This window comes from Blautia sp. HCP28S3_G10 (assembly GCF_052065235.1).
In the GTDB taxonomy this organism is placed as follows: domain Bacteria; phylum Bacillota; class Clostridia; order Lachnospirales; family Lachnospiraceae; genus Blautia_A.
In genome coordinates, this window is record NZ_JBQHUL010000008.1 from 1 (window position 1) to 57,671 (window position 57,671).

Below are 57,671 nucleotides of genomic sequence, written 5' to 3' on the forward strand. Positions count from 1 at the left end.
ATGGCTTGGACAAAACATTACGTGAGTAAACTCGCATAAGCGGTTCCCGCTAGCCCGGACAGACGGTTTCCCGTCTGCCGGACTTGCGGTGTTACCGCACAAGAATATTCAACTTTTTAATAAAAAAGTAATTATACATGCCAACAAAATTGCCAATAACTGTGTTCTTTCTTGTGATAAAAAAGAGGCAACTATTGTTAAAATGCAGCAAAAATATCCCCGAATTTTTTGCAATATTGTTTTTCTTTTATCTAAATTCCAAAGTAAAAAACAAAACAAATATATATGTGCAACACCATTTCCTCTACTAAACATAAACCAACTATTTGATGAATACTTTATCACAACATCAACGATAGTATCTAAAGAAGTAATAATTGTATACACCTCAATCAGGTCAATAATTTCTATTTTAAACGCATTATCTTGAAAAAAATACAGTGTAGAAATCACATATAACAAATTACGTATTAACTTTACATCTTCTGGTACTCCCGCTCCCGCCAAGCTACCATATGGAATCCATATAACAAACATTAATAGAAGAAATATCCACCATTTATATGCTTGCCAAACATTAAGAATATTTTTAATTTTAAATTTATATCTACTTAGATATCCTAACCAATAAATAACAATAATAAAATCAGCTAAATTAATTTTTAGACCACCTATCAAAACTCCAATGTTACTATTTATATACGTAACTCCCACAACAATCAAAAATAAAAATGTCACTATTTTTTTGTAATTGTTGGCAAAATTACATTTATTTATTTTCATTATTTTATAGTTCTCTCTTCTTTTTATTTATAAACGAATATCACCTATACTCAAGCATTTATTTGCGTCCTATTAATCTTCTAGCTTTATCTCTTATAGGAATCACACGCCTACATAACCAATAAAATTTATCACCAATGCACAGTCTACGTTCATATCTCTCACCCCAATAAAAACGATTTCTTCTATATGCCTTCTCTACCGGTTGATCAAAAATATGATACAAAAAATCCTCCAACGCCTTCTGCTGTTTCTCAACATAATCTAAATTCTGAAAAGCTGGTGTTTTAAGCATTTTCAAATATAACTCGTCATTTTGATCTATTTGTTTTATCTCCGCAATTATTCTTTTTATTACATCCACTTCGCCTTTTTCTGTCAATCCAAAGTCATGACAGTTAATAAAACTATCAGGATTAAATTCTTTTGTTATGGCTGGATTTCCCCAATATATAGGAATTGTTCCTGCTGAAAATGCATGTACAATTTTTTCTGTTGTATAACCATACCCGGAAGAATTTTCAAAAGCAATCGCAAATTTATGTTTTCTTTGAAAATTGAGTTTATTTTCTACTGGACCTCCAATATTATTCTTATATCGTCCACCAGAATTTATCTCTTTATATTTTGCCAATTCATTAAAAAAATGTTCTCTACAATCTACCGCCAGACCATTAGAATATACAAAAGAGCAAAAATCCGTCTTACTTTTCAACTGTTCCTCCGCATTTTCATGTTTATGAAGTGCTCTCATCAAATCCAACTCATAATTATCGCCTTTATAATAGCTATAATTTCCAATCATATACACAGGATATCTAATATATCTGTCTTGAAAATTTATATAATGAAATCCAATACCATAATCACAAATATTAAAGTCAGGTGTTAAATTTTCATCTGTCACAAAAATTCTAATGCATTTATATTTATATACGTCCTTTGATTTCACAGAATAAAATAAATAATCTGGATCATCTGAATGCTTCACGATATATTTTCTTTTTAATATATCTATAATAAAATCATAATTCGATGCGTCATCAAATATTTTGATTTTTATTGTCTGCATATCTTTCATCGCTTTTCCTTTCTCCAAGGTATTTAAACCCTTTCATCACATTCATTTATATAGTCCATATGCTCTTGCGCCATATGTTCAATAGTATATGTTTTAATTGTTTCTAAACACTTTTCACTTGTTTTCTCAGCATTAAAATGAATTATTGTATTGCATGCATCAGCTAATAAATTTTCATCTTCACTCGGAACAATAAAACCATTTTCACCGTTTTTTATTAATTCCAGGCCTGCGACACACCTATCTGTTGTAACTACAGGAAGTCCATATGAAAGTGCCTCATTAACAACTAATCCCCAAATATCCTCTCTTGTTGGCAAAACAAATATATCTGCTGCTTTATAATATTCTTCCAAGCTTTCTTTTTTCATAAAATCCACAAAATGTACATTATTTAAATTAAGTTTTTCTTTTATTTTCACATATTCTTCTGTGGGTTTTCCTCCAATAATATATACTCCTATTGAACTATCAAATTTTGCACATGCTTTTAACAAAATATCGTAACCTTTTCGATAAATAAATTGTCCTACCGAGATAATAATTTTTTCTTCTGTCATTCCAAGTCTTTCTCGAATTATTTTTTTTGTTTTCAGATTTAAGGGGTGAGAAAGGATATCTTCTTTTCGTAAGGAAGTAAAAGAATATACTTTTATTTCATTTTCTTTTGCCCCATAATATGTTAAATATTTTGTCGTCATTTTCCCTGTACTTAGCCATCCAGATGCGGAGCCAATAAAATGTTTTTTCAATTTATATCTAAATGTTGTATCATTTTTTATCATTCCTCCATCTGAACTAAGAATATAAGGAATTTTTCTTAATCTCATATATTCAATAGCTAACATTCCCGTAGGGGAATAATAATCTCCAACAATAATATAATCAAACTTTTTCTTCAAAAAAAGCCAAATTATTTCCGGACAAAAAGCTTCCGCATCCCCAGCTCGTATTCCTTTCAAAAACACTCCTGTAAAGTTTTTAAATTTTCCAGCTTTATATCTGGAATCTCTGCCTTTGTCACTGGTACGTTCAAACCAAACTGTTAAATCACAAAATTTTCCCAATTCATTAAAAAATTCAACACGATATGGTGACGGCATATTGGTCATAAATAAAATTTTTTTAGTCATTTGCATAATTGCCCTTTATTATTTATTGTTTAGAAAAGTATCTGTTTAAAACAATTTCTCATTTTTTCCAAATAATTTTTTTCGGTAAACTTTTTTCTGCAATCATTTATATTGCAACCAATAATTTTAATAATATCTCTTAATTTTAAATTACATAACTGTATAAAACAGTGCTTTGCAACTGTATCATTAGCTGATATCACAATCCCATTCACACCATCCTCCACGATGTCTGGAATACCAGCGTGATCAGTTGTAATTATGAACATCCCGTTTCCCATTGCTTCAAGGATGCTAATAGGCTGGCCTTCGTTGGGGTACCTGGTTGGCAATGCAAAGATGTAACATTTTTTAAGAAGTTCTCTCTTCTGTTCGCCATCCACAATACCATGATATGTAACATACTCTTCCAGCCCATTGTCTTTTATATAGCTTTCAAAGTATCCTTTTTCACTATCTTCAAAGAACTTGCCTGCGAAATCGAAATGGAATCTCTTCTCTCCACCAGCATCCACACGCTCTTTCTCTGCTTTTGCCATTTCAAGAACAAACGGATAGCCTTTGCTTCTGATAAAATTACTCAACCACAGCACATGAAGAACTTTCTCATTTTCCAATGCTTTCAGCTTTTCTTCGATTTCTTGGTCTGTAAGCAAATACTGGTCATCAACACAGTTTTCTACCACAAAAATCTTTTCATCATCAATCATTCCCTCAAAAATCTTCTTTAATGATTTTGATAGAACAATCGCACCTGAGAGTTTTTTGATTGCCCTATAATTTGCTTTTCGCTGCCAGCCAGCCATATCGTTATCTACCAGCTGACGGTAATACCCACCATGCAGATGAATCAAACATTTCTTATGCTGAAGTTCTAGCAACTTGAAGATCACTAAATCTCTTAAGTTACCGCCTTTTGTTTGACTGATAGTAAAATAGAACAAATCCGCTTTACACTTACCAATCCTCAACAAATTCTTCAAGAAGTTTTGGTTGTTAGTAATATCTACTTTTTCAAATTCAAATTTTCCACCCGAATTCACAGCAGAGTTGAGTTCTGAATTATACAGTGTCTCAACCGCTTTGGATAATCCATGCATCGGAGGTGGAAACTGTGCAATAAAACATACTTTATTTTTTTTCATCTTTAATCATCAAACTGCGGTTACCCACAATCACTCTCCAGACATTTGGTATTTTTATGTTTATAAATCTAGCTAAATAGCTCAATGTAAAAATTATAAGTATTGGAACAGTTATGTATGCCACTAGACCAACTACTATGTCTTTTCCTAGAGCAAGAAACATCAATTTTTCGATTGCACTTACAAGGGAAAAATGAGTGCAATAAATAAACATCGAGGCTCCCCAAAACCACTTCTCAGTCGTTTCTTTTCTACTAAAAATTGAAAACAACGCAGCTGCTGTAAGGAACCGTGCAATATATAAAACGCTCCCCGTTGTTCCTTCATCCAGAACATACGATATTATTAACAGTATTGTAGCCACAAATAATATTATTTTCTCGTGTTCTATTACGAATTTGCTTCCGTATTTTCTCAGATACCCCCCCCGATAAAAAACGGCGTCCATGCAGTAATAGATTGATATCCATAACCCCCAAATGCGTTCCAAAGTATCAACATTGATATAACAACTAATGCCACTCCTTTATAGTTGAGCACCCAATTTAGAACTATTCCTAAAATACATAAACAAAACAGAACTCTTAAAAACCACAACGGTGCATAATTCGACATAACTATATCTTGAATCATATTTCTTGAATCAAGTCTAACTGGTTTCATGTTCATCCTTGTTGATATTGCTGGAATATGCGTAATAACTGCAAAATAAAGCCAATTCAAAAAACTCCAAATAAAATAAGGAATAACTATCGAGCTTACTCTCTTTTTTACTTTTGCAGCATAATCATTTAGGCTATTAAAGTCATTGAAGTACAGAAATCCAGAAATAAAGAAAAAAATTGGTACTGCAACTTCCGTCATGTGCGTTATGAAATCAATTAATTTGTAAACAAATAGGTTTGCAGTACTTGTTAGTGCAATTTCTTGTATGCCCAAACCGTTAAGTGGGTCAGAATGTCTCAACACAATCAAACAGCAAAAAATAAACTGAAGTTCTGCTATTCCTGTAATCCTCTTTTTTGTCTCCATTTTCCTCACAACCTCTTAATAACCCTCGCCGGGTTTCCTGCAATCACACAGTTATCCTCAAACTTACCAACAACCACAGCACCGGCACCAACCACGCATCCATCACCCAGCACTGTGCCTTTCAGTATTATTGAGTTACACCCGATAAAGCAGTTCTTGCCAATCTTAATCTCTCTACTCGGAACTAAATCGCTGTCACCGCCGTTTTCATCCCGCAGTAATTTGTTTCTTGTCTCAGATTCAATGGGGTGGAAGTCATTATCCAGTATCTTGCAATTCCCACCAATACAGGTATTCTCTCCAATATGGATTCCCTTGCGGGCATAGATCGTTGCTCCGCTTATTCCCACATTATCGCCAATTTCAATCTCTGCCCCCGGAGTGCGAGTAACAATAATTGTTCTGCTGTACAGACCAACCAGATTACTCAGAAAGCTACTTTTAATCGTGACATTCTCACCAATCTTCAGTCTGGCGCCACCTTTGTTAAAAATAATCGGTACACCTTTCAGCAGGAGGTTTTTTCCATATTCAACTTTTGTCATTTTCATAACCAGCTTAAACCAGTTACTGTTCATTTCTTCTTCCTCCTGTCACAGCTTCAATATCTCCTCCGCATATCTCTTTACACTGACCTCTCTGGTCAAATTCTTTTCCAGATTCTCACGGCTTCTGATTCCCATTTCTTTAACTTCTGCACTGTCCGCATTCTCGATGAACCAGCGGATGTTCTCTTCAACCTTGTCGTATTCGCCCGGTTCGCAGCACAATCCACCATGGGTATCTTCAATCAAACAGCGCACTTCCGAACCGGATTCCAATACGCCGATTACAGGCTTTCCTGCAGCTGCCAGTCCATAATATTTTGATGGACAGCTCACACCTTTGATGCCTTTAGCATTCACACACCAGTGAACATCCCCGGCATTTAGGCTATAAATCAGGTCAGCTTTATCCTGATACGGAATAAAAGTCACATTATCCATGTGGTGTTCTTTCACATACTGCACCAGTCTGTCCAACACCGAACCTGCACCAACAAATGCAAAGACAACATCTCTTCCATCTGCTGTTTTCGTACCCGGTTTAAATCGCTCCACTACTTTAATCAGATTTTCCAGATCATAGTACAAACCAATATTTCCGGAATACATGATCACAAATTTTCCCTCCAGATCATATTTCTGTCTAAACGCAGCCACTCTCTCATGATCTTCTGGTAATGGATAAATTTCTTTCTCATCGATCCAGTTGTTGATCATAACGGTCTTGGGAACTTTCTTACCCTTGAAACGCTTTTCCACTGTCTCCACCAGATCACGGCCGACTGTAATGACCAGATCACTCCGTTTGCAGCTGAATTTGTCAAACCACATCATTGCATCTGTGATAAGTTTGTTTTTGCTGTAACCGACTGCCAGTACCTGTTCTGGATTAAAGTCCTGAATGTTGTAAATAAATTTCGCGTGTTTTATCCATTTACCCCAGACTCCCAGAAGACCACCGAGGATTGGTGGCTGTGAGATTGAAAAAACATAATCCTGTTTTCCAACTTTGAATGTCGCATTCATTGCCCCAAAGAAATATGAAACAATATTCTTCACACGACTCTTCTTATTGGTCTTGCTGAACTCCGGCACACGGATCCTCAGTACTTTTACCCCGTTTATTTCTTCTCTGTAATACTTCTGAGTCTTATATTTATCATCTATCGTTCCAAGATAACTTGGCACTACACAGATGACTGTGATGTTAAATTTATCCTTCATTCCCTCTGCCAGTTCACGCAGGATCTGTCCTGTGGACGCAGTATCAGGAACATAGTAATGCGCATATATCAGTAAATTCTTTTTCATAAAAATCCTCTTATCCCTGTTTTTATGGAAGTCTTTCCTCCCTCACCACAACATCTCACTCTCCCACACATCTACTCCTGAATCCTGGAATACATCATTCAGTCTTTCTCTCAACTGCCCTTTCGTGATTCCTTTTTTCAGGATTACCTGCAGGAAGCCGCCGCCTCCGGCGCCGCAGATCATTTTGCCGTCGATGAGATCTTCGATCACTGTGAAGATCTGGTCTATACAGGTGTTGGTGCTTCCGCTGTCCAGTTTTTTGGAAAGTTCCCAGTGCTGGTTCAGGAGTTCGGCGAAGCCGTCTACGTTTCCACGTTCCAGCTCAAAACGCATCAGAACTGCCACTTTCTGTATTTCAGACAGCGCAGATAATGCATCCGGCTCGCTGCCGATATACCGTCCAACCACATCTCTCAGAAGATTTCGTGCAAGGCGCCTCTGACCTGTATAGATAAGCGCAAAACGTTCTTGCAGTTCACTGCATGTTTCCTGGCTCAGTTCCAGATGCTGTACTTTTGGATACTGGTGCATGCCCGGTGCGGAAGTGATGTATTTGACACCATTGCTCAGGCCACCTACCTGATCCTGCCATCCACCGCCTGTGGACATCAGCTGTTCCATGCAGAGAACGTGATCATATAGATCTTCCTGTGTGTAAGTAATTCCTGTAAATTCAAATAATGCTTTCACGCAGGCACCTGCAAGTATGCTGCTTGTTCCAAGGCCACTGCCTTTTGGAACATTTACCACTTCTGTACTCATGAAGATTCCACCGCCAATACGATCCAGGATCTCATTCAGGCTGCTGCCCTCTGTAGGAATGATTCCGCACACCAGAAGTGCTGCTTTCTGCAGGGCAAATGGATCGTAAGGATCACCGCAATTCTGCAGTTCTTCTATCTCTGTAAATTCTCCATGGGTATCCATGTCCCTGCTGTCGAAGACGATCTTGTTCTCTTTGAGTCTGCGAAGGGTGACTTTTACAGGCAGATCGCCGTTCAGGCTGATCGCAGCATTCAGTACGGTTCCGCCATTTTCGTTGCAGTATGGCGGAGTGTCACTCCAGCCACCGCCCCAGTTCACACGAAGCGGAAGGCAGACAGTGTGTTCATCTGTCTGAATTTTGCATTCTTCGTGTACTTTTATAGCATCAAGAGTTCCCTGCAGGATCTTTTCTCCTATTACAGCGAAGCAATTATCTATGTATTTTTCACCTTCTACTCCGCCAAGAGCCTGTCCGACATAATAGTACAGACGGATCATACTTCCGAATCCGCCACGCTGCAGATGTCGTTCCAGCCATTCTTTCTGGATCTTTGTGAGGGCTGGTTTCTGCAGGAGATTTCTGACTTCTTCTACGGTTCCGCCTCTGTGGATCACCTGTTCCAGGCTGTCCATTTTTACAAGTTCATGCATACGTGCCTGCCAGTCGATCAGGGCTCCCGGTGATGCCGCGCCAAATCCGGAACAAAGGCTTGTTCTGGATGCTTTTCGCCAGCTTTCTGTATCTCCGTTTCCACTTACCATCTTGTATATATTAAGGGCAGCTTCCACCGCCTCCGAAATGGTTTCGCAGACAGGATAGAGTCTTGCATTCCACAGTGTCCGGGCATCGTTTTTGTCCCAGAGTTCAGCCTCTGAGATGTTGTTTTTTTCTATAAATTCTTTCAGAGTTCCTGTCAGGAACTGGCATCCGCCATCTGTAAGTTCAGTCTTCGGATTATCATAAATTCCATAAATCCTAACAACAAATTTCTGATCACGTTGTTTCAGTCCGTGAAGTACTACTTCATCCGGAATCGTTTCTCCGTGTATATCTATATAGGAAAGAATTACATTATTTCCGATCTTTGAACCAGAATGTACATAGCTTACTTCCAGATAACAGTTATCCCCGCACTCTGCATTTCTGGATAAAACACTGTCCAGCGCAGCTGGTTTTCTGTTCAGAACGTTTTGTCCTACAGTACTGTTGACCTGATTGTTCCAGCCCAGATGACTGTATTTACGGAATTCTTCGGTCATCAGTTTCAGGACTTCTCTGGTGGTTCCAAAATGCAGGAATTTCGCCGGGGACAGGCGCAGTAATTTCATTCGATACGGGCGCAGTATCTCCCATACAACTTCCCTTGCAGCTGTCAGTTCCGGACAGAATTCACCTTCCGGTTTTTCCTTATAAAAAGCCTCCAGTGTGGAATCCACAGCCAGTGGATAGAGAAAATCTCCATACAGGGAAAGCCGTACTTTTTCGTTTACGTATGTATCATATTTTACCCTGTCAAAATTTCCATTCACGCTTATCATGCTGTACAGACTGTGGAGCATTTCCGTGGAAAAAATCACCATGCCTGTATCAATATCTACTGCATTCTGCTCATTGACAGCACCCTGGCTGCGCAGTGTTTCCGTGGTCTGTTTATGGAGAAATTTTGCTACATTTCCATCTTCTCCCATAAGAAATACGCCGTGATTTTTGCCTGTTTCTACGTTTTCTTTAAAGGAAACGGCAGCTGCTCCTTTTCCTGGAAAATCAATCTGCAGCGAGTTAAAAAGCAGGAGAACATCTCCCGAAAGAAGTACCATTCCTTCTCTTATGCGTCCTGCAACTCCGCTCATTTCTGCCATAAATTCATCAAATAATGTGGCAGTTCTTCCGTCCGGAAGTTTATGTGGTACAGGTGAAAAAAGTTTCCCCAGCGCGGAGTACTGAGGTACTCGTTTGCTGTCTCCGCCACTGTGGATAACGAGGATTTTTTTGCCGCTGAAATCTCCGCTTCTCTGTTCTTCAGCTACCGCGCGGAGTACATTTAAGGTGGCGCCACCGCTGCCTACACGCTTCCCATCAGGATCGGGCAGAACCAGAAATTTCGTCTGTACAGGAAGAAATCCCTCCTCCTGACGAAGTTCGATCTGTCCACGAAATCCTTCTGCCTGTTCCTCATTGGAAGCTGTCAGAACCACATAATCCCATCTTGCAAACCTTTCTTTTTTCAGCGAACGGTTATAATCTGCCCATGCATCCTGATAAGACTGAGACAAAAAAAGAGACGCCATTGACTCAGCCTGGTTGTCTCTGACAGGTATCTGATTTTTCATATTCATACGTTCCTCCATTGTTAAATCTTGCGGTTGTAGTCTTATGGGGAATCTCCCATTTTCTTTTCTGTTATCTCGTGACTTTATTTCTATTTATCTATATAACTTCGAGCACTCTCAGAGCTTATAACTCCTGTCTTCCCGGGGGCCTCATGGGTCTCCGGCGGGCGGTGCTCTGCCCGAAAGCGGTTTCATATAGAAACTGCTCTCCTGATAATTTCTTATCTTTCATTTATAAAAACCGTGAATTTATCACAGTGTTTATCATTTTAATTTCAGAATTTCTGAAACCCATTTATCAGAACTCCGATCAATGCTTCTGCGAAAATCCATCGAGACATTTCTGTCCCAGATTGTGTGCCATATTCAGGTATCGGTTACCCTGATGACCGTTCTCACAGATGAATTCTGCTCCTTTTCGCTGGATCTTTCCTCCGCAGATACTGCATACGGAACTGATCTCCTGCTGTTGGATCTCTGTTGTGACAATTCCCTGCTGCCAGCCTTTGTATTTCAGTTTTTCACGGATGGATTTATGAAGTGAAAGTGGTGAATCCATACCTGCTGTTGCCATGATGATCTTCGTATATTCCGGATCATACTCCGGCAAAACCAGCACTTTTACTTCGTTCTTTACGCAGTAATCAATGACCTGTCTGCTGAACTGATGTGCATAATGATCATGGATATTTTTGAGTTTCTGCCAGTAGCGTCTGTTTGCCTGCGGATTGTTTCCTGCACCTTCTGACATCCTGGATTTCTCAATTTTTTCCCTGATCTGTCTGCATGCATGTGTATATTCTCTGCCGCCTCTGACGAAAAAACTGCCTGTCCGTTCTCCATTTCCATTCAGTACACAGCAGACCACACAGGTATCCTGTCCTGTAAAAATAACTGAGCAGATTTTTTCGCCTGCTGCCATACGGACTTTCAGGTTTCTTCCATCTTCTACCGGTGTTTTCCATGGAATATGAAGCTCTGCCGTTTTTCCGTTAAGCACGAGTGCTAGTGACATCATCTGTCCTGTTTGTGGTACAGTATTTCCACGAAGCCGCACAGAACACCATTTCCAGTTTTCACCGTCCCACAGTTTCAGTTCAATTTTGGTTCCGGTAAATTCCCGGTACATACCTTTATAAAAGGTTACTGACTCTGTAAATTTCTCTGTCGGTTTCTGCTGATCTTCTCTTGCCAGATAGCTTCTTGCTGCCGCTGCAGCGGTATTGATCGCTGCACGTCTGAAGTACAGAGGAAGTTTTTTCCAGGGAAGTGGGTCTGAAACCGGCTGTTTATCCCGGCCCGGAACTGTCATTTTTTCCAGAATGCGAAGCGTTTCCAGTGTACCCGGCTGATTTTCGCTTAAATTCTTCAGATACAGGTTGTAATAAAACAAAAGAATTTCATTATAAAGTTCCTGCGTTTTACGGAACCACTCTATATGATCAGAAAGCACGTTGAACTTCCTGACTGTGATCGAATAACAGGAACTCCCAGCCATTTTCAACACCTCTGAACTCGTATATTTATCTTGTATAGGATATTTTATATCTTACTTTCCACTTTCTTTTCTGATTATAGGATATACATTATCTTATGTCAACGTCAATAAAGGCTTAAATATCCTGTTTTTCTGCCACACACTACGTACATTCTTTGTAAAAAATAACCATTATATTGATATTTTTTGCACAAAAAACTTTGTATATAAACACAAACATACATGATTCATATTTATTTTTTCTTTTTCGCTGTGCTATTTCGGCAAGCCCTCAAGAACTCCGATTATCCACTATAAAGCAAAAAAAAAGCAATACTCAGGATTTCTCTGAGTATTGCTTTTTTTATAAAACCAAGGGTTCACACACTATTATTTTATTACTGAATATAATTTTTCCACAGACTGCTGAATAGATTTTTCCGGATCCATCAGATATCTTCCATCTGTGATTTCCAGTGAAAGACTGTGTTTATATCCATATTCATCAAACTGTTTAAGGTATCCTTCCATATCAAGAATTCCGTCTCCCCATGCCAGATGACCTCTGGGAGTACCGTCAATGAAATGAACATGTATCAGCTTATCTCCAAATACTTTAAGATAATCTGACGGAGATTTGTTTTCCAGAACCATCGGACAGGTATCCAGCATTGCACCTATATGGTCATGATTTAATTCGTCCATCATCTTTTTTAATGATTCAAGATTGTTAATCAGATTACTTTCGTCTTCTCTCCATGCTTCCAGTGCAAGTGTAATTCCATAATGTTCAGCCAGATCTCCCAGCTGCATCAGTCCTTCTTTTCCATATTTCCATGCTTCTTCATAATCACTTCCATCAAAGTATCCTGTTCCGGCAGTCACAAGAACTTTATCTGTACCCAATTCGGAAGCAACTCTTACAGCATCTTCAAAAAACTTAAGACTTCTTCGTCTTTCAGACTCATAAGGTGCTGCCAGGTTAATAGGATAAATACATTGTTCCGGTGTATAACAGATCAGTTTAAGTCCTCTTCGTTCAATTTCATGGCGAACAGCAACTATATCGCGGTAGGTCATATCTTCCGGATGAAAATGTGGTGCCGCTCCCCATAATTCAACCGCCTGAACCTGATTTTTCACAGCGTCATCCAGAAATTTAGTCAGTGGAAAGAATTTATACTGAATATTCATAATTGCCACCTGACTGCGTTTTAAATTAACCATCTGTCATTACCTCCTCATATTTAATCATTATCCTGCAATGTGAACTTGAGCTCAAAATAGTCTGCATTAAAGACATCTTTGGAGAAAAAAACCGGTTTTTTATTCTGATCATAAAACATATTTTTCATGAACAAGAGTCCTCTGCCTCTTTCTACATTCAACAGTTCAGCCTCTTCTTTTGTTGCATTGCAAATAGCAAAACTTTTTTGTGCTGTTTTGAGCTTTACCCCATGTTCCTGAAGCAAAGAATGTATGGACCCTGTCAGATCCTCCATAAGAAGATACAGATACTCTCTGGAAAAGCGCATTTCTTCAATTGTCAGTGGAATTCCATCCACATATCTCAGCCTTTTTATAAAAAGCACCATATTATCATTCAGTTCCAGTCTCTGCAGATCAGCAGCTTCTGCCTTCTTCAGCTCTGCTCCCAGAAGTTCTGTTTTCACCACACGGCCTTCTGCTTCATAAGTTTTGCTGAAACTGAATATATTTCCCGGATTCCAGGGAATTCTTCGTGGTGCAACAAAAGTCCCCATTCTTCGCTTTCGGATCAGAATCTCTTCCCCCACCAGTATCTCCATCGCTTTTCTTACAGTAATCCTACTCACTCCATAGATCTTTTCCAGCTCTGTTTCTGTAGGTATCTGTTCATTCTCTTTATATTCGCCTGTCTGGATTTTCTTTTTAATATCTTCTGCAATCTGCTGATACATTGGTTCTGATGCTGTTTTTCCCATCTTATCCTCCATTGACTTATGCTGTATGTATCATTAATATATATAACAATATATAACATATTAACATATACATCCTTAAATCGATATATTTTTATCTGTAAATTTTATAATAAGATGACAGCCTGTTCCTGCAGACGTCTACATTTTTGTCTGCTTTAGTATTATTATCTGAACCACATGATACATTCTATTTCTATATTTCCCCCAACAATTAACTGCAGGCTCTGATTTTTAGGATTCTGTCGTTGTTGGCTACTCACCCATTACTTCTATATAGTATGTTCTCATCTGTGGTCCATCAAATTCTGCAAAATAAATATCCTGTGCAAAACGGATAAGTGCCTTTCCTTCAATTACAGGGAACATTACTTCATATCCCGTAAGCATCTGTTTCAGATGACCAGGCGCATTTCCACCAGTTGCTCCATAACTTGGCAGATAATGGCTGTGTGCGTAATCAGCAACTACCGGAGCCATCTTATCAAGAGTTGCTTCAATATCAGTATGTAAACATGTCAGATCTTCATTAACCATTACACCTGCTGTAGTATGAGCACTCATTACAAGTACAAATCCATTCTGAATACCACTTTCTTCTACTGCTTTGATCACTTCATCTCTGATAGAAATCAGCTGAAACTCTGTTTCGCTGAGCACTTTTTTTGTTGTAAGTTTTACCATGTTATTTTACCTCCAGACCAAGGAATTTTTCTGCGTTTCCGCCAAGTATTTTTTCAAGTGTTTCAGGACGGATATCAAGAGATTCCAGTCCTCGTTTGATGCGTGCTGTACGGAATCTGGGATTATTGGAGCCAAACATGATCTTGTCACCAAAATCATTATCCAGCCACAGACGACCAAACTGATTCATAAACACATCTTTCATAAACTGTTCTGGAGAATCCATATACAACATGGAAGTATCTGCATAAACATTCGGATATTTAAGAATCATGGCAGCTGTTTCATAAATAAACGGCCAGCCCATATGTCCGATACATATACGGAGTTCCGGATATTTTATTGCTACCGGTTCAAAATTAAGTGGTTTTCCATATTTCATCAGGCAATCATCACAGAATGACATACCCGCTGAAAAAATAATAGGTTTGTTATATTCAACACATTTTTCATAAATTTTGTCCATCATAGGGTCATCCGGGAAAAACGCCTGTTTTGAAGGATTCAGATACAGACCCATCAATCCCTGTTCTTTAAATGCTTTTTCCAGAACTTCAAGTGCATCTTCACGATACGGATCCACACTTGCAAATCCAAAGAAGAGATCCGGTGCTTCTTGTACCATTGTGCATACCTGCTCATTGGACACTACCCATCCTCCTGCACTGGTAGTAAGATCCATTGGAAGAAGTACCAGTTTATCTACATGCGCAAATTTCATCTGTGTTCTTGTAAGTTCTACCGGAAATGGGGACATCAGATCCCAGTGCGCCTGTTTTTTTCTGAATTCCAGTTCCTCTTTGTCACCGCTAATTTTTTCATAAAATCCTGGATGAACATGTACATCAATTACCATACTCATGTCTTTCTCTCCTTTGTAAGTTAAAAATTTTAATTGTTTACCCTTTTACTGAACCGGCTGTAAGACCTTCAACAATATATTTCTGCATGAAAATAAACAGAATGATAACAGGTGCAGCAACTATTGTTCCAAAAGCCATTGCCTGACTCCATGCAGTTCCATATCTTCCAATAGCATTATAAATTCCCACTGTTACCGGCCATTTTGTAGAATCATTAATATATGTCAGTGAATATACCAGGTCACTGTATGCAAACAGGAAAGAAAAAACAAATGATACAGCAACTCCACCAGAACACATTGGAAGTACTACTTTTATAAACGACTGAAGTGAATTGCAGCCATCAATGCGGGCAGCTTCGTCGATTTCCTTCGGTATACTTATAAAATAGGTTCTGAGCATTAATATACAAAATGGTATTCCCAATGTTGCATCTGCAAATATCGGAGCCAGATATGTATTATAAATAGACAATTTCTGAAAGATAATAAAGTTAGGAACCAATGTTGAAATCTGCGGCAGCATCTGTGATACCATAAACAGCAACAATATGATTCTTTTTCCCTTTAATTTAAATCTGGCCATTCCATAAGCTGCCGGAATCGACAGGACCACCGAAATAACCATAGCAAAGAAAGAAATGATCATACTGTTTTTCAGACCCTGAAGAATATTAAATATTGTAGACGTAAACTGTATGACATATGCAGATATTGTTGGTTTTAATGGAAAAAGCTGAGGCGGTGTAGCAAATACCATCTTTTCTTCTTTAAAAGAAGTGATGATCATCCAGTATAATGGAAACATCATTGCTACGAATAAAACAACTGCAATAACCGTCATGAGGGTGTTTTTTATTTTCTTTTTCTTTTTAGCACTATTCATAATCACATCTCCTCATCATCTTTCATCATACGAATGTAAAATACACCTACTATTAATAAAATGAACATCAGAATATTTGAAATTGTACCGCCTACTGAAAAATCAAATTTAGTAAATGAATTTTTATAAGAATATAATGTCAGCAATTCCGTTCCATTGACAGGTCCGCCGCCAGTCATAACATAAATCAATTCAAAAGCTCTGAAAGTATATACAATTCCAAGAACGAGAGAAGCCTGAATTGATGCTTTTACACTTGGTACGGTTATACAAACAAACTGCTGCCATGCAGTTGCCCCATCTATTCTCGCACTTTCATAAAAGTCCAGAGGGATATTTGCCAGGCCCGTAGAAAGAAGTATCATAAAAAATGGGATACCACACCATATATTAGCTACAATTACGGAAAACATCGCTGTCCACGGATGTTGGAGCCATTCAATCCCATGATCCATAATTCCAAGTCCAACCAGAATTTCATTGATAAATCCACCATTGGTAGCAAAAAAGAATTTCCAGAGGATTGCGTTTACCGTAACAGGTATGATATAAGGGATAAGCATCAGAGATTTCATAACCCTAAATGCTGTACCGCTTCTTTTAAACACCATAGCAAGTGCAAAACCACCTATAAACTGAAAGAAAATACAGACTACTGTAAACACACAGTTCAAAAACAGTGCATTCCAGAATTCTCCCTGTTTAAAAACATCAATGTAATTTTTCAGTCCGACAAATTCTTTGTGCGGTGAAAGCAATGTGGTAACCGTTACATCCTGAAGGCTAAGAATCAGATTATATATAATAGGATAAAATATAAACACCAGCATAAACAGCAGTGCCGGTAATACATATATATATCCCTCTCCTTTTCTGAGAAATCGTTTCATAATCATCTCCCTTTCTATAATATCAGCAGTATTTAAAATACTGCTGATATTATTATCATGTAACCGTTAGCTTGTTATTCTTTTGCTGCATCGATCAGTGCCTGACCATCTGCAAGCGCCTGATCTACTGGCTGCTGTCCTGAAAGTGCTTCCTGAATTGCCTGCTGGTATCCTTCGGATACGCTTGGCCAGTATGTTACAACATCTCTTGCACGAGAATTTGGAACCATATCAATAAAAGGTTTCATTTCTTCTGTCTGGAAACGTTCATCTGCCACTGCGTCATCACATGCTGTGAAATGGTCGATGGCCTTATCCCATTCACTGATTCTGTCATAATCTTCCATCCACTCAAGGAATTCAAGAGCATTCTCAGTATTCTTTCCTTTGATTACACAAAGGTTCTCACCACCATACACTGTAGCTTTTTCGCCGCCTTCTGTTGCTGATGGAATTTCTACAACACCATAGTTCAGATCATGATCTTTATAAGGTGTAATATTCCAACATCCCATTACATGCATTGCAATATTTCCGCTTTCAAACTGAGATGCAAGTTCTGACTGTGTCCATGTAATACAATCCTTCGGCATATAGCCTTCAGCAACCATGTCTGACCAGAGAGAAAGTGCTGTTTTTCCAGCATCACTATTAAGGTTCATGGTTTCTCCACCTGCTGTCCAGAAGAAAGGCAGAAACTGATATGTAGATTCTTCACTCTGTATTCCTGATACTGCAAATCCTTTATATTTGTCTGTCGTAGTTTTTTCTGCCAGCTCTTTCAGATCATCAAATGTCCAGTCATTTGTCGGATACTCTACACCCAGTTCATCAAAAATATCTTTGTTATAAATAATCTCAAGGTTATTAGATTCTAAAGGCATACCATATACCTTATCTTCATATTTACATGTATTCAGAATTTCCGGGAAATAATTCTGATAAGATTTCCAGTTTTCTACTTCATCAGTAATGTCTTCAAGGATTCCCATTGCTGCATAAGATACAGTGTCACAGTTATCAATCATAGCCAGATCTGGTAATGATGATGCCGCTGCCCCTACTGTCAGCTGTTTCTTGAAATCTGCAAAAGGAAGAACTGTTACCTTAACTTCTGTTTTGTCTGACTGTGCATTAAATTCATCTACATATTCCTGAAATCTCTGCTGAGATCCCTCGGTTGAAAAATAATGCCATAAGGTAATTTCTGTTTTTGCGTCTGCCTGTGCTGTATTAACTCCGGCAAACACCCCTGTTAACACCATCCCGCTCATTAAAAGTGCCATCATTTGTTTTTTTCTCATTTTGTACTTCTCCTTTCGTTATATTGATTCGGTCATTTGTTATACGTTTATAATACATATTCTATTTCATTATGTCAATACCATTGTTTATTTTCCACATTTATCACAATTTATTCTACATTTATTTATGCATTATGTCTTATTTTTGTATTATTTAAGCTATTCCATATTTCATTTTAAGTTATTCTTTATATTTTAATTGACATATTTTTTAATTTATGTTAGCATTCCAAATATAACAAATAAAGAGAGTCTATGTAAATAATTTTATGTAAAGGAGCGATCATTAATGAAAGTTGCAGCTATTGGTTTTTCTTGTATAGATGTTTATCAGAATCTCGACAAACGATATGCTACCGGAAACGGAATTGACTGCATTGTTAATCTGGCAAAACGTGGAATCCAGACCTCTGCAATAACAACTGTAGGTACCGACTTATACGGAAAAGAAATGCTGGATTTATGTAAGGAATATGAGATTGATTCTTCTCATATACAGGTAAATGAAGGTGATACTTCTGTTTTTTACATGACATTAAAAAACGGGACTGACAGATTTCATATCAAAAATGTTCCAGGCGTAATGGAAAATTATACTCCAACCAGAGAAGATATTGAATTCACCAAAACACATGATTATGTTCATACTGATATGTTTGGTCATGTACTTCATCTTCTCCCCGAATTTCGCGAAGCAGGATGTAAAATAATTCTGGATTTTTCTCTCAATAAAGATTTTGATGTCCTTGAGCCCGTCCTCAGGAATACCAATTATGGGTTCTTTTCTTTTGAAAAATATGATGACAATATCCAGGATTTTCTCAAAAAAGCTTATTCCTATGGGCCTGACATTGTAACTGCCACATTTGGAGAAGAAGGCAGTATGAGTTATGACGGCAGCACTTTCTATAAACAGGGGATTTATCCTGCTGCTGAAATCGTCAACACTGTAGGTGCCGGAGACTCCTTTATATCCGGTTTTGTGTATGGTTTGATCCAGGGAATGGACATTCCGGGATGTCTTGACTGTGGTGCGCGCACTTCATCTGAAATCGTGCAGAAATTTAACCCATATTGATCAATATTATGTAGTGTAACTGTTATAAAAAACGGGAAATGATAATCTGCAAAGCAGGTTTATCATTTCCCGTTTATTGAATTCATGCTCACGCTGTGCTATAGTAAGGTCAGTTAACCGACTATATATTGCTGCACCGAACAGCAGCAATGATCATCAAAGGGGAGGAAAATACATGAAGAACAAATTTCTTACACTGATGCTTGCTTTTACCGTAACGATGAGCGGCATTCCGTTCGCAGGCACAGTTCAGGCAGATGCATCTGAATTCACAGCCACAGAAAACACTATCAATGACACTACATCCGCTGTTATTGCCGATGCAGAATCTGATAATGAAACTTCTGATAATACAGTAGTTTCCGACGATTCCACTGACACAGACGAGTCAGCTACTGATGACAGCACCATCTCGGAGGCTTCTCCTGATCTCGCTGATGCAGACCCTGAAGAAGCAGTTCCCGAAACACCGGACACAGATTCCGATGAAACAACCATCGAAACTGAAGAAGAAGCATTCTCAGATGATGCCGGAATTGCAATTGAGTCCGAAGATGAAGAACTTCCTGAAGCGGAAGAAGAAACAGAAGACACTGACATTGCCGCAGGCGAAAACACTGTCAGTCTCGGCGCGAACGGTCAGAAAATCAGAGATACATATGGGATTAAAACTATCTATCAGGTACAGGGCAAAGGAAATGTCCGTTCCGAAGTAAACGGTTATATCAATAATCGTGATGATCTTTCCACACCGACAATGATCTATTTCCCGGCAGGTTCCTACACAATGTCCGGTCAGCTGAGAGTCGGTGAAAACCTCTATATCGTTGCAGAAAATAACAGCACTTTTACAGGCACCACTGTAAATATGTCCGGTTCTGACAGTCTTGTATATGGTGGTGTATGGAATGGCAACTTCCATATAGCTGGAACTTCCAACCGCGTAGAGAACTGTACAATCCAGAATGTAACCGGAAATAATGGTCACGGTGTCGGTGTTTACAATACTCAGACAGCTACTGTCACCAACTGTAAGATCCTTAATAATGCAGTATGTGGTATTTCCGTATATGGCGGTGCACATGTAAATGTTTACGGCTGCAATATCTCCGGAAACGGTCACAATGGCATCGGAGTCCGCAAAAATGCTTCTGTCACAACAGGACGCAATTGCGTGTTTGACAGCAATAAATACGACGGTATTGCTGTTGCAGACAAATCCCGGGCTGTCATCAATGACACTGTCATCAGCAGAAGCGGTTACATGGGCGTAACAGTATGCGACAGTTCCCAGGCTACCATCTCAGGCTCTACTATTACCGGCAGCAAATCCATCAACCTTGTTGTTGTTACCAACGACAAATCCTCCGGTCCTTCTACTGTAACAATGAATGGCAAAAACACCATTTCCAGTTCAAAGGAATCTCAGGGCATCAGTGTTACAGGAAAAGGAAATACTCTTGTGATCACAGGCAGCACCACTGTTTCAGGCAACGCAAAGAACGGTATCTGTGTCAATCCGGGCGGTATTCTGAAACTGACAGGTACTGCAGCAATTACAGGCAACAAAGCACACGGTATCACTCTTGAAACAGCAACTGCGATCATCAAAAATGCTACTGTCAAAAATAACAAGCTCAGTGGTATCATGGTAAGCAAAAAATCAAAGGTTAGTGAACTCAGCAATAACACTGTCACAGGAAACAAACAGTTCGGAATCGCTCTTTTAAATTCCACTGTAAAAAAAGTAAAAAAGAACAAGCTGAGTAATCCGTCAGCATCATCTGAGATCATGGTCAGCAAATGCAAAACCAATGCCAAAAACCTTTCCCGCATCTCTGCGAAAAAGGTTCGTTCGTCTTCCAGAAAAGTAACCGGCAAAGCACAAAGAAAGACCTCCATTATCATTACCGGCGGAAAGAAAACATACAAAGGCAAGGTATCTGCAAACGGAAAATACTCTGTACGTATTGCGAAACAGAAAAAAGGAACCAGACTCAGGATTGCAGCACGAGATAAAAACAAAAACGAAGCTTTTACAACCATAAAAGTTAAGTAGGCAGTGTTTTGACTGACACCGTTTTCCTTCAGTCTTTATTTCTGCTTTCTGCAGAATCTACAATACAGAGAAACTAAAACAAAAGAAGAGCACCAGTCTGTCAGGCCTGACTTTCCATACTACAGCCTGATAAACCGGTGCTCAATTATTTATTCAGTTCAACAATTCTTGTACATACTTTCCCGATCAGTTCCGGGTTGTGGCTGACTACCAGCATCCCAATACCTCGCCGTTCTGTCTCCTCTATGAGAAAGTGCCAGATCTGGCTCTGGGTAATGAGATCCAGCATGGTTGTAATCTCATCCGCAAGAAGAAAACGTGTTCTCTGTCCCAAAGCCCTTGCAATGCAGAATCGCTGAAGTTCTCCTCCCGAAAGTTCAGTCGGAAATCTGTTCATCCAATCGGGTTCTATTCCCAGCTTTTCAATCAGTTCCGGATCTGTCCTGTCTCCCTCTTCGATTACATTTTTCATGCGAAGTCTCGGATTTACTGCCTGCTCCGGGTGCTGCCAGATCATCTGTACCGGGCAGTATGTGCCATACTCTTTAAGCGTTTTGCCGTCAAGAAGTACCTCTCCGCTTTGCGGCGTTTCGTATCCGGACAGAATCTTACACAGAGTTGTTTTTCCAAAGCCGCTGGGAGCTATGATTCCCACACGTTCACTGCTGTCTGCACTCAGGCTGAACTGACTCAATATCTGTCTGCCTTTTTCCTCATAACAAAAGGACATATCTCTGACCTCAAGTTTCATAGTATGCACCTCACATATCCACTTCCGGAAACTTTCCATGGAATTTCACCCTGACATTCCCGCGATGCCATGTCACATCGCGGTGCAAACGGACATCCCTGCAGATTATCTTTTACATAGGGCTGTACACCACCAATATAATGAAAACCATGCTTCGGCATTGCACGCCAGAGCGCTCTGGTATATGGATGGCGCAGAGTTTCTTCCCTCTCAAAATCATCCACCGACGCATCTTCTATCGTATGTCCGGCGTAAAATACCTGTACCCTGTCCACCGTTTCCAATGCAAGTTCCAGATCATGTGTAATGACAAGAACAGCAGCTCCCATATCTGCAAGCTGCCGGAAATGTTCCATTGCACGTTTTGCAAGTTTCGGATCCAGTCCCGGTGTCGGCTCATCTGCAATAACCAGCTTAGGCTTTTCGACCAACGCCGTAGAGATCATAATTCTTCTGGTCATTCCTCCGGAAAGCTCAAACGGATACTGCTCCTGAACCTTTTTGTCCAGCGAATATTCCTCAAAAATCTTATCCAGACGATGCTTCTTTTCTTTATCTTTCTTTCCTTTGCAGATCTGTCTCCCTACCTTCATCAAAGGATCCAGATAAGAAGTACTCTGTGGAACCAGAACAATCTCTTTTCCCCGCAGCTTTCGAATGTTTTTTTCAGTCAGAGGCTTTCCGCAGTATCGTATTTCTCCACCCATTTCCGCATTATATGGCAAAATCCCCAGGATTCCATGCGCCAGCAGACTTTTGCCGGAGCCGGAAGAGCCGACTACTGCCACCATTTCTCCTGCGTGGATTGTAACACTTAAGTCTTTGATCACAGGCAGTTCTGTCTGTTGCATTCCTTTCTGATACTGGGTAAAGGATATTTTCAAATTGTTGATCTCCAGAATTTTTTCCTTATCCATTTTAATCTCCTATTCGTGTGCACTTGCCGGATCCAGCAGTCTGCGAAGGTTTTCTCCTGTTGTATAAAAACATACAACGGTAATCACCAGCATGATTCCCGGAAACAGTGCAAGCCACCATTTGCCTGTGATCAGATATTTCATTGCTTCTGACAAAATAATTCCAATTGCAGGCTGTTCGTTTGACAGCCCGAACCCAAGAAAAGTAATACCGGATTCATGAAGGATCGCATGTGGAAAAAGAAGAACAAGTCCGACGATAAACTGCGGAAGCAAATGTGGCGCCATATGTTTCATCGCAATATACAGGTTGCTTTTTCCGAGTTTTCTGGCTGTTTTTATATAGATCTGTTCTTTGAGCTGCAGTACTTCACCTCTGATCAGTCTCGCCAGAGATGTCCAGTGCGTCAGCGCAACTCCAAGAATGACTCCCTTAAGTCCTCTTCCGCATGCAACACAGATAAGGATCAGAAGAAGCATATGCGGGATTCCCATAACCAAATCTATGATCCATGTCACAATGGTATCTGCTGTTTTTCCCATTGTTGCAGATACAATCCCCAGAATGAATGCCATGACCGCACTGAACGTAGCTGCACATACTCCTATGATGATACTGATAGAAAGTCCTCTGACTGTCCGCGCAAACATATCTCTTCCAAGCCAGTCTGTACCAAACGGATATTTCAGACAGGGTGCAATGTTCTTTCTGGAAAAATCTGTTGCCCTTGCTGCATCTTCGCAGAACAGACCGCCGATACAGACTGCTGCAAGAAACACCACAGCAATAACAAGCCAGAGTACCAGCGTTTTTCTGCGGTTCCATCTGTTTTTCATCTTCCCACACCCCCTCTTCGGATTCGCGGGTCAATGACTCCGTACAAAATATTCGCTATAAAGTTTCCTCCAAACACGAACAATGCGCTTATGATCGTAATCGCCATCAGAAGCGGCATATCACTTCCAAGACCTGCACTGACTGCTGCCTGTCCAAGTCCCGGATAGGAAAAGACCTGCTCCACAAGTACTGAACCGCCGAAAATCTCGCTGATCGAAGCAAACTGAAGTGTCACGGCCGGGCCAAGGACATTGCGGAAACCATGATTTTTGAAAATCTGCCAGCTGCTCTCTCCTCTTGCTTTTGCAAAAAGCACGTAATCGCTGTCGCAGATGTCGATCATTTTTTCCCTGGTATGCATGGCAATATTGGATATTCCTGTGATGGAAAGTGTCACGGCCGGAAGAATCGCATGACGCACGCGGTCAAGAAAAGTCACTCCGCTTGCCTCCACTCCAATCGGTACGCTTAATCCTATGGGAAGTATTTTGAGCCATACCCCAAAGATGATCAGCAATAGCATGGCAATCCAGAATGCCGGAGTACTGGAGATCACCAGACAGTATCCTTTGACGATCTTATCAATCGGCTTTCCACGATTCATACCTGCAAGTGAACCCAGCAAAAATCCGATCAGTCCGGACAAAACCCACGCAATGATCATCAGGAACAAAGAATTTCCAAGTTTTACCGCGATCACTGTCGTAACTTTCTGGCGATAAAGGAGAGATATTCCCATATCTCCCCTTACAAAATCCCTGAACCAGGCAATGTAGCGCTGCAGGGGCGGTTGTCCCACGCCCCAGTATTCTTCAAGTTTTGCAATCTGTTCCTGACTCATGCTTCCAAGCGCAGCCTGTCCGACATTCGCTTTCAGAGGATCGATCGGAGAAGCTGTCATAAGTGCAAAAGCAGCAACACTGACTGCAAACAGCAGAAGCAGCACTTTGATGAAATTTGTTAAGATAAATTTTGCTTTTAAATTATTCAAAATCTGTTACTCCCATGACCACTGATCTACGTTATTTACGATAGACCAGCCATGTCCGTGTGGATGGATTTTCTGGTCAGCTACCTTAAGTCCGTCTTTTACAAAGTACAGATGATCAATATTGCAGAGCCAGATCCATGGGATATCACCTTCCTGTGTAATTCCGCTCTCGCCATCCCACTGGGCTTTTTTCCAGAGATCATAAGACTCTTCCAGATCACTGGATTTCAGTGCTTCATCCATGTATTTATCTACGGTTTCGTTTGCATATGGAGAATATTCTGCAAGGCCGGTTTCGCTCATTGTATGATAGATGTTGTACAGTTCCATTGGTGTATGTGCACCCCAGCCCCATACAAGCGGATCAGACTCTGCTCTTGTATAGGCAGTATCCCAGTCAACACCCTCTGTTGTCACTTCAATTCCAAGTTCGACAAGCTGGTTCTTACTGTCCTCTGCCAGTGCCTGACGAACAGAATCAGATGCCGGATACAACATGGTAAATTCTGCACGCATACCGTCTTTTTCACGGATCCCGTCATCACCTTCTGCCCAGCCTGCTGCTTCAAGAGTTTCTTTTGCTTTATCCAGATCGTATTCTACTTCTGCTTCTTCATTGTACCATGGCATCTTGTCGCATACGCTGTATGCCGGAGTTCCGTAACCGTTCAGAACATTTTCAATCATTTCTTCGCGGTCAATGCCAATATTGATCGCACGTCTTACTTCTACATCACTGGTGAAGTCATTTCCATAAGTTACTCCGTCAATTTCCTCTGCCGCAGTTGCCGGAAGATTGAATCCACGGTTATCTACTGTCTGTACGCTGAACAGATCATATCCGTCAACCGTTATATCTGAATAGGATGCCGCTGTATGTGCCACGTCTACCGTGCCAGACTGGGCTGCTGCCAGTGCTGCATCTTCTTCCATGAAAAGAACAGTTACTTTTTTCATTTTTGGCGCTTCTCCATAGTAATCCGGATTTGCCTCAAAAATAACCTGCTGTCCTTTGTCCCACTGTTTCATGATATAGCGTCCGGAACCAATTGGATTCTGTCCGTAATTTTCATCATAAGCATGCTCCGGAACGATTCCTACAATTGCCATAGTATATGGCCATACCGCAAATGGTGTATTCATATGGAATTCAACAGTTGTGTCATCCAACGCCACTGCTTCTTTCAGCATGGAAAAATCATTGACGGAACTGTTATCGCGGCAGTTATTGTATGTAAACGCCACGTCCGATGCTGTCAGAGGTTCTCCGTCCGTGAATTTGACGTCATCCCGAATTTTGACAGTCCAGGTAAGTCCATCATCACTGACAGAATAATCTATTGCCAGGTCTTTCCCGATAGAAAGATCTGTATTTGTAGTAGTAAGTGTACTCTGGATCAGCGGTTCATGTACGTGCTCTCCTGCTCCCCATCCATATGCCGGGTCAAAGCCGGATTCCGGCTCTGATGTTGTCGGCATAGTCACGATCACTTCGTCCTTCGCTGTACTTTCTTCCTGTGCCGCAAATACAATCGCAGTTCCCCCTGCAAACGATGCTGTCATACATACTGCCATCATAACCGCCAGTAATTTTCTCTTCATTATATCATTTCCTCCTTTTGTTCTTATTTATGCACAACGCTGTATTTATCAATACTTTCAGGATTTATATTTATTTATTATGCATAACAAGTTCTATCAGTATACCATCAATTTGGACCATATATAACCGTCCCTGGGGGATATTGACCTATTCATATATCGCATAAATCCTGCGATTTTTTCATAGCTCTGCATCCCCCTGGGAGGCTTGTTTTTACACTGCATTTTGTTAAAATACAATCAACACAAAGAACTGTGTTATTTTATCAGATAAAGGTGCACAGACCTCCACTCATAAAACACCAGATAACCCATAATAAAAAAGTACTTCCCATTCCGCAGGAAGTACTTTTTTATTTTATAAAACTGAATCTATTAAGTTCTTTGTATAATCCATCTTCGGGTGATTGATGATATCATCCGGGGTTCCGTATTCTACAGTCTTTCCATGATAAAGAACCAGTACTTTGTCACAGAATGCCTGCACCAGAGCAAGGTCGTGACAGATCAGGATAAATGACAGGTTCTCTTTCTGTTTCAACCCGATCAGCAATTCCAGGATCTGTTTCTGTACGGTTACATCAAGTGCGCTGGTTACTTCATCACAGATCAGGATTTCCGGACTTACCGCAAGTGCTCTGGCAATTGCGGCTCGCTGGCACTCTCCGCCACTGACCTGGTGTGGATAGCGGTCTGCGTATTCTGTATTCAGGCCGCATCTTTCAAGAAGGTTTTCCACACGTTTTCGTGTTTCTGTATGATTTATCCCCCTATTCCGAAGACTTTCCCCAATTCCATCGCCCAAAGTGCATCTTGGATCAAAAGATTCCATTGGCATCTGAAAAACCATCTGAATATCCTGATAGATTTTTCTTAAGCTTTTGCTTCCGGCGTGGGTAATGTCCTTTCCCTTAAGGAAAATCTGTCCATCTGTCACTGGCTCAAGATGTGTGATCATTTTGGCGATCGTACTTTTGCCGGAGCCAGATTCGCCTACGATTCCAAGGCATTCTCCCCGCCCCAGTTCAAAGCTGACATCGTCCACTGCAATCATGGATTTTTTCCCTGATATAAATACTTTTTTGAGATGATCAGCTTTCAGGATAATATCTGTCATTTCACTGCACCTCCTGATTCTCTGTTCGCCTCAGATGAAGCACGGAGCTCATCAGCTTCTTTGTACATGGATCTTTCGGACTGTCCAGGACAGTCTCAGTTTCTCCATATTCTCTTACCTGCCCATTCTGAAGGACCAGTATCCTGTCTGCCATCCTCCTTACAACACCAATATTATGGGTCACAAGAATCATCGCAGTATTATATTCTTTACGCATAAGCAAAAGTTCTTCTACCACCTGCTTCTGAACAGTTACATCCAGTGCACTGGTCGGTTCATCTGCCAGAAGCAGATTTGGATGCATGATCATGGCCGTACAGATTCCTACTCTCTGGTTCATTCCGCCGGAGAGTTCAAACGGATAGCTGTCCAGCACACGGTCACTGTCATCCAGACCAATCTTCTTCATGATCTCCCCCGCACGTTTTCGGACTTCCTTTTTGCTGATTTTCTCATGTTCTGACACTGCCTCATGTATCTGTGCCCCGATCGTCCGGACAGGACATAATGCGGCTTTGCAGTCCTGGAATACCATTCCAATCTCCGTCCCCAGATATTTACGAAGTTTCTTTTCACTCATATCTGTAAGGTTTTCTCCTTTGTACCAGATATCACCTTTTGTAACCAGACCTTCTTCCCCCAGAAGTCCCATTATTGCCTTGATGATCGTACTTTTGCCGCTACCGGACTCACCTACGATCCCAAGGATCTCGCCCTGTTGCAGCTCGAAGCTGATATCCTCGACTGTCGGCATTCCATTGTAAGAAATTGTCACATGCTCTACACGAAGCAAAGAATTCATAATTTTTTATTCTCCTCAGGATTTTACTCTACGTCCAGATCTGCAGTGATTTCATAGTAATCACATGGATGTGCTGCCATTCCTGTAACGTTTGATTTTGTCACGATTCCCATATTCAGATGTGATATGAAGAAGAACGCATCATCATCCAGAATATCCTGCTGGAGTTCTACGGCTAGTTTGCCTCTTTCGTCCTTGTCAAAAGTCTGATGAAGCTGCTCTGTCAGTTTCGTTACTTCTTCATTCTGATAATTTCCATAATTTTTTGCACCTGTTACTGTGCTGGTAAAGAAGTATTCCGGATCACCGGTCGGTGCTGTGGTTGTAGAACTTACATATACATCAAAATCTCCGCTCTTGGCAATCGTCATATGATCTGAAGTATTATTTACAACCACATCAATTCCGATATCTTTCAGTGTAGCCTGTGCATACTCCGCAAGTTTCGGCTGTTCCAGACGAGTCGGATAAGTCAGCCAGTTAATGCTGAGTTTCTGTCCATCTTTATCTGCATATCCGTCACCATCTGTATCTGTCCATCCAGATTCTTCGAGAAGTTTCTTTGCCCCATCCAGATCATACGAAACGGTTTCCACTGCATCATTTCCATAAGGAAAACTGCTTGGAAATGCTGCTTTTGCCGGAACTCCACGTCCCTGCATGATCACAGAACAGAATCCTTCTTTATCAATTCCCATCTCAACTGCTTTGCGGACATTCTGATCTTTCATAATCTCGGAATCCATATTAAACTGACCAAAGAAACATCGGCTTGTCGCACAGGAATTGATTGTATAATCAGAGTTTCCGTCAAATAACGCATAGTTATCGTACTGAAGCCCATAAGTTCCCTGAATATCTCCGGTCTGAAGAGCTGCTGTCAACGCACTTCCATCCGCAAAAGATTTGACCGTCACTTTATCTACTTTTACTTCTCCACCCCAGTAATTATCATTTTTTACCAGATCGATCTGGGTTGGAGTAACATTCTCTGCGATGTATGGACCTGTTCCGGCAACATTGGCAGAACCGCCTTCTCCCTGGATTCCGTAATCCATATCAATGATCGCACCATATGGGTCTCCAAGATAATTGATGATTGCCGGACATGGCTCTGTCGTATAAATGGTAAGTGTCAGTCCGTCTGCATCGATATGGTCGATCTTGAGATCATAAGGCGCACGGTCATGCACCGCGATCAGATCTTCCAGGCATTCCTTCACTGCTTCTGCATCCATTGTACGCCCACTGGAAAACTGCACTCCGTCACGAAGTGTGATTTTTACAGTTGTATCATCTACAAATTCATAATCTGTTGCAAGCCATGGCTCCACTTCCATGTTGTCATTGTATTTAAAAAGAGTTTCGCCAACACCGTAGCGAAGTACACTCCATCCGGAATAGTTATCATGCGGATTTAATCCGGCATCTCCCATTTCTTCACTGTAGCCGGTTGTTCCATACACAAATGACTTTTCACCATCAGCCCATACACTTACTGACATTCCAGCTGCCAGTATTGCTCCTGTAAGAATTGCTGCAATTAACTTCTTCTTCATAATAGTTATTTCCTTTCTGTGTTTTATTGTCTTTTTGCTCTCTCTTTTGGATCCATATAATCTCTGAGTGTATCTCCGAGAAGATTAAAGATCATAACAGTTATAAATATGGCAAGTCCCGGTGCAAGTACCATCCATGGTGAAATCTGAAGCATACTTCTTCCATCATTGATCATACTTCCCCATTCTGCTATCGGCGGCTGTACTCCCAGTCCAAGGAAGGAAAGCCCGGCAAGTTCCATCATCATAGTCCCAATATCAAGAACAGAAGTAACCAGAATCGGCCCCGCAATATTCGGCAAAATATGTTTAAACATAATTTTGAATGTGCTGCTTCCCGACAGTTTCACCGCCATCAGATATGGAGCCTCTTTCTGGGCGAGGGTCAGACCTCTGGCAAGTCTGGCAAACTTCGGCCACCCGATGACTGCCAGAGCTATGATCGCATTCTGAACACCTCCACCAAGTACTCCTGCTACTGCAAGAGCAAAGACAAGACTTGGAAATGCCAGGAACAGATCCGATATACGCATCAGAACAGTATCCAGAATTCCCCCGCACCAGCCACATATAATACCAATTACGGTTCCAAATACAGTAACGATCGCTACCAGCAGCAATGTTGCATAAATACTGGTTGTACTTCCTACAAGCACACGTGAAAGCATATCTCTTCCATAACGGTCTGTCCCCAGTATATGTTCCGCACTGGGTGGTTTCTGCGCCAGAAGAAGATCCTGTATATCCGGATCATACGGACAGAGTTTTCGTGCGAAGGCTGCGACAACAAGCAGAACCAGCGCCAGTATGGTAAAAAAGATCAGCTTTTCTCTGACATGGTTTTTCTTTATTTTCTGTTTTCGGACAGATACCTGTTTCTTTTTCTGTATCATGCTCTGTCACCTCCTAATCTCACCCGAGGATCCAGATAATGATAAATGATATCTGTGATCAGATTTACAACCACATATATAATTGCCATCCATGCCACATATGCCTGAATGATCGGATAATCTCTCATGGTAATGGCATCTACTGCCATTTTGCCAACACCATCCCACATAAAAATGGTTTCAACAATTGTAGTTCCTCCCAAAAGATTTCCTATTGATAATGCCAGCAGGGTAATAATCGTGAGCATGGAAGATTTCATCACATTCTTCCAGATGATCACACTCCCTCTGACACCTCTTGCTCTTGCTCCTGCTACATAGTCCTTATTCAGTTCTTCAAGGATCGTTGCCCTCACCTGCCTGGTATATTTGGATGCCATAGATATGGCAAGAGTCAGTGTAGGCAAAATCAGACTTAATGCAATATTGTCACTGGTAATGACCGGAAGCCATCCCAGTCTGATAGAAAAGAAGTACATCAGCACCAGTGCCGCAAAAAAATTCGGCATTGAGTTCCCGATAAAGCTTAAAAAGCGAATTAAATAATCAATCCATTTGTTATGTTTAACTGCTGAAATAATTCCAAGGGGAATTGCGATCAGCATTGTCAGTAATACAGAAAATACTGTCAGTAAGATTGTTGCCGGTAGTTTTTCTATAAAAGTTTCATAAACATCCCTCTTGGATACATAACTCTTGCCCATATCTCCGGTTGCCATTCCTGTAAACCACTTTGCATACTGAACAAGAAATGGCTGATCCAGACCATACTCCTTTCTTGTCTCATCAATCACTTCCTGCGAAACTGCCGAGCCTGCATTTTCATACATATAAGTGACCGCATCACCACCTGCCAGACGCATCATGGCAAAAGACAAAAAAGTGATTCCTATTAAAATCGGAATCAGCTGAAGAAGTCTTTTTAAAATGTATCTAATCATTCATTCTCCTTTATGTCTGCATATCAGACAAAATATCCGCATAATAATTCATCAGATAAAGTCTATCAAATGAAAAAATAGCAAACAACCCTCCCCCCGGGTTGCTTGCTATTCTAAATCTGCATATGTTATACTTATTTTGGAATAAGTCTGATTTAACTTTTTGGAAGGCGACTTCGGAGAAATTCAATAAATTCTCCTACACTACAATCCGGAATCTCACCCTTATGTGTAACAGCACCAAAAATTACTTTGTTTCCGTCTATATCCAACGGCATACCAGGTGTTGCGCCTTTCTTATCTTCTGAAAGATAGCTTCCACTCACATTTGACAACCTGCTGTTTCTGAGCATTTTTTCCATTACATAATCACTGTTTGTAAGAACAGCAATATCCAGATCTTTCCATTGAAAAGAATCATCCTGTGCAGCACCCAGGTCAAAAAATTCATCCTGATAATTCTGAATAAAACGCATTTCTTTCAAGTCGTTCAACAATAACTCAGACCTGTCTTCGCTCAAAAGTTCTGTAAGTTTTCCAGGATAAAGCATTACATCTGTTTCATAAAAAGCTTCAAACTGCAGTTTGTTTTTTGCAAGTTCATACAGAAAATTCTCTTTCTGGTGACTCAGTATGTAGACAAACCCAATGTCATCCAGATAATCTCTGACTCTTTCCATAATATTTCGGACACCGGCTGTTGTCAGTTGGAAATGATAGTTTTTGTCATAGGTTTCATTATAGAATTCCACAAACTGATCCGCAAACCATGAACTGGGATTAAAAGATATTCTCAGCCATTTTGTCATTCCACTGGAGGACATGTTTTCCAGCAATTCCACCTCGTTTGTGATTTTACATGCATAATGATAAACTTTCTGTCCCTGCACAGTCAGCCGTATTCCTCTTGGCAGGCGTTCAAAAAGCTGCATTCCCAGATTGTCTTCCAATGATTTTATTACCTTACTCACACTCGGCTGTGTGGAATAAAGAATCTTCGCCGCATCACTGAAAGAGCCTGTCTGTGCACAGGCAATAAAGTACTGTAACTGTTTTAAATCCATATTTTCTCCATTATTTTCTGGTTCTCAGCATAAACATTGGTGTCGGATTGTAGAACTCATCTTTTTCCAGATAAATCCTGCTGCTGATTCCCAGATCTACCTGAAATTCTTCCAGTTTCATAGCTCCGAGAGTTTCCAGATCCCATGCAGGACGGCTGTAGGAGCTGATCGGAAGCTGGCGCTTGATTTCTTCACATTCTCTCATCATCTCATCACCAAGTGTATGATGTGCATGTGTTTCCGGAAGATCACTGACGTTGGAAAAATCAGTAATTCCATAGTTGGCATCAAAGTTCAGAAGCACTCCGCCTTTTTTCAGCACACGCACCCATTCTTTGTAAGCATGTTTTACATGAGGCAGGGTCCAGGTAAGGTTTCTGGAGATAACAACGTCAAAAGTCTCGTCCGGGAAATCCGGATTTTCTGCATCCATGACCTGGAATTCACAGGAAACTTTTTCTTCTTCTGCAAGCTGACGGGCATTTTTGATCATGTCCGGAGTCAGGTCGATTCCCGTTACCTGATGACCTTCTCTGGCAAGAAGTACAGAGAAGAATCCGGCGCCACAGCCCACATCAAGAATGCGGAGTTTTTTGCCTTCCGGAAGCTGTTTCCGGATCTCTTTTATCCAGCGTTCAGCCATGGCACTGTGAAGTTCCTGCCGTTTCTGAGAAAGAAAACTGTCGCTTCTTTTTCCCCAGTAATTAACGATACGCTCTTTACGTTCATCATAAGGACTGATGATCCTTCCATAGGCGATCATCGGACTGTTGCCCGGAATCTGCAGAGTCCCGCACTGATAAAGAATCACACCGTCAAATTCTGCAATACTGATTTCTTTTACATTTCCCTCATAGTCCCTTACTTCACCAAGAAGGTCACCTTCTTTGAATACATCACCGGCTTTTTTAAATGGATACCATAGTCCTGTTTTCTCCGCATCCTGATAACGTACATCTGTTACTTCAAGAGGATAATAGGTACGAAAATCTTTCTGTCCGAGATAGATTCCGAGGTGGCAGAGAATGTTTCTTACATCTCTTCTTGTAGAACGGGTCTCCTCATAAGTCCATGCTCCCATTCCGCCTCTTTCAATAAGAATGCTTGGAATTCCCTGTGATGCAGCATAGTTATAAGAACCGCCGGATGTTACGTTGGATTTTACCATATAAGGTACATCCACCTGTTCTGCCATTCTCCTGGATTCGGCTACAGTATCCTCAGGTGCAACACCTGCGTAATAAACATAAGGTGTCAGAGTCTCAAAATCATCTCCACTGTGAAGGTCTATATAGTAGTCCGCTACAGGCTGTAATTCCTGTGAAACTGCCCATGCAAGCTGCTCCATTTCTGTTCCGTCCGGGTTTCCCGGAAACACCCGATTGAGGTTTTTGCCATCAGTCAGACCCAGGCTTCCATTACGGTTTTCAAAAGCCGGGCGATTCAGAACTTTAACAATAATCACCGTTCCTGCCACTTTTTCGATGTCCAGTTTCAGTGATAATTCTACTGCTGCCTGGATTCCCACATACTCACCTGCATGCACTCCGGCAGTGATCAGCATCGTTTTACCAGGGCGTTTCCCGTGAAAAACAGTTGTCGGGAATTTCAGTTTTCCGTCGTTCAGTTCCAGCTCACCGTTCCATATTTTTCCAGGTTCTGCGACTATATTTTTAAAGATAAAACGTTCTCTTTTTTTATGACCCTCCAGCAGAAAAATCGGCGTGGAACTGTTGTTCAGGATTTCCTCTTCTGTCCATACTTCTTTCCACACTTCACGGTTACATTCAATGTTCACAAAACCAGCATCTTTCATGGCTTTCATATCCCATTCAGGGCGTTTCAGCTGGCTTAACGGTACCTGTCTGGCAATCTCTTCCATCTTCTCAATGTCGGTTCCTTTATAATAATCTTCCACGTTCTGGTCTTTTGTCTGCTGACGGTCTTTTTTGTATCCTTCTCTTTTTTCCTCGTCAAAAAGATGGCCATACCAGTCAGCATCAAAGTTATAAAGAACACCGCCTTTTTTCAGCACGCGGTTCCACTCTCTGTATGCTTTTGCCGGATCTGGCAGGTTCCAGGTCACGTTTCTGGTAACTACTGCATCAAAACTTTCACTTTCTAATTCCAGTTCCTGAGCATCTCCAACCTGCCACTGAATCATCTCTGCCAGTTCTCCTGCATTCTGTCTGGCTTCTTTCAGCATTTCCTCTGTATAATCCACTGCGGTCACCTGATATCCGGCTTCTGCAAGGAGTATTGCAAAAAATCCTGGTCCGGTTCCCACGTCCAGGATAGTGATTTCTTCATGTTTTCTGTTCGGAAACTGTCTATCCAGAAGCTGAAGAAGCTTATCCCTCCACATGGTTCTTCTGGCATCTGCCATTTCCTGCTGATTATATTCTGAATAACCTCTGGCGCGGTTCGTCCAGTAGTCATGAATGTCGTTTTTAAGATTGTTCATGTTATTTCTCGCTTTTTTATTTTATTGTACAAAAAAACTACCCCTCCCACAAGCCTCCTGGGGGGATAGTTCGTCATAAAAATAACAAATGATTGTTGTCAGATTTGTTCATACAGGCATTCTTGAATTTATGCCTGAAGAAATATACTCCACAGACAGATTGTCGGAAGTGACAGCAGCGTGGAAAAAATAACCATCTTCGTCGCAAATGCCGGATCGGAATCATATTTTTCTGCCAGAATACTGGTCGTTGCACCAGCCGGCATTCCAGCCAGAATAACACTGATACCAAGCACCATCTTCGGCAGATGAAGCGGAAGAACTGTACACACTATATAAACTACTGCCGGAATAACAATCAGTCTCTGAACTGTATATTTCACAACTGTCCAGTCCCAGAATTCCTTTGGATCAATATCTGCCAGGATCATTCCGATAACCATCATGGACATGGCTGTATTGCAGTTTGATAATGAATTTACCATTCCGCTGATTCCAGCTGGAAGTTTCCATCCTGTCAGCATCAGTATGATACCCAGTTCGCAGGTGATAATGCACGGATGTGTCAGAACTTTTTTTAATGCGGCTTTTTTATTGCTTGTCTCCGTAAAAACAGAAAGTCCTGATGACCACATCATAATTCTCATTGGAATCAGATAGAAGCTGGTAAGTACAAGTCCCTCTGCCCCGTAAATGCCTTCTGATATCGGATTTCCAAGGAATCCTGAATTCGAGCAGATAGTTCCATACTGGAGGCATTTGTATCGGTCTTTCGATTCATTCCGGTACATAATCTTTCCATAAAACACACAGAAGATCTGTATACACATGGAAATCACCAATATCTCAAGATACTGCATGAACTGTGCTCCGTCTGCTGCTCCTTCTGTAAATGCGTGAAGGATGTTGCATGGTAAAATCACATAAATGACCATGTCATTGAGGTTTTTCTGGCCCTGAGGACCTACTATATGAATTCTTTTTAATACAAATCCTACAGCGATCAGAAGGAATAATGTAACCTGTAATGTTATTACTGTTATCATTTCTTTTTCCTGTTACTCCTCTTTTGAATAGTACTGTCGGCAAGTGTCTTATGATACCTGCCGCCTGTGCGCTGACACGCACTTTAATAAGTTTATCACACAAAAATACACCCTGCAATATCTCCCCCTTTCATGCATCCCAAAATAAACAAAGCATCGATTTAAACGAATAATTTAATTTTCGATGCTAAATTAACCTGTTATTGCAAATCAGCAGCATCGATTTATATGTTTAATCTTATTTCCGATGCCCGACACACTCATTATTGCAGAATATTGACATCGATTTATATGTTTTTCATCTTTTTCGATGCCAGATTGACTGCCAGCCTCCGTTGACGGCTTTGGATTTATCATGTAATATTTGTATATGATTTGGGGGATTTTCTCCCTGAAACACTTTTATTCAGATGAGGTTTTCATATGGACAGTAAATGGGAAAAACGCCGGAAACGGCTGTTTGAAATTATAGAAATCGGTTCAAATTATGATGCAGTATGCTGGGGATATGACTTCTTTAATACCTTCACCATAATCCTGAATCTTACAGTCAGCATCTTATACACTTTCGATAATATGGAGCTGAAATACGGACCGCTCCTGCTCACACTGGAACGACTCACCGTTGCTTTCTTTGCAATAGATTTTGCGCTCCGTGTATATACCGCCAGATATATGTATCCTGATGTCTCGCAGCCGAGAGCCATCTCCAAATACCTGCTGTCCTTTTCTGGCATCGTAGATATTCTGTCATTTGTTCCATATTATATGCCGTTTTTCTTCCCTTCGGGGGCAGTGGCTTTCCGTATGCTGCGAATCGTCAGGATCTTCCGCCTGTTCCGGATCAATGCCTATTACGATTCACTGAATGTTATCACAGAAGTAATCATTGGCAAAAAACAGCAGCTACTGTCTTCTGTTTTCATCATTCTGATACTGATGCTGTCTTCCAGTCTCTGCATGTACAGCCTTGAAAACCGCGCACAGCCAGAAGTCTTTACAAATGCATTTTCCGGAATCTGGTGGGCAGCCTCCACTTTGCTGACCGTAGGCTATGGAGATATCTACCCGGTCACCACCATGGGCAAAATTTTCGGTATTTTTATCGCATTTCTAGGTGTTGGTATGGTCGCTATCCCCACCGGTATTATTTCTGCCGGCTTCGTTGAACAATACTCCCGCCTCAAGAGAATCGGCGAATATGGCCAGGAAGAAGACGTACATTTTATCCGCATCCAGCTCAGCAAAAACGACAAATGGACCGGTCACAACATTGCCGAGCTGAATCTTCCCGAAAAAATCATCATCGCAGTTGTACAGCGCAGCCACCGGATTCTGGTTCCCAAAGGAGATCTGGTTCTTCAGCCTGACGATGTACTGGTCATCGGTGCAGAATCTTTCCAGGACAAAGACCATATTAAGCTTAAGGAGATCACTCTCCTTGCCAAAAATCCCTGGACCGGCCAGAAAATCCGTGACCTTGATATCTCCCGCCATTCTATCATTGTGCTTGTCAAGCGCCACAAAAAACTACTTATTCCCAGCGGAAACATGACACTTCAGGAAGGGGATACTGTTATCCTGTATACCCAGACTCTCATGGCCAATGCAGATGATTTGGAAATATAATGCCAGTTACTGTTCACTCCGTTCACAGCAACCTGGCTAAAATCCTGATAACCACAAATGCAATCTTCTCTTGACTGTTTTCAGTCTTCCATGCTACAATCCTGTTGTCATAAAACTTGGACAGTAATTCATGTTTTATTATTTCCAAAACACAGTGTGGATTTTTCTGGCACAGTCGTTTTTGACACAGCTATTTTTCGCCACACAATTACCTTTATCTGAGGGTAGTTGTGTGGCTTTTATTTTGTTTATTTGCTTTGCTATATTTTCAACAAGGAGGATAAATTTTTGAATCAGTCTTTTATGAAAGAAAAACCGGTATTTCCGCTTCTTGTATCCATGGCACTTCCCATGGTCATTTCCATGCTTGTAAATTCACTATACAATATCGTGGATAGTTTTTTTGTAGCACAGATCAACGAAAATGCCATGACTGCCCTGTCTCTGGTTTTTCCAATCCAGAACTTTGCAAATGCAGCAGCTATCGGGTTTGGAATCGGAATCAGCTCATATATTGCAATTTCTCTCGGTGCCGGCAATGCCGAAACTGCCGGAAAAGCAGCAACCCACGGACTTGTCCTGTCTGCCATTCATGGAGTTGTTCTTACTGTAGTATGTATCCTGATCATGCCCGGTTTTCTCGCTCTTTTTACTTCCAGCGAAGATGTTATCAAAGCCGGATGTCACTATTCAACTATTGTTTTTCTTTTTGCAGTTATTAATACAATAAACCTTGCCTATGAAAAAATCTTTCAGGGTGTGGGACAAATGAAGATTACTATGATCGGTCTGATGGTTGGCTGCGTTTCCAATATCATTCTGGATCCTCTGCTTATTTTTGGCATTGGTTCTTTCCCTGCTATGGGAATTGAAGGAGCTGCCCTTGCTACAGGACTTGGCCAGGCGCTGAATCTGATTTTTTATCTGATCGTTTATGCTGTTTATCCAATTCCGGCAAAAATCCGACGCAAATATCTCCGCCCTGACAGACAGATTGACAGCCGTCTGTATTCTGTTGGAATTCCAGGTGCACTGAATCTTGCACTTCCGTCACTTCTGGTTTCTGCACTGAATGGTCTTCTTTCTGCATATTCTCAGAGTTATGTGGTGATTCTCGGTATTTACTACAAGCTGCAGACTTTTCTTTATCTTCCGGCCAGCGGTATCGTCCAGGGTATGCGTCCGGTGATCGGTTATAATTATGGTGCCGGAGAACACAGACGTGTCCGCAAAATTTATCAGGTAACTCTTGTCATGAGTGGTGTGATCATGCTGATCGGAACTGTCATCTGTCTGACTGTACCGGGACAGCTGATCGGTATGTTTACAACAAATCCTGAAACAATTTCTGCCGGAAAAACTGCTCTTCGTATCATATGTGCAGGTTTTCTGGTCTCCTCAGTCTCAGTAACTGCCTGTGGTGCACTGGAAGGACTGGGCCGTGGTACAGCTTCACTTATAGTCTCTCTCTGCAGATATCTGCTGATCATACTGCCTGCGGCATTTATCCTGAGCCGGTTTTTCGGAGCTGTGGGAGTGTGGAATGCGTTCTGGGTTGCGGAGGCTGCGACCGCAGTGATCTCCTATTACCTCAGTAAGAAAATTATTGGAATCTGAGGCGGAATCAGAAAACATTAAATAATTTAAATAATGTATAATTCACACTTCACGCAGTTGTATATAAAAAATATCCCCATGCCTTTAGTAAATCAGGAATTCAGAAACACTATGATTCATAGAACTTTGCTAAAACCATCAGAAAAAATGTCAAACTCGCCTTCGGCTCAGACAATCCATTTTTTCTGATAACGCAAAAACCTATGCATCAAGTATTTCTACAAATTCCTTCAAGCACACAGGCATGGGGATATTTTTTATTACACTGCTGATATTTATCCATTCTTCAAATATTTACCAAACTGTTTTCTTTCCCCCTTGCTCAGAACGAGGCTGCCGCACCGGACCGCGGTTCTCCGAACCGCTAACAATCCCCCACACGAAAGAAGATATAATAAAAACTTTCGCAAACATGGCATATTGATAATACACAGGTCTGATTCGGGAGATTCTGTGGGAGAACACTCTGCAGGGATTGCGCAAATACTTGATGAGAGAAATCTGTGTTATGAAGAAAAATCACACTGTCTGAGCGCAGCGAGTTCGTGATTTTTCTGAATGTTCTTAACAGATTTATCGAATCTTAGTATTTCTCAATTCCGAAGCCCGTTCTCCTACAGAACTCCCGAAACCAGACCGTCCCTGTTATCAATACCCCTGCTAAATTTTTTATCATAAACTTTCAGGATTTTCTTGACAAATACCCCTAAGGGGTATATATTTATTTCATAAAGATACCCCCACAGGGTATCCAGCAATCCCAACCATTCGCTTTTTCATCTAACCAACCACAATCCGAAAGGAGATTTTATGAAAGAAAATAAAACCCCCGAAAAAGAAACCTGTTCCTGTTGCTGCGGTACGAAACACACCGACCGCACAGACGCAGAACGTAAAAAACTCATCAACCGCCTGAAGCGTATTGAAGGCCAGATTCGGGGAATCATAGGAATGCTGGAAAACGATGCCTACTGCAATGACATCCTGATCCAGTCTGCAGCTGTCAATGCAGCTGTCAACGCCTTTAACCGCGAGTTACTTTCCAATCACATACACAACTGTGTGGCGAGAGACATTCGCCAGGGCAAAGACGAAACCATTGATGAACTGGTAACAACCCTTCAGAAACTGATGAAATAAACACTTACTGGAAACAATACCTATCCACTTAGACATACCATTCTGAAAGTGAGGAAATTTATTATGGAACAATATAACGTCACTGGCATGAGCTGTGCAGCATGCAGCTCCCGGGTAGAAAAAGCTGTGTCAAAGGTTCCCGGAGTAACCTCCTGCTCTGTCAGCCTTCTGACAAACTCCATGGGCGTAGAAGGAACAGCCACTTCCCAGGCCATTATCACAGCTGTAGAGCAGGCCGGATACGGCGCCTCCCTGAAAGGCGCCGGCAAACAGCAGGTCTCCATGTCCGAAGCAGAAGAAGCTCTGGAAGATCACGAGACTCCTGTTCTGAAACGCCGTCTGATCGCATCTGTAGGATTTTTACTTGTACTGATGTACTTCTCCATGGGACATATGATGTGGGGTTGGCCTCTTCCCGCCTGGTTCAATGACAATCACATAGCCATGGGCCTGGTACAGCTTTTGCTGGCAGGCATCGTCATGGTCATCAACCAGAAATTTTTTATCAGCGGTTTCAAGAGCCTGTGGCATCATGCACCAAACATGGACACACTTGTTGCACTTGGCTCCATGGCCTCTTTCGTATGGAGCGTCTATGCACTTTTCGCAATGACAAGAGCCCAGGTTGACGGAGATTCAGCTGCAGTCATGAACTATATGATGGAATTTTATTTTGAGTCTGCAGCAATGATCCTGACGCTGATCACCGTTGGAAAAATGCTTGAAGCACGATCCAAGGGAAAAACAACAGATGCTCTGAAAAGTCTCATGAAGCTGGCTCCGAAAACTGCTGTTATCCTGAAAAACGGTCAGGAAACCACTGTTCCGATCGAACAGGTACAGAAGGGAGACATTTTTGTTGTACGCCCTGGTGAAAATATTCCTGTTGATGGTGTGATCCTGGAAGGAACAAGTGCTGTCAATGAAGCAGCCCTTACAGGTGAAAGCATTCCTGTTGATAAAGCTGCCGGAGATATGGTTTCTGCCGCAACTGTAAACCAGTCCGGCTTTATCAGATGCGAAGCTACAAGAGTCGGTGAAGACACCACACTCTCCCAGATCATCAAAATGGTCAGCGATGCTGCTGCAACCAAGGCTCCTATTGCCAAAATCGCAGACAAAGTCTCCGGAATTTTTGTACCGACAGTTATTACAATTGCAATTGTCACAACACTCATCTGGCTCCTGACAGGACATGAATTCGGCTACGCACTTGCACGAGGAATTTCTGTTCTTGTTATCAGCTGCCCGTGCGCACTCGGACTTGCCACTCCTGTGGCAATTATGGTCGGCAACGGCATGGGTGCCAAGAACGGTATCCTGTTTAAAACCGCCGTTTCCCTTGAAGAAGCAGGTAAAATCCAGATTGTTGCCCTTGACAAGACCGGTACCATCACAAGTGGTCAGCCGGAAGTTACCGATATTCTCCCTGCCAGTGGAATCAATGAAAATGACCTTCTTCTCAATGCATTTGCACTTGAGAAAAAGAGTGAACATCCGCTTGCAAAAGCTATCCTGCACAGAGCTGAAGAACGTTCTCTTACTGCTCCTGAGGTATCTGATTTCCAGGCTCTTCCGGGAAATGGACTTACAGCCACATTAGACAACGAAGCACTTCTTGGTGGAAGCATGAAATATATCAGCAGCCAGATAAATGTTCCTGCTGACCTGAAACAACATGCCGAAAAGCTTGCAGAAAACGGTAAAACTCCACTTCTTTTTGCCAGAAACGGACAACTTCTGGGAATCATTGCTGTTGCCGATGTAATCAAACCAGACAGCCCGCAGGCAGTAAAAGAGCTCCAGAATATGGGAATCCGTGTGGTAATGCTTACCGGTGACAATGAACGCACAGCCAGAGCGATCGGCGCCCAGGCAGGTGTGGATGAAGTTATTGCCGGAGTCCTTCCTGATGGCAAAGAAAGAGTGATTCGTACCCTGAAAGAAAAAGGTAAAGTTGCTATGGTAGGAGACGGAATCAACGATGCCCCTGCCCTCACAAGAGCCGATATCGGTATTGCTATCGGTGCCGGAACAGATATTGCCATTGATGCAGCTGATGTTGTTCTGATGAAAAGCCAGCTCAGTGATGTACCGGCTGCCGTCCGCTTAAGCCGTGCTACACTGAAAAATATCCACGAAAATCTCTTCTGGGCATTTTTCTACAATGTAATCGGTATTCCACTGGCCGCCGGTGTATGGATTCCAATCTTCGGATGGACTCTGAATCCTATGTTTGGTGCCGCTGCCATGAGTCTTTCCAGTTTCTGCGTAGTATCAAATGCACTGCGCCTGAACTTCTTCAGGATCCATGACACTGCAAAAGATAAGAAAATCAAAGGGGCTGTTCCCATTGATGATATAAAAAATGAATTTAATAATGAAGAAAAGGAGAACAGAAAAATGATCAAAGTAACAGTAAATGTAACAGGAATGATGTGCCCTCACTGCGAAGCACACGTAAATGAATCCATTAAAAAAGCTTTCGGTGCAGAAGATGTTGTATCTTCCCATGAAAAAGGAACTACTGTATTCACAGTTGACGAAAAAGTTGACGAAGACAAAGTTCGTCAGACTATCAAAGATGCCGGATATGAAGTTACCGGTATCACCCAGGAATAATATACGGATCACAGGTAACTATCACAAATTTTCGACTCCGCCTCTTTTCAGGCGGAGTCGTTTTACGTATAATAAAAGAATAACTGTTACAAGCGGAGGGAAACTATGAACACTACACCAGATAAACCAGAGCAGGAAGAAATCCGAAACCTGCAGTATTACGTCAGCCATATCAGACGGGATATAGCAAATCTGTTCAAATGGCTGATCCTTGCTGTTGCCACAGGCCTTATCGTAGGCGCTGTCAGCAGTTTTTTTGCTGATTCACTGAAAAAAGTCACTTCACTGCGTGGTATTTATCCGCAGATTTTTCTGCTTCTTCCGGTTTCCGGTCTTTTGATTGTATTTCTTTATCAGAAAATCGATAAAGAAGACGGTGGAACCAACCAGGTACTTTCTACTATCCGTTCCCAGGATGATGTACCTTTTCGTTCTGCACCACTGATTTTTATTTCCACTATCCTGACACATGTTACAGGTGGATCCGCCGGTCGTGAGGGTGCTGCCATACAGCTCGGCGGCAGTATCGGAAATCAGCTCAGCAGGTGGCTGAAACTAGACGAAGAAGATACCCATGTCATGATCATGTGCGGAATGAGTGCCGCCTTTTCTGCAGTTTTCGGAACTCCAATGGCCGCTGCGGTCTTTTCCATGGAGGTTATAAGTGTTGGTATTATGTACTATGCAGCACTTCTTCCATGTGTGATTGCTTCAATCATTGCTGCCAGATTTGCCACAGGCTTCGGCATCAATCCGGAAACTTTTCATGTTGTAAATATTCCTGAACTGACTGTTGAAACAGGAGTCAAAATGGTCATCGTAGCCGCTGCCTGCGCAGCTGTAAGTATCATTTTCTGTATGGCACTTCATGGCGTCAGCAAGTTTTACAGCCGCTTTTTTAAAAATCCTTATATACGTATTGTGGCTGCCAGCTTTATCATCATTGGCATCACGATACTGCTGCACACCACTGATTATATGGGTGCCGGCAATAATCTGATCGAGCTTGCAGTCGAAAAAGGCCAGACCAGACCTCTGGATTTCTTCTGGAAAATGCTCCTTACTGCACTGACTATGCGTGCCGGATTCCGCGGTGGTGAAATCGTTCCTTCTTTCTGCATAGGTGCCACCTTCGGATGCCTGATGGGACAGATCATCGGTCTTTCACCTTCAATCTGCGCAGCTGCCGGGATGACTGCATTATTCTGTGGTGTGACCAACTGTCCGATTACCTCGATCCTGATCGCATTTGAACTTTTTGGCTTCCGCGGTGTCTCCTATTATCTGATAGCCGTGGCAATAAGTTATTCTGTATCCGGCTATTATGGCCTGTACAAAGATCAGACCATCGTATACTCGAAATACAAAGCCAAATACATCAACCGCCACACCAGATTCTGAGTAACTGTTCACTCCGTTCACAGCAACTTTTGTTACAAAAATAACGTTCGATTTCACCTAGAATTTACTTGTGCAAAACGGATTATATGATAGAATAGAGGTGTATTTTTTATAGAAAAACAGGAGGATTATATATGCGCAAAACCAAAATTATCTGCACTTTGGGTCCATCCACTGATAAAGAAGGCATTCTGGAACAGCTCGTTAAAGAAGGCATGAACGTTGCACGTTTTAACTTCTCTCATGGTTCCCACGAGGAACAAAAAGGCCGACTTGATCAGTTAAAAGAAATCCGAACACGTCTCAATAAACCGATCGCAGCGCTTCTGGACACTAAAGGCCCTGAAATTCGTATCCGTGACTTTGCAAACGGCAAAATCACTCTGGAAGAAGGTCAGGAATTTACTTTAACAGCAGATGAAATTGAAGGGAATGAAAGCATCGTTTCCGTTACTTATAAAGACTTATACAAAGATGTAAAACCAGGTAATACTATCCTTATCGATGATGGTCTTATCGGTCTCGAAGTTAAGAAAATCAAAGGACATGACATTGTCTGTTCCGTCAAAAACGGTGGTGTTGTATCCAACAAAAAAGGTGTAAACCTTCCTGGCGTTGAAGTAAATATGCCTTTCATCAGCCAGAAAGATCATGATGATATTCTGTTTGGTATTCAGGAAGGATTTGACTTCATTGCCGCTTCTTTCACCAGAACAGCTGATGATATCCTTGCAATCCGTAAGATCCTTGAAGACAATGGTGGGAAAGGCATCAATATCATTGCCAAGATTGAAAACCAGCAGGGCGTTGATAACATTGATGACATTATCCACGTTGCTGACGGTATCATGATCGCTCGTGGAGATATGGGTGTTGAGATTCCTCTGGAAGATGTACCTGTTATCCAGAAAGACATCATCACCAAGGTCTACAATGCCGGCAAACAGGTCATCACTGCTACCCAGATGCTGGATTCCATGATGAAAAACCCACGTCCGACACGTGCTGAGACAACTGATGTTGCCAATGCCATCTATCAGGGAACAAGTGCTATCATGCTTTCCGGTGAGACAGCTGCAGGTAAATATCCTGTAGAAGCACTGCAGACCATGGTCAAGATTGCGCGCCGTACAGAAGATGATGTTCCGTACAATCAGATGTTCAGCATTCGTGCCAAAGATCAGACTACCAGTGTAACAAATGCTATTTCCCATGCCACCTGCATGACAGCTATCGATCTTGGTGCAAAGGCCATTATCACAGTCACACATTCCGGAAACACTTCCCGCATGGTTTCCAAGTACCGTCCGGGATGCCTGATCGTAGGCTGCTCACTAGATGAGCGTATCTGTCGTCAGCTGAATCTTTCCTGGGGTGTTGCACCTATCTATATTAAAGAAGAATACAGTATGGAAATCCTTCTTCTTCACGCAACAGAAGCTGCTGAAAAAGCCGGCTATGTAAAACAGGGAGATGTTGTTGTTCTTACCGTAGGTGTTCCGCTTGGACGTCCGGGCAATACCAACCTTATGAAAGCTGCAGTAGTTGGTGAATATTAATATCTTAACAGACTTCAGGGCGGCTGCCTGCTCCTATATAGGTTGCAATGCAGCCGCCCTGATTTTTATGTTTTATGGGGTGGGCAAAATCATAATTTCAGAATTCTATTTCTTTTTCCTTAGTTTGATACACAGGACAGTTATCGTTACTCCTGTCACAAAAGCGACAACACCTACAAATACATAAACACTGCCACCATTGAGAAGGACTACTGAACCATATCCTCCTTCTACAGTTGAAAGGCCTGCTGTCTCTACCCTGTTAAGCATTGAAAAAATGCAGCTTATAAGTATAACACAACTACATAGCAGTTCGCCCAACTGTCGATTTTCGTAACGTCGTCTGTATATTCTGCACTTCTGACGTATCTTGTGCATTCTCTCTTCATTTACATCTTGCATTCAACAGTCTCCCTTTCTCTGTTTTTGTTTTCTATCTAATAAAAGACACTTTCTTTCAATTCCTTTCACCAAAAATAAAAAATATGCCTGTTTTTTACAGACATACTTTTACCTCAGCCACTTATTCGATTTCTATTTTTATCCTCGAAAAAATTCCCTTCAGTATAAACAATATCAGGATCAGTCCTGACGGGAAAAGATAACCGGCAGTTTTCCAGCCACCGTCCCCACTGATCAGCAGGTTATATACGCCATGAAATACTATACATGCACCAACGACACCTACTGTTCCGGTAAGGGCGATCCAGCTTCTGCGAAAAACATGTGCAACTCCATAACCAACTGCAATCCCGCACAGTATATGAAGTGCTCCCGCAGAAATGCCCCTGATAAGAAGAATAGAAAAGCTTTCAGCTCCATTTTCTGTAAGATAACATACGTTTTCAAAAGTTCCAAATCCTACGGCGATTCCAAGAGAGGCAGATGTAATATCTCCGGGATTCGGTTCAAAAACTACCAGATAAAACAGCAGCGGCAGTACTTTCATAACTTCCTCACACACAGGTGTGATCTCTACTACTGATGCAACAGAACTCGCCCCATAATATCCCACAAAAAAACTGCTGACATATGCAGAAAGAAGGCAGATTCCCATTCCGACAATAACAAAAATCGTGAATCTTCTTTCTTTTCCTGTCCTGAAAAAAAGGCTCAATATCAATGGTATTGCAATACAGATAAAAATATTTTCTATGTAGGTCATTCAGCTTCCACCTCTCTCTTAAGCGCCGGAAGAAGCGCTGCCATGGTAAGTGTCAGCACGATATCTATCGCAAAATAAAGATTAAAATTTGTATAATCCTTAATAAATGCCGAAATACTATACAGACTTATCTGCAAAACCACCACAAGTAAAAACAGAACGTCAAGCAGTTTCGCAGAATCTTTCTGACAGAGCCCCCATATAGATCTGTAGACTATTGTTCCAGCCGTCACTGCAAATGCAATTTCAGTGACCGGTGATGGTCCCATGATCTTCATAAGCATGCTCACAACAGTGACAACGACTGCTCCCACAGCTGCCGGTTTACATGATTTTTCCTGAACATTCGTCCGAAATAATGATACAGAAAGATAAAAAAGATAGGCCGCGATCCAGGATATTTCCGCAACATAAAAAACCTGCGGTACTTTTCCGGTAATGATAAGGCACAGTACATAATACAATGTTGCCAGCGACATACAGAAGTATCCACATGAAAGCAGCAGATATTCTTTGCTGCTCTCATGCAATGCCATTGTCCCTGAAATGAGTGCCATCAATCCAATAACGATCACCTGAAAAAAATTATCTATGATCTCAAAGCTCATCTGTATCCCTTTCTTTTGAATCTCGTTTGTTTCTTTCACGGATTTTGTACATAAAAATCGTCAGGCAAACTCCGAGGGCAAATGCAAGAATCCCCATTATGATATAACTCAGAGCACCGTTTTTCGCAATGATACTTGCTGTTGCTGATGTCTGCTGTATATTTCGAAAAGAAAGATTCTGAGTCAGGGAAGGCATATAGAATCCTGTACATATGATAATTGCGAAGCAAGCTGCAACACATGCAATTTCACTGAATATCTGTTTATTTCTGCTGTCCTGATGCTTTATTTCGGCAGTCCTTTTTCGTATTTTTTTCATGCGTTCTTCATCAGTCATCATAATACTCAAACCCCTCCTTTCCCAGAATTTCTCTGAGGCTTTTTTTGCCTCTGTGCACAAGATTTGTAACCTGACTTTCTGATTTTCCCAGAACTTTTCCTGCTTCCCGGTAACTCATATCTTCAAAATAAACCAGATACAGTGCTTCCTGATATTCTTTTTTCAGTTTTTCAAGTGCCATGTACAACTGACTGTTTCGTTCGCTGTTAAACAATCCGGCCTCCGGAAGTTCTCCGCTCGGAATTTCAAATGGCAGAGTTTCCAGTCCAATATGTAGTATACGATGCTTTTTCTTTGTTTTGCCTGCCAGATTTCTGGCTGTTCTGTACAGATATGCCCTGAAACTGCCTTCACCGGATACCGGTCTTCTGCGTGCGAACATCAGTGCAAAAGTTTCAATCATCAGATCTTCTGCCTCATGCATATCTTTCAAGTAACCATTAATATATAAAGTGAGAATATCTCCATGCCTCAATACCAGTTCATCTGCAGCTTTTTCTTCTCCCTGCCAGTAAAGCTCATATAAAGTCTCATCTGTTCTCATTCGGGATGCCCTCCCCTGATATTTTTCTAAATTATGTTGTTTCTCTGACAATCAGTTTTCCTTCAAATACGACTTTATTCTGTGTCTTTTTACCTTGAAGTGTAGATATCAAAATTTCTGCAGCTGCCTGTCCCATTTTACGTACAGGTTGGGCGATAGTCGTCAGAGGAGGATCTATCAATGCACTGACGAAAATATTATCAAAACCAATTACACTGATTTCTTTCGGAACCGAAATCTGACTTTCATTAAATCCTTTTACACAGCCGATTGCAAGCATATCTGTAGCTGTTAAGATTGCATCTGGTCTATTCGAAAGTGATACATAATACTTGGCTGCATCCCGTCCCAGTTTAATATAATCCGGTTCGTTTTCTCTTTGGACACGATACACCCATTTTTCATTTAATTCCAAGCCACAGTCCTTAAGTCCCTGTACAAATCCCTCAAAACGATCCTCAATAATGCTGACATCTTCTGAGTTCATCACATAACCCAGTTTATGTTTTCCCTTATCAAATAAGTATTGAACGGCTTTTCGACTGCTTTTAAATCCATCAGTGTAAACATATGCATAACTTTCATTTTCCCCGAAAACTTTGTTCATATATACAATCGGCAATTGCTCCGAAATCTGTCTTAGATAATCTGCCATCTCATCATCCGTGCGATATGTGTTATAAATAATTCCATCTATATTTCTTTTCAGTAATTCATTCGTATATTCAATCTCAGACATTGCATGTCGTTCTGTATTGCAGACCATAACCATATACCCATATTTCAAAGCAATGTCTTCTACGCCACGAAACATTTCTGTGTAAAAAATATTACTATATTCAGGTACTACCAGTGCAATCGTATGTGTTTTCCGAGTACGTATTGCCTGTGCCATATAACTTGGTGAATAATCCAGCTTTTTTATAGCAGCCTCTACGGCCTCCCTGGTTTCTTTTTTTACTTTTGTATCTCTGTTAATCACTCGGGAAACTGTTGATTTAGATACTCCCGCTTCTTTTGCAACATCAAATATTGTAACCATATTCTTTCTCCGACAAATTAATCATTACTATGATTAGTTTCAAGGTAATTACTTATCTTATTAATAGCATACCTTTTTTTCTGATTTTTTCAACAATTTTTTTAAGACAGGAATCCGTTTTTACACGAACCCTGTCTTAAATTTAATCAAAAATTTCCTTTATTTTATTTTTCATCAATTCTGCCATTTGAATATGGCCTTTTTCAGTGTAATGGATACCATCAATTTCATTTACTTCCACTTTTCCTTCTGGATTCAAATAGTCTAAATGATAATTTTCAGCAATTCTGCTATAGTAGTATTCCAGTGCTTTGCTTCTGTTCTCCATATCCGGAATCATCTGATCCAGATCCATTGGCCGTCCCACACTATGAATAGGTACTGGTGTTACCAAAAGTATTTTTGGTGGTTTGAAATTAATACCTGCATCCGATTTCATAACTGTCTTTATGAGATTTTCCATTGAAGTACCAATATCGAAAGGAGTTACTGAAAATCTTGATTTCAAATCATTTGTCCCAAGCATAATTACTACAAGATCCAGCGGTTTATGGCTGTCCAGGCATGGAAGAAGATATTTTTTTCCATTCTTGTATTCTTCTACAGGATCGTCCCACACTGTAGTCCGCCCTCCCAGGCCCTCTTCAATAATATAATATTCAGGGGCCAATTCTTTTTGAAGAATACCTGTCCATCTTTTCTCGCGAGGATATCGACTGACTAAATCAGGCATAAGTCCATAGGTATTGGAATCTCCATAGCATAAAACTGTTTTCATCTGTTGTTCCTCCTATGCCTCTTTTACTTTTTTTACAGTTTCCTTGTTTGCTATAACATCAAAAGCAACTGCGAGAATCAGAACGATTCCTTTAACAACCTGCTGATAGTACTCTCCTATATTCATAATTGTCAGGCCATTACTAAGTACGCCTATGATAACAGCACCAAGAAATGCTCCCAGCATAGAACCTTTACCACCATTTACACTAATACCTCCAATTACTACTGCTGTTACAACATCCATTTCTGTTCCTGTACCAGATGCCGGAGCCCCAGAACTTACACGACCTGTAAGTACAACGCCTGCAATGGAGGCCAAAAATCCACTGATTCCATAAAGCGAAATAACAATCTTGTTTACAGAAACACCCGCCAGCTTTGCTGCTTCAACATTTCCTCCAATTGCATAAACATAACGTCCAAAATAGGAATATTTCAGAATCAATCCCATGATCACAACAATAATCAACATAATAATAACTGGAATTGGAACTCCTGCCACATATCCCTGTCCAAGATATACAATTGATTCAGGAATGTCATAAACTGGAAGCCCGCCAGAGAAAATATATGCAAGGCCACGAACAACTGTCATCATTCCAAGTGTAATCACAATCGCTGATACATTAAGGCCTACAATTAAAGCTCCTGTGATCACACCAATTACTGTCATTACTAACATAGTAAGAATGATTGCAATTGGAACAGACATACCTGCACTAATCATCTGTGCAACGGCAACACCTGAAAGTCCCAGATATGCACCAACTGTCAGATCCATGCCACCGGAAATGATAACATACGTCATACCTGCTGTAAGAATTCCGATAACAGCAACCTGTCTCAGGACATTTAGAAGATTATTCACCCGCAGAAAATTTGGGGAAGCAATTGCAAAAATAGCTACTAAGACAACTAATATAATAAGTGTACTGAATTTTTTGAATATCTGTTTCATGTCCTCTCTCCTTATCTGATTCCGGAGGCCAGCTCAAGAATCTTTTCCTGCGTAGCATCCTCTTTTTTTAATTCACCCATCATTTCTCCTTCATGCATAACCAATATTCTGTCAGCCATTCCCAGAAGTTCCTGCATTTCAGATGAAATCATAATAATTGCCATTCCTTTTTTTGCAAGTTCATTCATTAATACGTAAATTTCTTTTTTGGCTCCAACATCAATTCCTCTTGTTGGTTCATCAAAAATTATAATATCAGAATTTGATGCCAAAGATTTCGCAAGTACAACCTTTTGCTGATTTCCTCCTGATAAATTTCTGGTAAGCTGCTCCATGGAAGGTGTTTTTATTGATAATTCCTTTATGTATTTCTCTGCCATGTTCTTATCTGCGTTTTGATTTACGAAACCGGCCTTTGAAATGTTTTTCACCGCAATAAATGAAATGTTATCACGTATTGTCATATCAAGAAGGGCTCCGTGTTTCTTTCTGTCTTCCGGAATTAATGCTATTCCATCCTTAATCGCATCTTTAGGACAATGAATATGAACTTCCCGTCCATGTATCTTTATTTTTCCTGAAGATTTTGGGTCTGCGCCAAAAATAGCTCTTGCAGTTTCAGTTCTTCCTGCTCCTACTAATCCTGCCAAACCAAGTATTTCTCCTTTTCGCACCTTAAAGCTGATATCCCGCAAAAGAGTTTCTGTACTCAAATGTTCAACTTCCAACACTACTTCTCCGATATTTTTTTCTACAATAGGATATTGTTCATCCAGATCACGTCCTACCATCATTTTAATCAGTCCATTATTATCAATCTCTGATGTCATTTTTGTTCCCACATATTTTCCATCTCTCATAACAGTAATTCTGTCAGCTAATGCAAAGATTTCTTCCATTCTATGGGAAATATAAATGATAGCAACTCCCCGTTCTCTCAATTTTCGAACAATTCCAAACATAGCATTAATTTCACGATTAGTAAGCGGTGCTGATGGTTCATCCATAATCAGAACTTTTACATTTGAAGAAATAGTTTTGGTAATCTCAACTAACTGCTGATATGCAACTGTAAGACTTTTCACCTCTTTTGTCACATCAATATCTATGCCAAAACTGTCCATAAGTTCTTTTGCCTTCTGATTCATAAGTTTACGATTAATCGTAAATCCTGTTGTTAATTTCTGACCAAGAAAAATATTTTCCGCAACGGAAAGATCCGGTACTAAATTAAACTCCTGGTAAATAACACCAATTCCAAGTTTTTTAGATAACGCCGGCGTCATTGATGTATATTCATTTCCCTCATATATGATAGTACCCCCATTCGGTTTAATAGCACCGGAAATAACCTTAATCAGTGTAGATTTTCCTGCACCATTTTCTCCCATAAGCGCATGTACTTCACCAGGATATACCTCCAGATTCATATGATCCAGAGCCACAACACCGGGATATTCTTTTGTAACATTCTTTAAAGTTAATATAGGTTCCATATAATCTGATTCCTTCCCGGGGTAACCCCTGAACAGTTTCAGGGGACCTGTCAGTCCCCTGAATGCATAGAAATTATATTATTCAGCTATATAATCCTTCACATTTGCTGCTGTTACAGCCTGAAGATCAAATAAGCTGTCCTTTGGATAAGAAGCCTTGTTTACTACTGCAATCGCTGTATCAACCAGCTGTTTACCTGTTGTTGTAGGATTCTGGCTTACCGAAACCTGATAAATAGTTCCCTCATCAATAAGCTTCAGTGCTTCATCTGTAGCATCAATACCTGCAATCAGATATTTATCAGGGTCCGTCATTCCAGCTGCCTTAAATGCCTGATAGGCCCCAAGAGCGGCTCCATCAGATACACCACATACCACCTTCAGATCTGGATTTGCCTGGAGGAAATTTTCAGTATTGGACATTCCCTCTTCCTGATCTGCTGCGGTTGCATCTGCAACAAATTTAACGTTTGGTGCATATTCCTGAACACCTTCCATAATTCCTTTTTTACGATCGATAACAGATTCCATAAGATCATAATTCAATGTTGCAGCCTGTACTTCTTCATCTGTTCCATACATTTCAGCAATTCTCTGTCCAACAGCACAGCCTTGTGTATACCCTAAAACATATTCCTCACATCCGATATATGCATCATAACCATCAATCGTTGATGTAAGGCAGACAACTGCAATCCCATCTTCTTTTGCCTTTGCAATTACCGGTTTTGTAGCCTCAGCATCTACTGCACACACAATAATCGCATCACATCCTGCTGAAATAAAATTTTCCAATGCTGTAACCTGTTTTGCAGAATCACTATCACAGGAATTAGTCATCAATGTGCAGCCTGTTGCATCAGCTTCATCCTGTGCTGCATCAACTAACTGGATGAAAAACTGACCGGTTAAGTTCAGAACAGAAATACCAATTGTATAGCCCTCATTATCAGATGGCTGTGCCAGCTCCACAGTTTCTTCTGCGTTCGTCTCTGCCTTATCATCTGAGGCAAATACAGTTGTAGCTCCTGCTACCATTGAACAGGTCATTGATGCTGCCAGGATTAAACTCATAATTTTTTTCTTCATATCCATTCCTCCATTTGTAAATTGATTTTCCGTTTTGGGAACGTTACCATTTTTGTTTTTAAAAAAAAGCCGTATTTGTATAATATGACTTTTTATTTGTTTTTGGGAACGTTTCCATTTGATACTTTTATCATACACGCACTATTGTTTATTGTCAATCTGTTTTTATATTTTTGCTATTTTGTATGAATGTACTGTCCATTTTTTATGCAACATTAACAGTGCAGCTATTGGATGATTAATTACAATAGCTGTGCTATTTACATCATTTATTTGTATCATTTCGTAAGATCTTTGATCACTTCACCCGCAATGATAAGGCCTGCTACAGACGGCACAAATGCAGTGGAGCCCGGGATATCACGACGTTCTGTGCATTTGTGAGCAGCCCCCGGCGGACAGATGCAGTTGGTTCTGCAGCTGATCGACATATCCTCAAGAGGACGGATTGGTTTTTCCTGAGAATATACCACCTTCAGTTTCTTTATGCCGCGTTTTTTCAGTTCACGGCGCATTACCTTTGCCAGCGGGCAGACAGACGTCTTGTAGATATCAGCCACCTGGAATGCTGTGGGATCCAGTTTGTTCCCGGCTCCCATACTGCTGATGATCGGAACTCCGGCTTCTTTTGCCTCCATAACGAGCTGGATTTTTGCAGTCACCGTATCTACGGCATCAACAACATAAGAATACTGCGAAAAATCAAACTCATCTTTTGTTTCCGGAAGATAAAAGCATTTATGAACGTTGACTTCTACCTTGGGGTTGATATCCAGGATACGTTCTTTCATAACATCTACTTTATATTTACCTACTGTACTTCTGGTCGCAATGATCTGTCTGTTCAGATTTGTAAGACATACTTTGTCATCATCGATCAGATCAATCGCACCAACTCCGCTTCGTACCAGCGCCTCAACTGTATAACCGCCAACTCCTCCGATACCGAATACGGCAACTCTCGAGCCGGCAAGTTTCTCCATAGCTTCTTTACCAAAAAGAAGTTCTGTTCTGGAAAACTGATTTAACATATTTTTCTCTCCATTTATCTATCTGAAATTAGCCTACAATTCAAGTATGTATTATAACATACGAAAATATTCCCCACAATATTAAAGCTTCCCTCTTTACAAAAAACCAGCCGGCATATCAGAATGCCGGCCGATTTTCTCTGCTGTTTATTTTTTAATTTTTACAGATTTTGCTTTACTCCATGATGAATAATATTTCTTGCCATTAACTGTTTTATATGTACGAATGCGCACATAATATTTCTTGCCTTTTTTGAGTTTCTTCACTGTCTTTGAAACTGTAGAATTTTTGTTCACAGTTACCGTTTTGGTGCCTGAAGTAAATTTCTTATTTGTTGAATACTGAATCTGGTATCCGTTGACCGCTTTGTTTTTCTTCCACTTAACGGTCATCTTTCTTGTCTTTGTATTCTTGACAGAAGAAAGAGTCGTTCCATTAACCGTAACCGGTTTTTCTACCACCGGTGTCGGTGCGGCAGGCTTCGGAGTGATCGGTTTTACTGCAGGAGTTGATGGTTTTGGGACAGGCGCGCTCTTGATGTTGAAACGGATCGTTGCCTCACCTGCATAGTTTCCGGTTCCTTTTACAATGATGATTGCAGTTCCGACATTTGTGTTGGATGCATATTCCACTGTGTAATCTCTGCCTGATACAAGGCCAGGAAGCTGTACCGCCGGTGAGATCGGTTTGCCTGTATATGTCTGTTCAGCAATCGTTGGCAACTTGATCTGAATGATATTTTCCGGTTCAATCGTGAATGTTTTCTGCACAATACTTGTATAATCATTCAATCCTACAATATAAACTGTCGCTGTTCCTGCATTGATGTTATTGCTGTAGATCAGCTCATAATCTTTGCCTTCTGTCAGTTTCTGGTTTCCGAAAGTAACTGTAACTTCTGCCTTACACTCAGCACCAGTGTAGGTCATACCGCCTGCTACAGTAATTTGGGTTTTTAAGATACTGATTCCAGCATTGCCAGTGACTTCTTTTACTGTTACAGTACAGGACGCTTCTGTTGTAGTACCTTTTACTTTTGCCGTGACCACTGTCTTTCCGGCTTTTAATGCTGTAAGAATTCCTTTTTCTGTAATGGTTGCAACAGTGTCATCAGAGCTTTCCCACTCAATCTCAACTTTATCAGTTGTATTTGCAGGGGTCAGAAGGACTTTCAGTTCTTTTTCCTGACCTTTGTAAATTTCTTCTGTCTTGTTTACAAGGGCAATTCCCTCCAGAGTAATTCCCTGGATTTCATAATCTGCTGTCACAGTTCCCTGATAATTTCCAATACCTGTTGCTTTTACGTGAGCGGTTCCCGGTTCAGTATTGTCTGTATACTCAAGTACATAATCCTGATTAAGAACAAGCTCTGTTTCTCCTGCGGTCAGTGTAACTGCCGGTGAAATTTCTTTTCCTGTATATGTCTGTTTTGCAATTTCACTGAACTTCGCTGATTCGATATTCTGACGGCTGATCTCAAATTCTTTTTTCGCAACGCCCTTGTAATCGTTCTGTCCGATTACATAGAGCAGACCTTTGCCGGCATTTATATTGTTTTCACACAGAAGCGTATAATCGTTTCCTTCTTTCAGTGCAGTACCGTTTACTTTTACAGTTACAGAAGGTGTCTGTTCTGTTCCGTTATATTCCAGATTTCCATTTACAGTAATCTCCGCATTTGAAAGATCTGTTCTTGTATCCAGTGTGGAATCTGTTACTTTCAGTGTGTATTCTGCTGATATTGAAGTACCTTTTACAGCTGCTGTGATCACCGTTGTTCCGGCTTTAAGGGCTTTTACAACTCCGTCTGTTACGGAAGCTACTTCCGGCTCACTGGAAGTCCACTGAATATCCACGGAATCTGTAGTGTTTACAGGGTTCAGTGTGACGATAAGTTTTTCCTCATCACCTTTTTCCATGGAGCCTTCGGTCTTGTTCAGACTGATTCCATTCAGTGAAATCCCCTGGATTGTAAACAGTTTCTTAGCAGTTCCCTGATAATTGCCTTTTGCGGTGATGATTGCTTTTGCAGTTCCAGGTTTCGTATTGTTCTCATAGGTAACTGCATAATCTTCATTTAATGTAAGTTCTGTATCACCATCTCTAACCTGAACTGCCGGAGCGATCGGAATACCTGTGTACTGCTGATCTGCAATCTCACTTACTTCACATTCTGAAAGGTTCTTCGCTGCGATCGTAAATGTCTTCTCAACAATACCTGTGTATTTACTCATTCCCACAAGAGAAACTTTTACTGTGCCTGCATTGATATTGTTGCTGCAGACTGTCTGATAATCTGTTCCTTCCGTGAGTGTTTTACCCAGAAGTGTTACTGTA

At 41.0% G+C, this 57,671-nt stretch carries 50 protein-coding genes (1 of these 50 running past the window's edge); 8 read left to right on the forward strand and 42 right to left on the reverse strand.

The features are described 5' to 3' along the window. Positions 1-108: 108 nt before the first annotated feature. The 17 genes from ACTNB8_RS05260 to ACTNB8_RS05340 form a co-directional block, all read right to left on the reverse strand. On the reverse strand, positions 109-783 hold the full coding sequence (locus tag ACTNB8_RS05260) for a hypothetical protein (RefSeq protein ID WP_441052891.1): 675 nt from the start codon (positions 781-783) through the stop codon (positions 109-111). Positions 784-841: 58 nt separating this feature from the next. After that, positions 842-1,864 carry a glycosyltransferase family 10 domain-containing protein gene (locus ACTNB8_RS05265; RefSeq protein WP_441052893.1) on the reverse strand — a complete coding sequence of 341 codons (1,023 nt, stop codon included), beginning with the start codon at positions 1,862-1,864 and terminating at the stop codon, positions 842-844. Positions 1,865-1,887: 23 nt separating this feature from the next. Next, complete coding sequence (locus tag ACTNB8_RS05270) at positions 1,888-2,997, reverse strand: glycosyltransferase family 4 protein (protein ID WP_441052894.1); 1,110 nt, start codon at positions 2,995-2,997, stop codon at positions 1,888-1,890. 29 nt (positions 2,998-3,026) lie between these two features. Continuing rightward, positions 3,027-4,142 (reverse strand): glycosyltransferase family 4 protein, encoded by a 1,116-nt coding sequence (locus ACTNB8_RS05275; RefSeq protein ID WP_441052896.1) that lies wholly within the window; start codon positions 4,140-4,142, stop codon positions 3,027-3,029. Next, complete coding sequence (locus tag ACTNB8_RS05280; RefSeq protein ID WP_441052898.1) at positions 4,129-4,506, reverse strand: hypothetical protein; 378 nt, start codon at positions 4,504-4,506, stop codon at positions 4,129-4,131. The genes ACTNB8_RS05275 and ACTNB8_RS05280 overlap by 14 nt, the downstream gene beginning before the upstream one ends. 50 nt (positions 4,507-4,556) lie before the next feature. Then, entirely contained in the window at positions 4,557-5,174 is a 618-nt protein-coding gene (locus tag ACTNB8_RS05285) for an acyltransferase family protein (RefSeq protein ID WP_441052900.1), read from the reverse strand. 5 nt (positions 5,175-5,179) lie between these two features. Beyond that, entirely contained in the window at positions 5,180-5,752 is a 573-nt protein-coding gene (locus ACTNB8_RS05290) for an acyltransferase (protein WP_441052902.1), read from the reverse strand. A gap of 15 nt (positions 5,753-5,767) precedes the next feature. Continuing rightward, positions 5,768-7,030 carry a glycosyltransferase family 4 protein gene (locus ACTNB8_RS05295; protein ID WP_441052904.1) on the reverse strand — a complete coding sequence of 421 codons (1,263 nt, stop codon included), beginning with the start codon at positions 7,028-7,030 and terminating at the stop codon, positions 5,768-5,770. Positions 7,031-7,072: 42 nt separating this feature from the next. Further along, on the reverse strand, positions 7,073-10,132 hold the full coding sequence (locus ACTNB8_RS05300) for a fucose pyrophosphorylase domain-containing protein (protein WP_441052906.1): 3,060 nt from the start codon (positions 10,130-10,132) through the stop codon (positions 7,073-7,075). A gap of 304 nt (positions 10,133-10,436) precedes the next feature. Next, on the reverse strand, positions 10,437-11,624 hold the full coding sequence (locus tag ACTNB8_RS05305) for a zinc ribbon domain-containing protein (RefSeq protein ID WP_441052908.1): 1,188 nt from the start codon (positions 11,622-11,624) through the stop codon (positions 10,437-10,439). A gap of 369 nt (positions 11,625-11,993) precedes the next feature. Further along, positions 11,994-12,830 (reverse strand): sugar phosphate isomerase/epimerase family protein, encoded by an 837-nt coding sequence (locus ACTNB8_RS05310; protein WP_441052910.1) that lies wholly within the window; start codon positions 12,828-12,830, stop codon positions 11,994-11,996. A 20-nt stretch (positions 12,831-12,850) separates the two neighbouring features. Next, entirely contained in the window at positions 12,851-13,567 is a 717-nt protein-coding gene (locus tag ACTNB8_RS05315) for a GntR family transcriptional regulator (RefSeq protein ID WP_441052912.1), read from the reverse strand. A 252-nt stretch (positions 13,568-13,819) separates the two neighbouring features. Then, on the reverse strand, positions 13,820-14,248 hold the full coding sequence (locus tag ACTNB8_RS05320) for a secondary thiamine-phosphate synthase enzyme YjbQ (protein ID WP_117640186.1): 429 nt from the start codon (positions 14,246-14,248) through the stop codon (positions 13,820-13,822). Position 14,249: 1 nt separating this feature from the next. Further along, on the reverse strand, positions 14,250-15,110 hold the full coding sequence (locus ACTNB8_RS05325; protein ID WP_441052913.1) for an amidohydrolase family protein: 861 nt from the start codon (positions 15,108-15,110) through the stop codon (positions 14,250-14,252). A 37-nt stretch (positions 15,111-15,147) separates the two neighbouring features. Next, a complete protein-coding gene (locus ACTNB8_RS05330) occupies positions 15,148-15,996 on the reverse strand; it encodes a carbohydrate ABC transporter permease (RefSeq protein ID WP_441052915.1) in 849 nt (282 codons plus the stop codon). 2 nt (positions 15,997-15,998) lie between these two features. Beyond that, positions 15,999-16,886 (reverse strand): carbohydrate ABC transporter permease, encoded by an 888-nt coding sequence (locus ACTNB8_RS05335; RefSeq protein ID WP_441052917.1) that lies wholly within the window; start codon positions 16,884-16,886, stop codon positions 15,999-16,001. Positions 16,887-16,960: 74 nt separating this feature from the next. Further along, positions 16,961-18,190: an ABC transporter substrate-binding protein gene (locus ACTNB8_RS05340; protein ID WP_441052919.1), complete on the reverse strand. Its 1,230-nt coding sequence runs from the start codon at positions 18,188-18,190 to the stop codon at positions 16,961-16,963. A 289-nt stretch (positions 18,191-18,479) separates the two neighbouring features. Here ACTNB8_RS05340 and frlD point away from each other — a divergent pair, with 289 nt between their 5' ends. Together frlD and ACTNB8_RS05350 are read left to right on the forward strand one after the other, a co-directional pair. Further along, positions 18,480-19,268, forward strand: a complete 789-nt coding sequence (gene frlD, locus ACTNB8_RS05345) for a fructoselysine 6-kinase (protein WP_441052921.1) — start codon at positions 18,480-18,482, stop codon at positions 19,266-19,268. Positions 19,269-19,443: 175 nt separating this feature from the next. Further along, complete coding sequence (locus tag ACTNB8_RS05350) at positions 19,444-21,327, forward strand: right-handed parallel beta-helix repeat-containing protein (RefSeq protein ID WP_441052923.1); 1,884 nt, start codon at positions 19,444-19,446, stop codon at positions 21,325-21,327. A gap of 145 nt (positions 21,328-21,472) precedes the next feature. Here the strand turns inward: ACTNB8_RS05350 and ACTNB8_RS05355 are convergent, their stop codons facing one another. The 13 genes from ACTNB8_RS05355 to ACTNB8_RS05415 all read right to left on the reverse strand — a co-directional run bounded on the left by ACTNB8_RS05355 (position 21,473) and on the right by ACTNB8_RS05415 (position 36,312). Further along, a complete protein-coding gene (locus ACTNB8_RS05355) occupies positions 21,473-22,078 on the reverse strand; it encodes an ABC transporter ATP-binding protein (protein WP_441052925.1) in 606 nt (201 codons plus the stop codon). After that, the gene (locus tag ACTNB8_RS05360) at positions 22,075-22,995 is read right to left on the reverse strand and encodes an oligopeptide/dipeptide ABC transporter ATP-binding protein (RefSeq protein WP_441052927.1); all 921 of its coding nucleotides are present in this window, start codon (positions 22,993-22,995) and stop codon (positions 22,075-22,077) included. The genes ACTNB8_RS05355 and ACTNB8_RS05360 overlap by 4 nt, the downstream gene beginning before the upstream one ends. A gap of 9 nt (positions 22,996-23,004) precedes the next feature. Then, positions 23,005-23,832 carry an ABC transporter permease gene (locus ACTNB8_RS05365; RefSeq protein ID WP_441052929.1) on the reverse strand — a complete coding sequence of 276 codons (828 nt, stop codon included), beginning with the start codon at positions 23,830-23,832 and terminating at the stop codon, positions 23,005-23,007. Continuing rightward, positions 23,829-24,824, reverse strand: coding sequence for an ABC transporter permease (locus ACTNB8_RS05370; protein WP_441052931.1), 996 nt, complete (start codon positions 24,822-24,824; stop codon positions 23,829-23,831). The genes ACTNB8_RS05365 and ACTNB8_RS05370 overlap by 4 nt, the downstream gene beginning before the upstream one ends. Positions 24,825-24,830: 6 nt before the next feature. Continuing rightward, entirely contained in the window at positions 24,831-26,387 is a 1,557-nt protein-coding gene (locus ACTNB8_RS05375; RefSeq protein ID WP_441053024.1) for an ABC transporter substrate-binding protein, read from the reverse strand. A 397-nt stretch (positions 26,388-26,784) separates the two neighbouring features. Next, a complete protein-coding gene (locus ACTNB8_RS05380) occupies positions 26,785-27,543 on the reverse strand; it encodes an ABC transporter ATP-binding protein (protein WP_441052933.1) in 759 nt (252 codons plus the stop codon). Position 27,544: 1 nt separating this feature from the next. Further along, a complete protein-coding gene (locus ACTNB8_RS05385) occupies positions 27,545-28,345 on the reverse strand; it encodes an ABC transporter ATP-binding protein (RefSeq protein WP_441052935.1) in 801 nt (266 codons plus the stop codon). Between the two features lie 23 nt (positions 28,346-28,368). Then, a complete protein-coding gene (locus ACTNB8_RS05390; protein WP_441052937.1) occupies positions 28,369-29,904 on the reverse strand; it encodes an ABC transporter substrate-binding protein in 1,536 nt (511 codons plus the stop codon). A gap of 23 nt (positions 29,905-29,927) precedes the next feature. Beyond that, positions 29,928-30,797 carry a nickel transporter permease gene (nikC, locus tag ACTNB8_RS05395; protein WP_441052939.1) on the reverse strand — a complete coding sequence of 290 codons (870 nt, stop codon included), beginning with the start codon at positions 30,795-30,797 and terminating at the stop codon, positions 29,928-29,930. After that, on the reverse strand, positions 30,794-31,738 hold the full coding sequence (gene nikB / locus ACTNB8_RS05400) for a nickel ABC transporter permease (protein ID WP_441052941.1): 945 nt from the start codon (positions 31,736-31,738) through the stop codon (positions 30,794-30,796). The genes nikC and nikB overlap by 4 nt, the downstream gene beginning before the upstream one ends. A 155-nt stretch (positions 31,739-31,893) precedes the next feature. Beyond that, positions 31,894-32,802, reverse strand: coding sequence for a LysR family transcriptional regulator (locus ACTNB8_RS05405; RefSeq protein ID WP_441052943.1), 909 nt, complete (start codon positions 32,800-32,802; stop codon positions 31,894-31,896). Between the two features lie 10 nt (positions 32,803-32,812). Continuing rightward, positions 32,813-35,266 (reverse strand): methyltransferase domain-containing protein, encoded by a 2,454-nt coding sequence (locus ACTNB8_RS05410; RefSeq protein WP_441052945.1) that lies wholly within the window; start codon positions 35,264-35,266, stop codon positions 32,813-32,815. Positions 35,267-35,394: 128 nt separating this feature from the next. Next, positions 35,395-36,312, reverse strand: a complete 918-nt coding sequence (locus tag ACTNB8_RS05415) for an AEC family transporter (RefSeq protein ID WP_441052947.1) — start codon at positions 36,310-36,312, stop codon at positions 35,395-35,397. A gap of 423 nt (positions 36,313-36,735) precedes the next feature. Here ACTNB8_RS05415 and ACTNB8_RS05420 point away from each other — a divergent pair, with 423 nt between their 5' ends. The 6 genes from ACTNB8_RS05420 (at position 36,736) to pyk (ending at position 46,280) form a co-directional block, all read left to right on the forward strand. Then, a complete protein-coding gene (locus tag ACTNB8_RS05420) occupies positions 36,736-37,941 on the forward strand; it encodes an ion transporter (protein WP_441052949.1) in 1,206 nt (401 codons plus the stop codon). 288 nt (positions 37,942-38,229) lie between these two features. Then, the gene (locus ACTNB8_RS05425; RefSeq protein ID WP_441052951.1) at positions 38,230-39,558 is read left to right on the forward strand and encodes an MATE family efflux transporter; all 1,329 of its coding nucleotides are present in this window, start codon (positions 38,230-38,232) and stop codon (positions 39,556-39,558) included. A gap of 810 nt (positions 39,559-40,368) precedes the next feature. Further along, positions 40,369-40,698, forward strand: a complete 330-nt coding sequence (locus ACTNB8_RS05430) for a metal-sensing transcriptional repressor (RefSeq protein ID WP_441052953.1) — start codon at positions 40,369-40,371, stop codon at positions 40,696-40,698. A gap of 63 nt (positions 40,699-40,761) precedes the next feature. Beyond that, the gene (locus ACTNB8_RS05435) at positions 40,762-43,320 is read left to right on the forward strand and encodes a heavy metal translocating P-type ATPase (protein ID WP_441052954.1); all 2,559 of its coding nucleotides are present in this window, start codon (positions 40,762-40,764) and stop codon (positions 43,318-43,320) included. A 105-nt stretch (positions 43,321-43,425) separates the two neighbouring features. Continuing rightward, positions 43,426-44,721, forward strand: coding sequence for a chloride channel protein (locus ACTNB8_RS05440; protein WP_441052956.1), 1,296 nt, complete (start codon positions 43,426-43,428; stop codon positions 44,719-44,721). Between the two features lie 134 nt (positions 44,722-44,855). Then, positions 44,856-46,280: a pyruvate kinase gene (gene pyk / locus ACTNB8_RS05445; protein WP_441052958.1), complete on the forward strand. Its 1,425-nt coding sequence runs from the start codon at positions 44,856-44,858 to the stop codon at positions 46,278-46,280. Positions 46,281-46,385: 105 nt separating this feature from the next. Here the strand turns inward: pyk and ACTNB8_RS05450 are convergent, their stop codons facing one another. The 12 genes from ACTNB8_RS05450 to ACTNB8_RS05505 all read right to left on the reverse strand — a co-directional run. Next, positions 46,386-46,682 (reverse strand): hypothetical protein, encoded by a 297-nt coding sequence (locus ACTNB8_RS05450; protein ID WP_441052960.1) that lies wholly within the window; start codon positions 46,680-46,682, stop codon positions 46,386-46,388. 121 nt (positions 46,683-46,803) lie between these two features. After that, on the reverse strand, positions 46,804-47,445 hold the full coding sequence (locus ACTNB8_RS05455; protein ID WP_441052962.1) for a PrsW family glutamic-type intramembrane protease: 642 nt from the start codon (positions 47,443-47,445) through the stop codon (positions 46,804-46,806). Beyond that, the gene (locus ACTNB8_RS05460) at positions 47,442-48,053 is read right to left on the reverse strand and encodes a hypothetical protein (protein WP_441052964.1); all 612 of its coding nucleotides are present in this window, start codon (positions 48,051-48,053) and stop codon (positions 47,442-47,444) included. Before ACTNB8_RS05460 ends, ACTNB8_RS05455 begins: the two co-directional genes overlap by 4 nt. Next, positions 48,043-48,393, reverse strand: coding sequence for a hypothetical protein (locus tag ACTNB8_RS05465; RefSeq protein ID WP_441052966.1), 351 nt, complete (start codon positions 48,391-48,393; stop codon positions 48,043-48,045). The genes ACTNB8_RS05460 and ACTNB8_RS05465 overlap by 11 nt, the downstream gene beginning before the upstream one ends. Further along, on the reverse strand, positions 48,383-48,937 hold the full coding sequence (locus tag ACTNB8_RS05470; protein WP_441052968.1) for an RNA polymerase sigma factor: 555 nt from the start codon (positions 48,935-48,937) through the stop codon (positions 48,383-48,385). Before ACTNB8_RS05470 ends, ACTNB8_RS05465 begins: the two co-directional genes overlap by 11 nt. 31 nt (positions 48,938-48,968) lie before the next feature. Continuing rightward, a complete protein-coding gene (locus tag ACTNB8_RS05475; protein WP_441052970.1) occupies positions 48,969-49,979 on the reverse strand; it encodes a LacI family DNA-binding transcriptional regulator in 1,011 nt (336 codons plus the stop codon). A 142-nt stretch (positions 49,980-50,121) separates the two neighbouring features. Then, entirely contained in the window at positions 50,122-50,757 is a 636-nt protein-coding gene (locus ACTNB8_RS05480) for a GDSL-type esterase/lipase family protein (RefSeq protein WP_441052972.1), read from the reverse strand. Positions 50,758-50,769: 12 nt separating this feature from the next. Then, positions 50,770-51,717, reverse strand: a complete 948-nt coding sequence (locus ACTNB8_RS05485) for an ABC transporter permease (protein WP_441052974.1) — start codon at positions 51,715-51,717, stop codon at positions 50,770-50,772. Between the two features lie 11 nt (positions 51,718-51,728). Continuing rightward, positions 51,729-53,213, reverse strand: coding sequence for a sugar ABC transporter ATP-binding protein (locus ACTNB8_RS05490; RefSeq protein ID WP_441052976.1), 1,485 nt, complete (start codon positions 53,211-53,213; stop codon positions 51,729-51,731). A gap of 78 nt (positions 53,214-53,291) precedes the next feature. Then, positions 53,292-54,302: a sugar ABC transporter substrate-binding protein gene (locus ACTNB8_RS05495; RefSeq protein ID WP_441052978.1), complete on the reverse strand. Its 1,011-nt coding sequence runs from the start codon at positions 54,300-54,302 to the stop codon at positions 53,292-53,294. A 278-nt stretch (positions 54,303-54,580) separates the two neighbouring features. Beyond that, positions 54,581-55,333 carry a tRNA threonylcarbamoyladenosine dehydratase gene (locus ACTNB8_RS05500; protein ID WP_441052979.1) on the reverse strand — a complete coding sequence of 251 codons (753 nt, stop codon included), beginning with the start codon at positions 55,331-55,333 and terminating at the stop codon, positions 54,581-54,583. A gap of 147 nt (positions 55,334-55,480) precedes the next feature. After that, positions 55,481-57,671 carry the 3' portion of an Ig-like domain-containing protein gene (locus ACTNB8_RS05505; protein WP_441052981.1) on the reverse strand. It continues 5,459 nt past the right edge of the window, so only the last 2,191 of its 7,650 coding nucleotides appear in the window; the start codon falls outside the window, past its right edge — the gene reads right to left on this strand; the stop codon is at positions 55,481-55,483.

Bases quoted from the DNA above. Each gene is read 5' to 3' on its own strand.
- ACTNB8_RS05295 (WP_441052904.1), bottom strand. From the start codon at position 7,030: ATGAAAAAGAATTTACTGATATATGCGCATTACTATGTTCCTGATACT.
- ACTNB8_RS05500 (WP_441052979.1), bottom strand. From the start codon at position 55,333: ATGTTAAATCAGTTTTCCAGAACAGAACTTCTTTTTGGTAAAGAAGCT.
- ACTNB8_RS05335 (WP_441052917.1), bottom strand. From the start codon at position 16,886: ATGAAACGATTTCTCAGAAAAGGAGAGGGATATATATATGTATTACCG.
- ACTNB8_RS05460 (WP_441052964.1), bottom strand. From the start codon at position 48,053: ATGAGCTTTGAGATCATAGATAATTTTTTTCAGGTGATCGTTATTGGA.
- ACTNB8_RS05455 (WP_441052962.1), bottom strand. From the start codon at position 47,445: ATGACCTACATAGAAAATATTTTTATCTGTATTGCAATACCATTGATA.
- ACTNB8_RS05350 (WP_441052923.1), top strand. From the start codon at position 19,444: ATGAAGAACAAATTTCTTACACTGATGCTTGCTTTTACCGTAACGATG.
- ACTNB8_RS05355 (WP_441052925.1), bottom strand. From the start codon at position 22,078: ATGAAACTTGAGGTCAGAGATATGTCCTTTTGTTATGAGGAAAAAGGC.
- ACTNB8_RS05450 (WP_441052960.1), bottom strand. From the start codon at position 46,682: ATGCAAGATGTAAATGAAGAGAGAATGCACAAGATACGTCAGAAGTGC.
- ACTNB8_RS05495 (WP_441052978.1), bottom strand. From the start codon at position 54,302: ATGAAGAAAAAAATTATGAGTTTAATCCTGGCAGCATCAATGACCTGT.
- ACTNB8_RS05490 (WP_441052976.1), bottom strand. From the start codon at position 53,213: ATGGAACCTATATTAACTTTAAAGAATGTTACAAAAGAATATCCCGGT.
- ACTNB8_RS05420 (WP_441052949.1), top strand. From the start codon at position 36,736: ATGGACAGTAAATGGGAAAAACGCCGGAAACGGCTGTTTGAAATTATA.
- ACTNB8_RS05485 (WP_441052974.1), bottom strand. From the start codon at position 51,717: ATGAAACAGATATTCAAAAAATTCAGTACACTTATTATATTAGTTGTC.
- ACTNB8_RS05310 (WP_441052910.1), bottom strand. From the start codon at position 12,830: ATGGTTAATTTAAAACGCAGTCAGGTGGCAATTATGAATATTCAGTAT.
- ACTNB8_RS05405 (WP_441052943.1), bottom strand. From the start codon at position 32,802: ATGGATTTAAAACAGTTACAGTACTTTATTGCCTGTGCACAGACAGGC.
- ACTNB8_RS05365 (WP_441052929.1), bottom strand. From the start codon at position 23,832: ATGAAAAACAGATGGAACCGCAGAAAAACGCTGGTACTCTGGCTTGTT.
- ACTNB8_RS05320 (WP_117640186.1), bottom strand. From the start codon at position 14,248: ATGGTAAAACTTACAACAAAAAAAGTGCTCAGCGAAACAGAGTTTCAG.
- ACTNB8_RS05380 (WP_441052933.1), bottom strand. From the start codon at position 27,543: ATGACAGATATTATCCTGAAAGCTGATCATCTCAAAAAAGTATTTATA.
- nikB (WP_441052941.1), bottom strand. From the start codon at position 31,738: ATGATTAGATACATTTTAAAAAGACTTCTTCAGCTGATTCCGATTTTA.
- ACTNB8_RS05390 (WP_441052937.1), bottom strand. From the start codon at position 29,904: ATGAAGAAGAAGTTAATTGCAGCAATTCTTACAGGAGCAATACTGGCA.
- ACTNB8_RS05290 (WP_441052902.1), bottom strand. From the start codon at position 5,752: ATGAACAGTAACTGGTTTAAGCTGGTTATGAAAATGACAAAAGTTGAA.
- ACTNB8_RS05375 (WP_441053024.1), bottom strand. From the start codon at position 26,387: ATGACAGCATCGTTTGCAGGGGGAACTGCGATTGTATTTGCGGCACAG.
- ACTNB8_RS05265 (WP_441052893.1), bottom strand. From the start codon at position 1,864: ATGAAAGATATGCAGACAATAAAAATCAAAATATTTGATGACGCATCG.
- ACTNB8_RS05465 (WP_441052966.1), bottom strand. From the start codon at position 48,393: ATGATGACTGATGAAGAACGCATGAAAAAAATACGAAAAAGGACTGCC.
- ACTNB8_RS05275 (WP_441052896.1), bottom strand. From the start codon at position 4,142: ATGAAAAAAAATAAAGTATGTTTTATTGCACAGTTTCCACCTCCGATG.
- ACTNB8_RS05325 (WP_441052913.1), bottom strand. From the start codon at position 15,110: ATGAGTATGGTAATTGATGTACATGTTCATCCAGGATTTTATGAAAAA.
- ACTNB8_RS05270 (WP_441052894.1), bottom strand. From the start codon at position 2,997: ATGACTAAAAAAATTTTATTTATGACCAATATGCCGTCACCATATCGT.
- ACTNB8_RS05470 (WP_441052968.1), bottom strand. From the start codon at position 48,937: ATGAGAACAGATGAGACTTTATATGAGCTTTACTGGCAGGGAGAAGAA.
- ACTNB8_RS05480 (WP_441052972.1), bottom strand. From the start codon at position 50,757: ATGAAAACAGTTTTATGCTATGGAGATTCCAATACCTATGGACTTATG.
- ACTNB8_RS05440 (WP_441052956.1), top strand. From the start codon at position 43,426: ATGAACACTACACCAGATAAACCAGAGCAGGAAGAAATCCGAAACCTG.
- ACTNB8_RS05260 (WP_441052891.1), bottom strand. From the start codon at position 783: ATGAAAATAAATAAATGTAATTTTGCCAACAATTACAAAAAAATAGTG.
- ACTNB8_RS05340 (WP_441052919.1), bottom strand. From the start codon at position 18,190: ATGAGAAAAAAACAAATGATGGCACTTTTAATGAGCGGGATGGTGTTA.
- ACTNB8_RS05475 (WP_441052970.1), bottom strand. From the start codon at position 49,979: ATGGTTACAATATTTGATGTTGCAAAAGAAGCGGGAGTATCTAAATCA.
- ACTNB8_RS05360 (WP_441052927.1), bottom strand. From the start codon at position 22,995: ATGGATAAGGAAAAAATTCTGGAGATCAACAATTTGAAAATATCCTTT.
- frlD (WP_441052921.1), top strand. From the start codon at position 18,480: ATGAAAGTTGCAGCTATTGGTTTTTCTTGTATAGATGTTTATCAGAAT.
- ACTNB8_RS05305 (WP_441052908.1), bottom strand. From the start codon at position 11,624: ATGGCTGGGAGTTCCTGTTATTCGATCACAGTCAGGAAGTTCAACGTG.
- ACTNB8_RS05410 (WP_441052945.1), bottom strand. From the start codon at position 35,266: ATGAACAATCTTAAAAACGACATTCATGACTACTGGACGAACCGCGCC.
- ACTNB8_RS05430 (WP_441052953.1), top strand. From the start codon at position 40,369: ATGAAAGAAAATAAAACCCCCGAAAAAGAAACCTGTTCCTGTTGCTGC.
- ACTNB8_RS05315 (WP_441052912.1), bottom strand. From the start codon at position 13,567: ATGGGAAAAACAGCATCAGAACCAATGTATCAGCAGATTGCAGAAGAT.
- ACTNB8_RS05330 (WP_441052915.1), bottom strand. From the start codon at position 15,996: ATGAATAGTGCTAAAAAGAAAAAGAAAATAAAAAACACCCTCATGACG.
- ACTNB8_RS05435 (WP_441052954.1), top strand. From the start codon at position 40,762: ATGGAACAATATAACGTCACTGGCATGAGCTGTGCAGCATGCAGCTCC.
- ACTNB8_RS05385 (WP_441052935.1), bottom strand. From the start codon at position 28,345: ATGAATTCTTTGCTTCGTGTAGAGCATGTGACAATTTCTTACAATGGA.
- nikC (WP_441052939.1), bottom strand. From the start codon at position 30,797: ATGATACAGAAAAAGAAACAGGTATCTGTCCGAAAACAGAAAATAAAG.
- pyk (WP_441052958.1), top strand. From the start codon at position 44,856: ATGCGCAAAACCAAAATTATCTGCACTTTGGGTCCATCCACTGATAAA.
- ACTNB8_RS05285 (WP_441052900.1), bottom strand. From the start codon at position 5,174: ATGGAGACAAAAAAGAGGATTACAGGAATAGCAGAACTTCAGTTTATT.
- ACTNB8_RS05300 (WP_441052906.1), bottom strand. From the start codon at position 10,132: ATGAATATGAAAAATCAGATACCTGTCAGAGACAACCAGGCTGAGTCA.
- ACTNB8_RS05415 (WP_441052947.1), bottom strand. From the start codon at position 36,312: ATGATAACAGTAATAACATTACAGGTTACATTATTCCTTCTGATCGCT.